Source organism: Streptomyces sp. NPDC051020, from assembly GCF_040683105.1.
In the GTDB taxonomy this organism is placed as follows: domain Bacteria; phylum Actinomycetota; class Actinomycetes; order Streptomycetales; family Streptomycetaceae; genus Streptomyces.
Genome location: NZ_JBFBCG010000036.1, coordinates 1 through 55691, shown reverse-complemented (window position 1 = coordinate 55691; position 55691 = coordinate 1). Strand labels below are relative to the sequence as shown.

The 55691-nt window shown below is 69.7% G+C and carries 57 protein-coding genes and 3 pseudogenes (1 of these 60 running past the window's edge); 25 read left to right on the top strand and 35 right to left on the bottom strand.

The features are described 5' to 3' along the window. The 6 genes from AB0N06_RS20845 to AB0N06_RS20820 all read right to left on the bottom strand — a co-directional run. Positions 1–724, bottom strand: partial view of a phosphocholine-specific phospholipase C gene (locus tag AB0N06_RS20845; protein ID WP_366136161.1) — the 5' portion only. 1157 nt of this gene lie to the left of the window's left edge; the window shows 724 of its 1881 coding nt (coding positions 1–724); the start codon lies at positions 722–724; the stop codon falls past the left edge of the window. Between the two features lie 4 nt (positions 725–728). Next, positions 729–1418, bottom strand: coding sequence for an HAD family phosphatase (locus AB0N06_RS20840; protein ID WP_366136160.1), 690 nt, complete (start codon positions 1416–1418; stop codon positions 729–731). Between the two features lie 121 nt (positions 1419–1539). Further along, entirely contained in the window at positions 1540–2676 is a 1137-nt protein-coding gene (locus AB0N06_RS20835; RefSeq protein ID WP_366136159.1) for an ABC transporter ATP-binding protein, read from the bottom strand. Further along, entirely contained in the window at positions 2673–3500 is an 828-nt protein-coding gene (locus tag AB0N06_RS20830; protein ID WP_366136158.1) for an ABC transporter permease subunit, read from the bottom strand. The genes AB0N06_RS20835 and AB0N06_RS20830 overlap by 4 nt, the downstream gene beginning before the upstream one ends. After that, a complete protein-coding gene (locus AB0N06_RS20825) occupies positions 3488–4423 on the bottom strand; it encodes an ABC transporter permease subunit (RefSeq protein ID WP_366136157.1) in 936 nt (311 codons plus the stop codon). The genes AB0N06_RS20830 and AB0N06_RS20825 overlap by 13 nt, the downstream gene beginning before the upstream one ends. Beyond that, complete coding sequence (locus AB0N06_RS20820; RefSeq protein ID WP_366136179.1) at positions 4420–5571, bottom strand: extracellular solute-binding protein; 1152 nt, start codon at positions 5569–5571, stop codon at positions 4420–4422. Before AB0N06_RS20820 ends, AB0N06_RS20825 begins: the two co-directional genes overlap by 4 nt. Positions 5572–5793: 222 nt before the next feature. Here AB0N06_RS20820 and AB0N06_RS20815 point away from each other — a divergent pair, with 222 nt between their 5' ends. Continuing rightward, positions 5794–6552, top strand: a complete 759-nt coding sequence (locus tag AB0N06_RS20815; protein WP_366136156.1) for a GntR family transcriptional regulator — start codon at positions 5794–5796, stop codon at positions 6550–6552. A 124-nt stretch (positions 6553–6676) separates the two neighbouring features. On the opposite strand, the pseudogene AB0N06_RS20810 reads toward AB0N06_RS20815, so the two are convergent. Then, positions 6677–7111, bottom strand: a pseudogene (locus tag AB0N06_RS20810) (penicillin-binding transpeptidase domain-containing protein); the annotation flags it as partial. Positions 7112–7472: 361 nt separating this feature from the next. Between AB0N06_RS20810 and AB0N06_RS20805 the strand changes: the two are divergent. The 4 genes from AB0N06_RS20805 to AB0N06_RS20790 all read left to right on the top strand — a co-directional run bounded on the left by AB0N06_RS20805 (position 7473) and on the right by AB0N06_RS20790 (position 10717). Beyond that, positions 7473–9005, top strand: a complete 1533-nt coding sequence (locus tag AB0N06_RS20805; protein WP_366136155.1) for a CehA/McbA family metallohydrolase — start codon at positions 7473–7475, stop codon at positions 9003–9005. A gap of 209 nt (positions 9006–9214) precedes the next feature. Continuing rightward, positions 9215–9730 (top strand): DUF3995 domain-containing protein, encoded by a 516-nt coding sequence (locus AB0N06_RS20800; RefSeq protein WP_366136154.1) that lies wholly within the window; start codon positions 9215–9217, stop codon positions 9728–9730. Beyond that, complete coding sequence (locus AB0N06_RS20795; protein ID WP_359113778.1) at positions 9720–10226, top strand: RNA polymerase sigma factor; 507 nt, start codon at positions 9720–9722, stop codon at positions 10224–10226. The genes AB0N06_RS20800 and AB0N06_RS20795 overlap by 11 nt, the downstream gene beginning before the upstream one ends. Further along, entirely contained in the window at positions 10223–10717 is a 495-nt protein-coding gene (locus AB0N06_RS20790; RefSeq protein ID WP_366136153.1) for a hypothetical protein, read from the top strand. Before AB0N06_RS20795 ends, AB0N06_RS20790 begins: the two co-directional genes overlap by 4 nt. Positions 10718–10721: 4 nt before the next feature. Here the strand turns inward: AB0N06_RS20790 and AB0N06_RS20785 are convergent, their stop codons facing one another. From AB0N06_RS20785 to AB0N06_RS20755, 7 genes are all read right to left on the bottom strand, one after another. Next, positions 10722–12287, bottom strand: a complete 1566-nt coding sequence (locus AB0N06_RS20785; protein WP_366136152.1) for an APC family permease — start codon at positions 12285–12287, stop codon at positions 10722–10724. A gap of 247 nt (positions 12288–12534) precedes the next feature. Next, a complete protein-coding gene (locus AB0N06_RS20780) occupies positions 12535–13995 on the bottom strand; it encodes an aldehyde dehydrogenase family protein (RefSeq protein ID WP_366136151.1) in 1461 nt (486 codons plus the stop codon). Further along, entirely contained in the window at positions 13992–15731 is a 1740-nt protein-coding gene (locus tag AB0N06_RS20775; RefSeq protein ID WP_366136150.1) for a D-aminoacylase, read from the bottom strand. The genes AB0N06_RS20780 and AB0N06_RS20775 overlap by 4 nt, the downstream gene beginning before the upstream one ends. A 218-nt stretch (positions 15732–15949) precedes the next feature. Continuing rightward, positions 15950–17071 (bottom strand): LLM class flavin-dependent oxidoreductase, encoded by a 1122-nt coding sequence (locus AB0N06_RS20770; protein ID WP_366136148.1) that lies wholly within the window; start codon positions 17069–17071, stop codon positions 15950–15952. Between the two features lie 111 nt (positions 17072–17182). Further along, positions 17183–17968 carry a glucose 1-dehydrogenase gene (locus AB0N06_RS20765; RefSeq protein WP_366136147.1) on the bottom strand — a complete coding sequence of 262 codons (786 nt, stop codon included), beginning with the start codon at positions 17966–17968 and terminating at the stop codon, positions 17183–17185. A gap of 11 nt (positions 17969–17979) precedes the next feature. After that, entirely contained in the window at positions 17980–18927 is a 948-nt protein-coding gene (locus AB0N06_RS20760) for an LLM class F420-dependent oxidoreductase (RefSeq protein WP_366136146.1), read from the bottom strand. Positions 18928–19223: 296 nt separating this feature from the next. Then, positions 19224–20036, bottom strand: coding sequence for a M23 family metallopeptidase (locus AB0N06_RS20755; protein ID WP_366136145.1), 813 nt, complete (start codon positions 20034–20036; stop codon positions 19224–19226). 379 nt (positions 20037–20415) lie between these two features. Between AB0N06_RS20755 and AB0N06_RS20750 the strand changes: the two genes are divergently transcribed. Beyond that, complete coding sequence (locus tag AB0N06_RS20750) at positions 20416–21609, top strand: alpha/beta hydrolase (RefSeq protein ID WP_366136144.1); 1194 nt, start codon at positions 20416–20418, stop codon at positions 21607–21609. Positions 21610–21676: 67 nt separating this feature from the next. Beyond that, entirely contained in the window at positions 21677–21856 is a 180-nt protein-coding gene (locus tag AB0N06_RS20745) for a hypothetical protein (RefSeq protein WP_366136143.1), read from the top strand. 84 nt (positions 21857–21940) lie between these two features. Here AB0N06_RS20745 and AB0N06_RS20740 read toward each other — a convergent pair whose 3' ends face one another. From AB0N06_RS20740 to AB0N06_RS20725, 4 genes are all read right to left on the bottom strand, one after another. Further along, positions 21941–23290 carry a dicarboxylate/amino acid:cation symporter gene (locus tag AB0N06_RS20740; RefSeq protein ID WP_366136142.1) on the bottom strand — a complete coding sequence of 450 codons (1350 nt, stop codon included), beginning with the start codon at positions 23288–23290 and terminating at the stop codon, positions 21941–21943. 411 nt (positions 23291–23701) lie between these two features. Then, positions 23702–23995, bottom strand: coding sequence for a DUF4229 domain-containing protein (locus AB0N06_RS20735; RefSeq protein WP_366136141.1), 294 nt, complete (start codon positions 23993–23995; stop codon positions 23702–23704). 190 nt (positions 23996–24185) lie between these two features. After that, positions 24186–25349 (bottom strand): aminofutalosine synthase MqnE, encoded by a 1164-nt coding sequence (mqnE, locus tag AB0N06_RS20730; protein WP_358858356.1) that lies wholly within the window; start codon positions 25347–25349, stop codon positions 24186–24188. A gap of 103 nt (positions 25350–25452) precedes the next feature. After that, positions 25453–25908: an Lrp/AsnC family transcriptional regulator gene (locus AB0N06_RS20725; protein ID WP_366136140.1), complete on the bottom strand. Its 456-nt coding sequence runs from the start codon at positions 25906–25908 to the stop codon at positions 25453–25455. Between the two features lie 132 nt (positions 25909–26040). On the opposite strand from AB0N06_RS20725, the gene AB0N06_RS20720 reads away from it, so the two are divergent. Beyond that, positions 26041–26175: a hypothetical protein gene (locus tag AB0N06_RS20720; RefSeq protein ID WP_266984549.1), complete on the top strand. Its 135-nt coding sequence runs from the start codon at positions 26041–26043 to the stop codon at positions 26173–26175. Positions 26176–26198: 23 nt separating this feature from the next. Here the strand turns inward: AB0N06_RS20720 and AB0N06_RS20715 are convergent, their stop codons facing one another. Further along, a complete protein-coding gene (locus tag AB0N06_RS20715; protein ID WP_366136178.1) occupies positions 26199–26870 on the bottom strand; it encodes a UbiX family flavin prenyltransferase in 672 nt (223 codons plus the stop codon). A 177-nt stretch (positions 26871–27047) separates the two neighbouring features. On the opposite strand from AB0N06_RS20715, the gene AB0N06_RS20710 reads away from it, so the two are divergent. Further along, a complete protein-coding gene (locus AB0N06_RS20710; protein ID WP_366136177.1) occupies positions 27048–27602 on the top strand; it encodes a rhomboid family intramembrane serine protease in 555 nt (184 codons plus the stop codon). On the opposite strand, the gene mqnP is transcribed toward AB0N06_RS20710, so the two are convergent. Then, a complete protein-coding gene (mqnP, locus tag AB0N06_RS20705; protein ID WP_366136139.1) occupies positions 27592–28509 on the bottom strand; it encodes a menaquinone biosynthesis prenyltransferase MqnP in 918 nt (305 codons plus the stop codon). The genes AB0N06_RS20710 and mqnP overlap by 11 nt on opposite strands. After that, a complete protein-coding gene (locus AB0N06_RS20700; protein ID WP_327245798.1) occupies positions 28506–29963 on the bottom strand; it encodes a menaquinone biosynthesis decarboxylase in 1458 nt (485 codons plus the stop codon). Before AB0N06_RS20700 ends, mqnP begins: the two co-directional genes overlap by 4 nt. An 89-nt stretch (positions 29964–30052) precedes the next feature. On the opposite strand from AB0N06_RS20700, the gene AB0N06_RS20695 reads away from it, so the two are divergent. From AB0N06_RS20695 to AB0N06_RS20680, 4 genes are all read left to right on the top strand, one after another. Next, positions 30053–30457: a PLD nuclease N-terminal domain-containing protein gene (locus AB0N06_RS20695; RefSeq protein WP_366136138.1), complete on the top strand. Its 405-nt coding sequence runs from the start codon at positions 30053–30055 to the stop codon at positions 30455–30457. A gap of 175 nt (positions 30458–30632) precedes the next feature. After that, positions 30633–31076: a nucleoside deaminase gene (locus AB0N06_RS20690; protein WP_366136137.1), complete on the top strand. Its 444-nt coding sequence runs from the start codon at positions 30633–30635 to the stop codon at positions 31074–31076. A 92-nt stretch (positions 31077–31168) separates the two neighbouring features. Continuing rightward, complete coding sequence (locus tag AB0N06_RS20685; RefSeq protein ID WP_366136136.1) at positions 31169–33295, top strand: hypothetical protein; 2127 nt, start codon at positions 31169–31171, stop codon at positions 33293–33295. Continuing rightward, positions 33288–34853 carry a hypothetical protein gene (locus AB0N06_RS20680; RefSeq protein WP_366136135.1) on the top strand — a complete coding sequence of 522 codons (1566 nt, stop codon included), beginning with the start codon at positions 33288–33290 and terminating at the stop codon, positions 34851–34853. The genes AB0N06_RS20685 and AB0N06_RS20680 overlap by 8 nt, the downstream gene beginning before the upstream one ends. Here AB0N06_RS20680 and AB0N06_RS20675 read toward each other — a convergent pair. The 8 genes from AB0N06_RS20675 to hemL all read right to left on the bottom strand — a co-directional run bounded on the left by AB0N06_RS20675 (position 34820) and on the right by hemL (position 43241). Continuing rightward, positions 34820–35359: an SRPBCC domain-containing protein gene (locus AB0N06_RS20675; RefSeq protein ID WP_366136134.1), complete on the bottom strand. Its 540-nt coding sequence runs from the start codon at positions 35357–35359 to the stop codon at positions 34820–34822. The two genes, AB0N06_RS20680 and AB0N06_RS20675, sit on opposite strands and share 34 nt — an antisense overlap. A gap of 51 nt (positions 35360–35410) precedes the next feature. Further along, positions 35411–36499 carry a c-type cytochrome biogenesis protein CcsB gene (ccsB, locus tag AB0N06_RS20670; protein WP_366136133.1) on the bottom strand — a complete coding sequence of 363 codons (1089 nt, stop codon included), beginning with the start codon at positions 36497–36499 and terminating at the stop codon, positions 35411–35413. Next, the gene (locus AB0N06_RS20665; protein WP_366136132.1) at positions 36496–38310 is read right to left on the bottom strand and encodes a cytochrome c biogenesis protein ResB; all 1815 of its coding nucleotides are present in this window, start codon (positions 38308–38310) and stop codon (positions 36496–36498) included. The genes ccsB and AB0N06_RS20665 overlap by 4 nt, the downstream gene beginning before the upstream one ends. Positions 38311–38315: 5 nt before the next feature. After that, positions 38316–39038 (bottom strand): cytochrome c biogenesis protein CcdA, encoded by a 723-nt coding sequence (locus AB0N06_RS20660; RefSeq protein WP_366136176.1) that lies wholly within the window; start codon positions 39036–39038, stop codon positions 38316–38318. A 46-nt stretch (positions 39039–39084) separates the two neighbouring features. After that, positions 39085–39696, bottom strand: a complete 612-nt coding sequence (locus AB0N06_RS20655; RefSeq protein WP_366136131.1) for a TlpA disulfide reductase family protein — start codon at positions 39694–39696, stop codon at positions 39085–39087. A 67-nt stretch (positions 39697–39763) separates the two neighbouring features. Beyond that, positions 39764–41014 (bottom strand): hypothetical protein, encoded by a 1251-nt coding sequence (locus AB0N06_RS20650; protein WP_366136130.1) that lies wholly within the window; start codon positions 41012–41014, stop codon positions 39764–39766. 209 nt (positions 41015–41223) lie between these two features. Continuing rightward, the gene (locus AB0N06_RS20645) at positions 41224–41937 is read right to left on the bottom strand and encodes a histidine phosphatase family protein (protein ID WP_366136129.1); all 714 of its coding nucleotides are present in this window, start codon (positions 41935–41937) and stop codon (positions 41224–41226) included. Beyond that, positions 41934–43241 (bottom strand): glutamate-1-semialdehyde 2,1-aminomutase, encoded by a 1308-nt coding sequence (hemL, locus tag AB0N06_RS20640; protein ID WP_366136128.1) that lies wholly within the window; start codon positions 43239–43241, stop codon positions 41934–41936. Before hemL ends, AB0N06_RS20645 begins: the two co-directional genes overlap by 4 nt. A 139-nt stretch (positions 43242–43380) precedes the next feature. On the opposite strand from hemL, the gene AB0N06_RS20635 reads away from it, so the two are divergent. Both AB0N06_RS20635 and AB0N06_RS20630 read left to right on the top strand, forming a co-directional pair. Next, on the top strand, positions 43381–43962 hold the full coding sequence (locus AB0N06_RS20635; protein WP_366136127.1) for a hypothetical protein: 582 nt from the start codon (positions 43381–43383) through the stop codon (positions 43960–43962). 236 nt (positions 43963–44198) lie between these two features. Further along, on the top strand, positions 44199–44561 hold the full coding sequence (locus AB0N06_RS20630) for a hypothetical protein (protein ID WP_366136126.1): 363 nt from the start codon (positions 44199–44201) through the stop codon (positions 44559–44561). On the opposite strand, the gene AB0N06_RS20625 is transcribed toward AB0N06_RS20630, so the two are convergent. Beyond that, positions 44494–45066: a TIGR03086 family metal-binding protein gene (locus AB0N06_RS20625; RefSeq protein ID WP_366136125.1), complete on the bottom strand. Its 573-nt coding sequence runs from the start codon at positions 45064–45066 to the stop codon at positions 44494–44496. The genes AB0N06_RS20630 and AB0N06_RS20625 overlap by 68 nt on opposite strands. An 88-nt stretch (positions 45067–45154) precedes the next feature. On the opposite strand from AB0N06_RS20625, the gene AB0N06_RS20620 reads away from it, so the two are divergent. Together AB0N06_RS20620 and AB0N06_RS20615 are read left to right on the top strand one after the other, a co-directional pair. Then, complete coding sequence (locus tag AB0N06_RS20620) at positions 45155–45961, top strand: helix-turn-helix domain-containing protein (RefSeq protein WP_366136124.1); 807 nt, start codon at positions 45155–45157, stop codon at positions 45959–45961. 29 nt (positions 45962–45990) lie between these two features. Then, a complete protein-coding gene (locus tag AB0N06_RS20615; RefSeq protein ID WP_366136123.1) occupies positions 45991–46581 on the top strand; it encodes a GNAT family N-acetyltransferase in 591 nt (196 codons plus the stop codon). Here the strand turns inward: AB0N06_RS20615 and AB0N06_RS20610 are convergent. Then, positions 46550–46993, bottom strand: a complete 444-nt coding sequence (locus AB0N06_RS20610) for a GNAT family N-acetyltransferase (protein WP_366136122.1) — start codon at positions 46991–46993, stop codon at positions 46550–46552. The genes AB0N06_RS20615 and AB0N06_RS20610 overlap by 32 nt on opposite strands. Positions 46994–47268: 275 nt before the next feature. On the opposite strand from AB0N06_RS20610, the gene AB0N06_RS20605 reads away from it, so the two are divergent. Together AB0N06_RS20605 and AB0N06_RS20600 are read left to right on the top strand one after the other, a co-directional pair. Next, positions 47269–48108 (top strand): NAD(P)H-binding protein, encoded by an 840-nt coding sequence (locus AB0N06_RS20605; protein ID WP_366136121.1) that lies wholly within the window; start codon positions 47269–47271, stop codon positions 48106–48108. A 79-nt stretch (positions 48109–48187) separates the two neighbouring features. After that, entirely contained in the window at positions 48188–48937 is a 750-nt protein-coding gene (locus AB0N06_RS20600; RefSeq protein ID WP_366136120.1) for a Mut7-C RNAse domain-containing protein, read from the top strand. A gap of 58 nt (positions 48938–48995) precedes the next feature. Here the strand turns inward: AB0N06_RS20600 and AB0N06_RS20595 are convergent, their stop codons facing one another. Together AB0N06_RS20595 and AB0N06_RS20590 are read right to left on the bottom strand one after the other, a co-directional pair. Further along, the gene (locus tag AB0N06_RS20595; RefSeq protein WP_366136119.1) at positions 48996–49499 is read right to left on the bottom strand and encodes a MarR family transcriptional regulator; all 504 of its coding nucleotides are present in this window, start codon (positions 49497–49499) and stop codon (positions 48996–48998) included. A gap of 65 nt (positions 49500–49564) precedes the next feature. Beyond that, positions 49565–49837 (bottom strand): annotated as a pseudogene (locus tag AB0N06_RS20590) (TetR/AcrR family transcriptional regulator); the annotation flags it as partial. Here AB0N06_RS20590 and AB0N06_RS20585 point away from each other — a divergent pair. Beyond that, positions 49808–49879, top strand: a pseudogene (locus AB0N06_RS20585) (hypothetical protein); the annotation flags it as partial. The pseudogenes AB0N06_RS20590 and AB0N06_RS20585 sit on opposite strands and share 30 nt — an antisense overlap. Positions 49880–50015: 136 nt before the next feature. Here AB0N06_RS20585 and AB0N06_RS20580 read toward each other — a convergent pair. Then, the gene (locus AB0N06_RS20580) at positions 50016–50540 is read right to left on the bottom strand and encodes a hypothetical protein (protein ID WP_366136118.1); all 525 of its coding nucleotides are present in this window, start codon (positions 50538–50540) and stop codon (positions 50016–50018) included. Positions 50541–50657: 117 nt separating this feature from the next. Here AB0N06_RS20580 and AB0N06_RS20575 point away from each other — a divergent pair, with 117 nt between their 5' ends. Next, complete coding sequence (locus AB0N06_RS20575; protein ID WP_366136117.1) at positions 50658–50993, top strand: YnfA family protein; 336 nt, start codon at positions 50658–50660, stop codon at positions 50991–50993. A 282-nt stretch (positions 50994–51275) separates the two neighbouring features. Beyond that, the gene (locus AB0N06_RS20570; protein WP_366136116.1) at positions 51276–52034 is read left to right on the top strand and encodes an SDR family NAD(P)-dependent oxidoreductase; all 759 of its coding nucleotides are present in this window, start codon (positions 51276–51278) and stop codon (positions 52032–52034) included. A 74-nt stretch (positions 52035–52108) separates the two neighbouring features. On the opposite strand, the gene AB0N06_RS20565 is transcribed toward AB0N06_RS20570, so the two are convergent. After that, on the bottom strand, positions 52109–53302 hold the full coding sequence (locus tag AB0N06_RS20565; RefSeq protein WP_366136115.1) for an RtcB family protein: 1194 nt from the start codon (positions 53300–53302) through the stop codon (positions 52109–52111). Between the two features lie 169 nt (positions 53303–53471). Here AB0N06_RS20565 and AB0N06_RS20560 point away from each other — a divergent pair, with 169 nt between their 5' ends. The 3 genes from AB0N06_RS20560 to AB0N06_RS20550 all read left to right on the top strand — a co-directional run. Then, entirely contained in the window at positions 53472–54248 is a 777-nt protein-coding gene (locus AB0N06_RS20560) for a DUF3558 domain-containing protein (RefSeq protein WP_366136114.1), read from the top strand. 152 nt (positions 54249–54400) lie between these two features. Further along, a complete protein-coding gene (locus AB0N06_RS20555) occupies positions 54401–55270 on the top strand; it encodes a DUF3558 family protein (RefSeq protein ID WP_366136113.1) in 870 nt (289 codons plus the stop codon). Positions 55271–55470: 200 nt separating this feature from the next. Continuing rightward, the coding region (locus tag AB0N06_RS20550) for a DUF2637 domain-containing protein (protein WP_366136112.1) at positions 55471–55691 on the top strand (221 nt) is incomplete at its 3' end.

The window sequence follows — 55691 nt, the reverse complement described above, 5'->3', positions numbered from 1 at the left end:
TGCCGTCCTTGCAGTGCGCGTCGAACGCCGACAGGTCCCACTTCGTCATCGCGTTGAGGTGACGCGGGTCGTCCTTGTCGAAGGTGTGGAACTGGCCGAAGTACTCAAGGGCGTTGTCCTCGTAGTTGCCGTAGCGCTCGTCCAGACCAGGCGTGTGGTAGACGCGCCAGGTGACGTCGGCGGCCGACAAGCGCTCTGCGTAGGTGGTCCAGTCGCAGACCGGGCTTTCGGGCAGCGGAGTGTTGTCGATCCACGGGCCCGTCGTACCGTCGCGGCCCGGGCCGACCGTGCCGGTCCACAAGTAGAGGCGGTTGGGGCTGGTGGGCCCGGCCAGTGAGCAGAAGTACGCGTCGCACAGCGTGAAGGCGTCAGCCAGCGCGTACTGGTAGGGGATGTCGTCACGGGTGAGGTAGCCCATGCTCTGCTCGCCCTTGGCGGACGTCCAGCGGTTCATCGCGCCGTTGTTGATGGCCTCGTGACCGCTCTCCCAGTCGTGCGGCAGTCCGTCGGCGTTCTGCGCGTTGAACTTCGTGGAGTCCATACGGTAAGGCAGCAGATAGCCGTCGGGCCGGGCCAGGGCGGGCTGGCGAAAGACGCTGTCGCCGTTCGGGAACGTCAGGGCCTGTCGGTCCTCGAAGCCGCGCACGCCGTTCAGTGTGCCGAAGTAGTGATCGAAGCTGCGGTTCTCCTGCATCAGGATCACGACGTGCCGGATGTCGTCCATGGCGTTAGTTCCTTTCCGCTGACGTGAGGAGGGAGGCGAGCAGGGACAGGTCGGCGCGCTCCAGGGAGTCGAGCACGGTCCGGTTGGCCGCGGGCTGGATCGGTACGGTGGAGGGCACGGCCAGCACCGTGCACCCGGCGGCCTCGGCCGCGGCGACCCCCGTGGGCGTGTCCTCGACGACCACGCACGCGTGCGGTTCGACGCCCAGGGCGGCGGCCGCGGCGAGGTAGGGGTCGGGCGCGGGCTTCGTGCGGGCGGTGTCCTCGACTGCGAGGGTCAGAGCGAACCGGTCCTCACCCAGCGCCTTGTGTACCAGGTCGACGACATGGCGCGGCGAAGCGGAGACGATCGCCGCGGGCACGCCTGCCGCGGCCAGTTCGTTCAGCAGGCGCGGTACGCCCGGGCGGGGGACGATCTCGCGGGCGACACGGGCGGCGAAGGCAGCATCCAGCTCGGTGGCGAGCGTGGCGAGGTCGGGGGTCGCCGGGCCGCCGGTGCGGTGCAGGTGGGCGGCGGTGTGTGCGGCCGGGCGGCCCAGCACATGAGGCATGTCCGCGTCGGTCAGTGGCCGCCCGATCCTGTCGGCGACCTGTTCCGCTGTGGAACACCACAGCCGTTCGGTGTCGACGAGCGTGCCGTCCATGTCGAACAGGACGGCAGCGGGAAGACCGGGCGCTGCGATGCGACGGTTCAAGGTGAGTTTCTCCGGTGTGTGGCGAACGGGCAAAGGCGCGGGCTCTGCGCGTCGGCTGCCAGGCGTCAGGTGGGTCGGTCCGAATGGACGGCGTCGTCCGGCTGGGCGCCGACGGGAACCGTCAGCTCCCGTCGCGGCCGCTGTTTCCTTGGCGGTGGCGGTCCACGAGCACGGGGCGGTCCGGCAGTGTCAGCGTCACCGCCGCACCGACCGGGAGCGTGGTCATGGCGTGGGTCGGCACATCGGCCATCACCTCGCCGCCGTCGGCCAGCCGCACGGTCAGCCGCGTCGTCGCGCCCAGGAACGCCGCCCCCACGATGCGGGACGTGCCCTTGGCGTCCGCCGTGACCTCGATGGCCTCCGGCCGTACCAGGACGTCCACTTCACCTGTTCCACCGGCGGCCTCGTCGGCGCCCGGCAGCCTCCCGTGGACGGGCAGCGTGCGGCCGAGCGCGTCCACGGTCTTGTCGTCCGCCCCGGCCCGGGCCGGGATCCGGCTCATCACGCCCACGAACTCGGCGACGAACGCGGTCGCAGGGCGTTCGTACAGTTCCGCCGGAGGTGCGCACTGCTCCAGTCTTCCGGCACGCATCACTGCGACCCGGTCGGCCATGGACAGGGCCTCCTCCTGATCGTGTGTCACGAAGAGGGTGGTGATGCCCAGTTTCTGCTGGAGATGGCGGATCTCCTCGCGGAGCGTCAGGCGTACCTGTGCGTCGAGCGCCGACAGCGGCTCGTCGAGCAGCAGCACGCGTGGCCGCAGTGCCAGAGCCCGGGCCAGGGCGATTCGCTGCTGCTGGCCTCCGGACAGTTGATGCGGGAAGCGGTCGGCGTGCTGCGGCAGGCCGACCAGCTCGAGGAGTTCGGCTGAGCGGCCCCGTCGCGCGGCTTTGCCGACGCCACTCATCCGCAGTCCGAAGGCGACGTTGTCGATGGCGGTCAGGTGCGGAAAGAGGCTGTAGGACTGGAACACCATGCCCACGTCGCGGCGGTGGGCGGGGACGCCCGTGATGTCCTCGCCGTCCACGAGCAACGTGCCCGAGTCGGGCCGCTCGAATCCGGCGAGGCTCCGCAGTGCGGTGGTCTTGCCGCAACCGGACGGGCCGAGCAGTGCCACAAGTTCGCCCGGCTCGACTGTCAGGTCCAGACCGTCCAGCGCCGTCGTGGCGCCGAATGAGCGTTGCAGCCCGCGGAATTCGACGGTGGCACCGGTCCGCGTCCGGCTGATGGTTTCGAGGTCGCTTGTCAGGTCGGTCATGAGGTCTCCTTGGGGCGGCGAGCGCGTCCGGCTGTGGCGACGACCAGCAGCAGCATCCAGGTGACGAGCAGGCCCATCACCGACACGGCCACCGACATCTGGGCCTGCGAGCCGCTGATGGCGAGGATCCACACGGCGAAGGGTTGGTAGCCGAGGATCGCGGCGACGGTGTACTCGCCGAGCACCAGCGCCAGGGTCAGGAACGCCGTGTTGAGCAGCGCCCCGCGCAGGTTGGGCAGTACTACATGCAGGAGGGTGCGCGGCCATGGCGCCCGGCAGGCCCGGGCGGCCTCGACGAGCATGCGCAGGTCGATGGCTGCGAGCCCGGTGTCGAGCGTGCGGTACGCCAGCGGCAGCGCCATCAGCGTGTACGCGAGAACCAGGATGAGGGGGAAGTCCGGATTCTGGAGCGCGACCAGGGCTTGGAACAGCGGCGTACCGGCGGCATGGTCCGATCCCCAGCGCAGCACCGCGCTGAATCCGGCGACCAGGGCGACAGCGGGTACGACCAGCGGCAGCAGGCACACGATCTCGACGAGTGTGCGCAGGCGCGGCGCGGCCAGCCGTACCGTGACCAGAGCGGGCACGAGCAGACCCAGAACGAGCACGATGGTGGCGGTGGCCAGCTTCAGCGTCAGGGCGAGACTGTCGGTGAAGCCGCCGGCGGTGAAGATGCCGGTGTAGGCCTCGAAGCCGATGTGCTGGCCCGGGACGCCGACGCCGGTGCTGAAGGCGACGGAGCATGCGATCGGGACGAGGAAGTACGCACCGGCGAGCAACAACACGGCGGCGCGCCCATATCGGAGCGTGGTCAGGCGAGCCATCGTGCGCTCCTGCGTTGCAGCGGCAGCTGAATGGCCACGATGAGCCCCGCGACCAGCACCATGTCGACACCGAGCGCGAGTGCGACGTTGCCCTGGCCGACCAGGACGTTCCCGGACAGCGCGTCCGCGATCTGCATGGTGACCAGCGGTACCGAGCTGCCGACCATCGCTGCGGCGGTCGCGTAGGCGCTGAACGCGGTGCCGAACAGCAGCACATAGCCGCCGAGCAGCGATGGCATGAGGATCGGCAGCGCGACATGCGTCCAGTACCGGAAGGCGTTCGCGCCGTTGTTGCGGGCGGCTTCCCGCCACTGCCGCCGCAACCCCTCCAGAGCCGGGGTGAGCGTGAGCACCATGAGCGGAATCAGGAAGTAGAGGTAGACCAAGGTCAGACCCCAGAAGCTGTACAGGTTCCAGCCGTGGCTGAGCAGGTGGAATCGGCTCGTCAGAACGCCGGCGTTGCCGAGCGTGGCCACGAATGCGAACGCGAGCGGCACACCGCCGAAGTTCGCCAGTACGCCCGATGCGGCCAGGACCGCCTCGCGCAGGGCGCGGAAGCGCGAGGTCACGACCACATGGGCGATCGGCAGGCCGACAATGGTGGCGATCAGCGCGGAGACGGCGGAGAGCTTGACGCTGCCGATCAACGCGGTCAGGTAGGGGCCGTGCAGCGAGGCGCTCATGTTCGCGCCGGTGAGGCGGGCTCCTCCTGGCGCGGACTGCGGCGTCGTGAAGGCGCCGATCACCATCGTCCCGAGAACCAGGCCGAACACCACGGCGGCGAAGACGAGCAGCGGTGCGGCACCGAGCCAGCCCGCCACGCGCGGGACGCGCGGGACGCGCCGCCGGGGCGGCCCGAGGCCGGCCTTGCTGCCGTAGGAGCGGGTCCGGCTGTCGCCGCCGGCCGTCTGGATGGCGCTCATCCGGCGACTGCCTGGGCCCAGCCCTGGACGACGGCCTGCTTGGCCTTGCTGATCTGGCCCTCCGTCGGGAAAGCCATCGTGCCATTGCCGGGTGTCTGCGGGAGCTTGGCGGCGAGGGCCGCGTCGAGAGTCCCGGACTGCTGCATCGCCGGCATCAGCACCGGGCGGGCGTGGCCCTTGAGCCACAGGTTCTGGCCCTCGGGGCTGTACAGGAACTCCTGCCACAGGCGGGCCGCGGCCGGGTGCGGTGCCCACTTCACGATGGCCTGCGAGTAGTACTCGGCGTACGCGCCGTCGGACGGGACGCTGACCTTCCAGTCGACGCCCTTGGCGCGGAGATCGTCCGCGTACCCGGTGTTGAGGTAGTCCCAGGTGACGCTGATGGGCGTCTCGCCCTTCTGAATGGTCGCAGGGCTCGACTCGACAGGGTTGAAGTTGCCGGCCTTCTTCAGGTCGGCGAAGAAGTCCAGGCCGGGCTTGATGTCGTCGAAGGAACCCTTGCGGGCGAGGGCCGAGGCGTACACGGCGCCGAAGGCCGAGCTGGACTTCGTGGGGTTGCCGGTCAGCGCGACCTGACCCTTGTACTGCGGATCCAGCAGGTCGGCGAAGGTCTTGGGGCACTTCTTGACGCGGTTCGCGTCACAGCCGATCGAGACATAGCCGCCGAAGTCGTTGTACCAGCGGGCCTGGGCGTCCTTCTGTGTCTTCGGGATCTGGTCGAACGCGCTGACCCGGTACGGCGCCAGCACGTTCTGCTCGGCCGCGCTGACGGCGAAGGCGCTGCCCACGTCGATGACGTCCGGAGACCGGTCCTGGCCCTTGCGGGAGGTTGCCGCGGTGATCTCGTCCTGGCTGGAGGCGTCGGGGTTCTCGACCTCGACCTTGATCCCGTACTTCTTCTCGAAGGTGTCGATGATCTCGCCGTAGTTCGCCCAGTCGCGAGGAAGGGCGATGGCGTTCAACTTGCCCTCCTTCTTCGCGGCAGCGATGAGGGCGTCCATGCCGCCGAAGTCCTTTGCCGAAGTGGCGGTCGCGGCCTTGCTGTCGCCGCCGTTGGCTTCGTTTGTGCTGGTCACGCCGCATGCGCTGAGTCCGAGCGCGGCTATGACGAGGGAGCAGGCAAGGCCCGCCGAGCGAAAGCGGTGCAGTCTCACAGGGGTCTCCCGAAAGGGCGAAAGTTGGCTGTACAACTTGGCCCATTACGTCGGGAGGCCGTGTATGGAGGGTGAACGCCGAGGAACGGGCCGATGAGCCTCCCGGGAAGACATCCGCAGACCACGCAGCAAGAGCTCCGGGCCGGTGGGCCAGGCTCGGTGAGCGGATAGGGTCACGTCAGAGCGCCGACGGGCGGCTGAGAGAAGGAGAACGACATGGCGGTCGCGGGGGGCGGCACCACCGGAGCCCGGTATCGACGGTTGGCGGCCGACTTGCGTGAGGCCATAGCCGCCGGCTCCTTCGGGTCGGACGGCCGGCTGCCCAGCGAGGAACAACTCGCCCAGCAGTACGGCGTGTCACGCGGCACCGTCCGTCAGGCGCTGGCGGTGCTGCGCGCCAACGGCCTGGTCACGTCCAGACGGGGCACGCGGCGCGTCGTGCTCGGCACCGCACGCACCCAGAGCTTCTTCGAACTGCTGAGCTTCACCCGCTGGGCACGCGCGCTCGGAGAGGAGCCGGGCGGCCGCACGATCGACATCCAAAGTTGTCCGGCCAACCCGTCGGAGTGCGAGCAACTCGGCCTCGAGCCCGGGGCGCAGGTCTACCGGGTGCTGCGGCTACGGACGCTGTCGCGTGTTCCGATCATGATCGAGCGGACCCTCTACCCCGAGCACATCGGTGCCGTGATCGCCCGCCTTGAGCACGATGCGATGTCACACACCGAGTCGCTGACGGAGGAGGGAGTGGTGTTCGCGGACACGGAACACACCATTGACCTCGTCCACGCCGAGGCCGACGATGCGCGCCTGCTCGGCTGCGCTCCCGACGCGCCACTGATGCGAGAGCGGCGGCGGGCCACGGACCAGGCGGGCAGACCGTTGCTGTGGTCGGACGACCGCTTTGTGCCGGGCACGATTGCCTTCACGGTGCACAATTCAGTGGCGACGACGGCTCTGCTGCGCCGACGCGGCTGACCGATCGCCCCAAAGGCGGTGCGTCGGCCGTGACCGAACAAGCCGGCGGCGGGCCCACTCCGCGAGGTGCCCCGGAAATCCTTGGGGCGGAGCACGACGGCCCCGTCGGAGGGTGGAGGCGGGACTACATGCCCAGCACCGCCTGCATCACGCGCTTCGCGATCGGCGCGCCCAGCCGTCCGCCGGAGATGTCCGAGCGGGAGATGTCCATGTCCGTCGGGTCGATGAAGACCGCGACCGCCACCGACTGCCCATCGGCCTTCTTGCCGTAGGAGACGAACCAGCCGTACGGCACCTCGTCGTTCACATGCACGCCGCGCTGCGCCGTGCCGGTCTTGCCGCCGACCGTGACCCCGTCGATGAGGGCCCGCTGCGCGCTGCCTTCCCTCGCGGTGAACTCCATCATTTCCTGGACCTTCTTCGCCGTCTCCTCGGACACGGCCTGGCTCTTCAGCTTCGGCTCGTGCCTCTCCAGGGTCGCCACGTCGGGGCCGCGCAGCTCTTCGACGAGGTAGGGCTGCATCAGCTTGCCGTCATTGGCGAGAGCGGCGGACACCAATGGCTACGTGCCGCAACGGCCTGTTCATCGTCCCCCGCTCCCCGGACCGCTTCGATCTTCAACAGTGGAAGATGCACATGCCAGGCGAACGGTTGCACCGGGAGCGGGCCCGCGGAAGGGGGCGCGGGCCCGCCCGGCCGGGGTTGTCGATCATTCCCGATCACCGATCCCCGAGAGAGATGGCGCGCCCGTCCTCCCGGAGGTGCGCAGTGGACATCACCCGAGCGGTCCCCCGCCGGCGGTACCGTCCCGGCCCTGCCCTGCCTCCGTCACAGATACTGTGCGTAATCGTCGAGGCTGCGCAGGACCTCCGCTTCCCCCCGCCGGAGGAAGCTGCACGACACCCTGGGGAGCCACTCGTATGACCGGACCGGCCCCCCGGAACGGCCCGCCCGGCAGGCGCGGCCTTCTCGTCGGGACCGCCGCCACCGCCCTAACGTTGTCCACCGTGAGCTTCGCGAACGCCGCACCCGGCAAGGAGGGCGGCACGGACCGGGCCGACCTGACGAGGACCGTGCGCGGCACCCTGCCGGCCGGGTCGCCCGACGTCGTCTATCTGCCGGTCGACGTGCCCCGCGGCGTACGGGAGATCGCCGTCTCGTACACGTACGTGAAGACGCCCGTCCCGGCCGGCACCCAGGGCAACGCCCTCGACATCGGGATCTTCGACGAGCGCGGCACGGACCTGGGCGGGCGCGGGTTCCGGGGCTGGTCCGGCGGGGCGCGTGCCGGCTTCTTCATCCGGGCGGACGAGGCGACACCCGGCTATGTCGCGGGTCCGGTACGGGCCGGGACCTGGCACATCGCGCTGGGCCCGTACACCGTCGCGCCCGAGGGTCTCCCGTACGAGGTGACGATCACCCTCCGTTTCGGCGAGGCCGGCACGACTCCGACGCCCGTGTACCCGCCCGAGCGTGCCAAAGGACGCGGCCGCGCCTGGTACCGCGGAGACTGCCATCTGCACTCCGTCCACTCGGACGGCAAGCGCACCCCCGCCGAGATCGCCACCGCCGCGCGCGCCGCCGGGCTCGACTTCATCAACAGCAGCGAGCACAACACCCACACCGCGCACAGCGCCTGGCAGGGGCTGTGGGGCGACGATCTGCTCATCCTGACGGGCGAGGAGATCACCACGCGCAACGGTCATGTGATCGCGCTCTCCACCGACCCCGGCACCTTTGTCGACTGGCGCTACCGGGCCCGCGACAACCGCTTCGGACACTACGCGAAGGCCGTCCGCCGGGCGGGCGGCCTGGTCGTCCCCGCCCATCCGCACGCCACCTGCATCGGCTGCCACTGGAAGTTCGGCTTCGGCGAGGCGGACGCGGTGGAAGTGTGGAACGGGCCGTACACCCCGGAGGACGAGATCGCGCTCGCCGAGTGGGACAACTCCCTCGTCGCGGCCGTCCGCGCGTCGAAGCCGTGGATCCCGGCGATGGGAAACAGCGACGCACACCGCGAGCCGGACACGGTGGGGCTGCCGCAGTCCGTCGTCCTCGCCGAGGAGCTCTCGCGCGACGCGATCCTCGCGGGCATCCGGGCCGGGCACTCGTACATCGCCGAGTCGTCCACGGTCACCCTCTCCTTCGGCGTATCGGGCGGGCGCGGCGGGCACGCGGGGATCGGGGAGCGGCTGCGGACCGACGCGGACAGTCCGGTCACCGTACGGCTGGAGGTCGCCGGGGTGCCCGGCTGCACCGCCCACTTCGTCACGGACCAGGGCACGCTGTTCACCTCCACCCTGCCGGAGTCGGGCTCGGGCACGGTGGAGTGGTGTACGACCCCGGTGTACACCGCCTATGTCCGCGCCGAGGTCCGCCACCCGGCCACGGTGCCGGGGCTGCCGGGGGCACTGGCGGCGCTCACCAATCCGGTGTTTCTCGACATCTCCTGACGGGGTGCCGGGGCCCGGCTCAGACAGGCGGGTGAACGCGCTGGGTGAGACCGACTGGCAATGGGGGGCGGGTGAAGGTGCGTGCCCCAACCCCGTGACGCTGCCCTTTAATTGCCGCTCGGTCTTATTGACGCAAGGGAACGAATCCCCGGTCCGGCTCCTCTGTGGGGTGACGCATCCCGTCACCCATCCTTCCCAGAGGAGCCGTCATGCGCCCGACCCGCCCCGTCACCACCCCCACCGCGCTCGCCGCCGCCATCGCCACCGTCCTGACCACGGACGCCCTGCTGCACCTCTTCTGGTCCACCGGCTCCACCTGGCCCGCACACGACGTCACGACGCTCTCGTACGCGGTACTGGGCGCCGACGTGCCGTTCACCCCGCCGGTCCTGCTCCCCCTGGCCACCGTGCTGCTGACCGGATCCGCACTGATCGTGGCCCGCGCCCGGCTCGGCCGCCACCACCGCCTCGGCCGACTTCTGCAGGCGGCGACACTGGCCGTCGGCTGCGGTACGGCGGTCCGCGGACTGGCGGGCGTCGCCTGGGCGTTCGGCGTACGGGCGGGTCTCGACGACGGGGCGGGAGACACGTTCTACTGGCTCAACGTGGCCCTGTACACACCCCTGTGCCTGGCCATGTCCCTGGCCGCGTTCCGCCTGGCGGCGACGAATGACCTCACGGAGAACGAGACCGCGACGGAGGAAGCCCCCGCCCGTGTCCGATGACCACGACCGCGCGGTGCTGTTGGTACGCGCCGCCCAGCGCGGCGACACGATCGCCATGAACGAACTCCTCGACCTCCTCACCCCGTACGCGGGCCGCATCTGCACGCCCATCGCGCTCGCCGACGGACCGGACGCCGTGCAGGAGACCCTGGTCGCCGTCTTCCGCGGTCTGCGGACGCTGAAGGAACCGGCCGCGCTGTACGGCTGGGTGCGTGCGATCGCCTGCCGCGAAGCGGTCCGTGTCGCCCGCCGCACCGCCCGCGCCGTCCCCGCCGACCTCACCTCGCTGCCCGGCCGCGGCGACCCGCAGCTGGCCGCCGACATCGACGACACCCTCGCCCGGCTCTCCCCCGAACACCGCGCGGTCCTGGTCCTGCGCGACATCGAGGGCTTCGACGAACAGTCCGCCGCGGCACTGCTCGGCCTGCGCGTGGGCACCGTGAAGTCACGGCTGCACCGGGCCCGGGACTCCTTCAGAAAGGCTTGGTCGTCATGACCGACAACCGCCCCGCCCCGGGCTCCGCCCCCTGGCCCACCACAACCGGCCTCGATCCGGTCCGCCGCCTGCACGCCCTCGCGGCGGGCGTCCGCGGTGCCCGTGTCACCACCCGCGAGATCGCCGCCCCGTACGACACCATCGCCCCGCTCCTCGCGGACCTGGACGGCGAACTGGCCCGCCTGGTCCCGGACATGCGCGGCCTGCGCCTGACCCGTGCGGACGGCGATCGCATCGAGGCCGTGGCCGTGGGCCGCCTCGGCCTGCGGGCCCGCTTCGACGGCATCCGCCGCCCCGGCTGGGTATGGCTGCAGAGCCGCTTCCTTCTGATCGGTATGGCGGCCGCTCCGTCCGCCACCGCTCCGGAACACACCCTGGTGGCGTTCACCGGCGGCGTACGCGTCCCGGGCCGCGCCGCTCTGCTCCCCGTGGCCGTGGGGCGGGCGGGGCGACGGGTGCTGGGGCGGCTGGAGGAGCGGGTGGCGAGGTGACCGCTCAGTCCTCGACGACGAGCGACGGGGTCTCCCTCGTCAGCACCTCGCCACGGAAGAACGAGGGGCTCCTGCGCTGCATCGCCACCATCAGCACCACGCCGAGCAGCAGCAGCCCCACACCGATCACGAACACCGAACCAACCCCGAAGACCGACGAGCCGGAGCCGTACGCCGGGTTCCACATGTCGTAGAGGGTCTTGCCGAAGACGGCGGTGAGCAGGATGCCGCCGAGGACCGGGAAGAGGCCCTTGAAGACCAGGTCGCGGGCGGAGCGGGTGAGTTCGGCGCGGAAGTACCAGGCGCAGGCGAACGCCGTCAGCGCGTAGTAGAAGCAGATCATGAGGCCGAGCGCGTAGATCGTGTCGACCAGGACGTGCTCGCTGACCAGGGTCATGACCGTGTAGAAGACACCGGTCGCGACGCCCGCCGTGACGGTTGCCTTCCCGGGCGTCTTGAAGCGCGGGTGGACCCGGGCGTACGAGGCGGGCAGGGCCTCGTACGTGGACATGGCCAGCACCGTGCGTGCCACGGGGATGAACGTGGTCTGGAGGCTCGCCGCGGCCGAGGCGAGGACGGCGACGAACAGCAGGATGCCGAGGCCAGGACCCATGATCGGGCCGGCCAGTGCGGCGAAGACGTTGTCGGAGGTGTCCGGGTTGGCCAGGCCGAGACCGGTGGTGCCGGAGCCGACGGCCATCTGGGCGGCGACGCCGGTCGCCAGGTAGGAGCCGACCAGGACGACCATCGCGATGAGTGCGGCGCGGCCGGGGGTCTTCTCGCTGCCGGTCGTCTCCTCGTTGGCGGTCAGGCAGGTGTCCCAGCCCCAGAACATGAAGATCGACAGCGACAGGCCGGCGGTGAAGGCGGCGAAGGACTGCACCGCGAACGGGTTCAGCCACGACCACGAGAAGTGGACCGACGACGCGAAGTCGCCGCTCGTCCCCTTCTGCACCGCCATCGCCACGAACAGGGCGAGGACCACGAGTTGGAGCCCCACCAGTGCGTACTGGATGCCCTTCGTGGCTGTCATCCCCCGGTAGCTGATCGCTGTGGCGACCGCGATCAGGATGAGGCAGGTGAGGATGTGGACGGGCTTGTTGTCGTCCAGGGCGGCGATCGAGTCACTGCCGGTGATCTCGCCCGCGAGCAGCCAGAAGTACGAGGTCGCCACGCCTGCCAGGTTCGACAGGACGATGATCGTGGCAATGACCAGGCCCCAGCCGCACATCCAGCCGACGCGCGGGCCGAATGCCTTCACCGTCCAGGTGAAGGAGGTGCCGCAGTCCGGCATGACCTTGTTGAGTTCGCGGTAGGCGAAGGCGACCAGCAGCATCGGCAGGAAGCCGGCCAGGAAGACCGCGGGCATCTGGACGCCGACCTCGCCCGCGGTGGAGCCGAGGGTGGACGTGAGGCAGTAGACGGGGGCGACGGTCGAGATGCCGATGACCGCGCTGCCCATCAGACCGACGGAGTTGCCGCCCAGGCCCTTGCTGCGAACACCGCCGTCGGCCGAGGAGGCGCCCCGGCCCGTGTCTCCGGCCTGCGGCCGCACGTCCAACTGAGTCATAAAGAGGACGGTATGCGCTGCGATATCCACATCCGGAGTGTGAGACTCCGGCGTCTCACCCTTGGATTGGTTGGCCAATTGCCACCGAACGGAGGTGAATTGAATGTGAACATCGCAGATCACCACTCAATTGACGGCCCCCGCCCGGTTGAGGCATCGTACGAGAACCGCAGCACTGTCCGCTTTATGGCGATTCGAAATTTTCCCGCGATTGTCCGATATCCGAACGGCCGCCCCGCCCTGACGCTCAGCCCGGCCAGACGATCGCCTGGAGTTCGCTGTACGCATGCAGCGCGTACGAACCCACGTCACGCCCCACCCCGCTCCTCTTGAACCCGCCGAACGGGGCCTCCATGTTCCGGCCGATCGTGTTCACCCCGACCCCGCCCGCGCGCAGCCGCCGCGCCACCCGGAAGGCCCGCGCCACATCCCCGGACCAGACGTAGTCGATCAGTCCGTAGTCGCTGTCGTTGGCGAGTGCGACGCCTTCCTCCTCGTCGTCGAAGGGGACCACCACGACGACCGGGCCGAAGATCTCCTCCCGGACGACCCGCATGTCGTTGGTGCAGTCGGCGAGGAGCGTCGGTGCGACATAGAAGCCGCGGTCGCGTCCTGCCGGCCGCTCGCCGCCCGTGACGACCCGGGCGCCCTCCTTCCGGCCCAGTTCGACGTACCACTCGATGCGGTCGCGGTGGGCCGCGGAGATGACCGGTCCGACGACCGTCCCCTTCGCCGCCGGGTCGCCGACCGGCAGATGGCCCGCGTACGCGGTGAGCCTCTCGATCAGCGCGTCGTGGACGCCCCGCTGGACGAGGACGCGCGTCGGAGCCGTGCAGATCTGGCCGCTGTAGAAGGAGAACGTCGTACCGATGCCCGCCACCGCCGCGTCCAGGTCGGCGTCGTCGAGGACCACCGCGGCGCCCTTGCCGCCCAGCTCCATCAACTGCCGCTTCATCCCGCGCCCGCACACCTCGGCAATGCGCTGCCCGACGACCGTGGAGCCGGTGAAGCTGACCATGTCGACGTCCGGGGAGTCGACGGCCGCCTCCCCCGCCGCGGGGCCCGAACCGGTGACGACGTTGACGACGCCCGCCGGCACGCCCGCCTCCGCGAGCGCCTCGGCCATCCGGTAGACGGAGAGCGGGTCCTGCGGTGCGGGCTTCACGACGACCGTGTTGCCCATGGCGAGCGCGGGGGCGACTTTGCCGGCCGGGTTGGCCCACGGGTTGTTGTACGAGGTGATGCAGGTGACGACGCCGACCGGCTGGCGTACGGCGAGTGCGCCGAAGACACCTGCCCTGCCCATCGGTCCGGCCTCGTTGATCTGCGGGGGGATCGCCTCCTCGACCGGCTCCAGGGCGCCCCTCGCGTACCGCCGGAAGCGGGCCGCGCCGACCGCGACCTGCATGGACCGGGCCGTTCCCGTCGTCGCGCCGCTCTCCGCCCGGGCGAGTGCGGCGTGGGCGGCGACGTCACGCTGGATCAGATCGGCGGCGCGGTCGAGGATCGCCGCGCGCTCCTCGGGGCGGGTGCGGGACCAGGCCGGGAAGGCTTCGCGGGCCGCGACGGCCGCCGCGTACACCTGTGCGCGGCTCGCTTCGGGCGCGAGACCGACGATGTCCTCCGTGGCCGGGTTGATCACCTCGTAGTGACCGTCGTCGGGTTCGGTCCACTCGCCGCCGATGAAGAGGCGCTGGGGTGTGGTCACTGGGTGCTCACCGTCCGGGTGTCGCGGCCGGAGCGGAGCACGGTGCCGGGGACCGCACCGGTCACCTTGTCGTCGCGCAGCGTCTCCACGCCGTTGACGCGGACCGACACGATGCCGATGGCCTTGGAGTCGAGGCGCGGGCTGTCGCCGGGCAGATCGTGTACGAGGGTGGCGGGCCCGGCGTCGATGCGCTCGGGGTCGAAGAGGACGAGGTCGGCGTGGAAACCCTCCTGGATCCGGCCGCGGTCGCGCAGCCCGAAGAGCCGGGCGGGGTCGTCGGTGAGCATTTTGACGGCGGCGGGCAGGGAGACGAGTTTCCGGCCGCGCAGGCAGTCCCCGAGGAAACGGGTGGTGTACGGGGCTCCGCACATCCGGTCCAGATGGGCGCCCGCGTCGGAGCCGCCGAGCATGACGTCCTCGTGTTCCCAGGTCCGCTGCCGCAGCGCCCAGGAGCCCGGATCGTTGTCGGTGGGCATGGGCCACAGCACCGTACGGAGCTCGTCGGCGGCGCAGATCTCGACGAGGCAGTGGAAGGGGTCCTGGCCGCGCTCGGCGGCGATGTCGCGGACGACGCGCCCGCTGAGCCCCTCGTTCGCCGCGCTGTACGTGTCGCCGATGACGTACCGGCCGAAGTCGGCGAGGCGGCGGAAGACTCCTGCCTCCTTGCTGTCCGCGCGGCGGAGCATCTCGGCGCGGGTGCCGGCGTCACGGAGCCGTTCGATCCGTTCGGGGACGGGGAGGGAGAGGATCTCGCCCCAGCCCGGGATGAGGTTGAGGGCGCAGAAGGTGCCGAGCGACATGTTCATGGGGGTGAGGATCGGCATGGTGAGGGCGACGATCCGGCCGCCCGCGCGGCGGGCCCGTTCGCTGGGAACGAGCTGGCGCGGCACCCGTTCGGGGACGGCGGCGTCGATGGTGAGGACGTTCCAGTTCAGAGGGCGTCCGGCGGTCGCGGTCATGTCGACGAGGAGGTCGATCTCGTCGTCGGAGAACTGGTCGAGGCAGCCCGCGACAATCGCTTCGAGCTGAGTGCCTTCGTGTTCGCCGACGGCGCGGGAGAGCGCGAGGAGTTCCTCGGGGAGGGCGTGCCGGGAGGCGACGGGCCTGCCGTCGCCGTCGGAATGGGTGGCGGACTGGGTGGTGGAAAGCCCCCACGCCCCGGCGTCCATGGCGTCGTGGAAGAGGCGCAGCATCGCGTCGAGCTGGGCGCCAGTGGGCTGCCCGCCGACCGCGTCGGCGCCCATGACGTGCCGCCGCAGGGCGCAGTGACCCACCATGAACCCGGCGTTGACCGCGATGCGTCCTTCGAGGGCGTCGAGGTACTCACGGAAGCTGGACCAGGACCAGTCGACGCCGTCCTCCAGCGCCTTGAGTGCCATGCCCTCGACCTTGGACATCATGCGGCGCGTGTAGTCGGCGTCCTCGGGCCGGTCGGGGTGGAGCGGGGCGAGGGTGAAGCCGCAGTTGCCGCCGGCGACGGTGGTGACGCCGTGGTTCATGGACGGGGTGGCGTACGGGTCCCAGAAGAGCTGGGCGTCGTAGTGGGTGTGGGGGTCGACGAAGCCGGGCGCGAGCACGAGTCCGGTGGCGTCCTCCGAGGTCACAGCCTCCTCGGTGAGGGTGCCGGGCTCGGCGATGACGGCGATGCGGCCGTCGCGGATGCCGAGGTCGGCGGTGTACGGGGGAGCGCCGGTGCCGTCCACGACGGTCGCTCCGCGGATGAGGTGGTCGAGCATGACGGGTTCCCTTCTGCGGTGGGTGTGCAGCCGGGGTGCGTACGACCGCGGTACGCACCCCGGCTCGCCGAGCGACGGTCCGGGAAGACGCCGCTCGTGTGGGGACGGGGGTGATCCTGTGGGGCTGCCCCCCACCCGCCCCTTGCCGCAGCCGGGGGAGGAGGCCCGGCTCCGGCAAGGGACGGGTGGGCGAACGGGCCCGCGCCGGGCGCCCCCGGCTACGCCGCCTCGCGGAACCGCGTCGTGCGGTGCACCGGATCCGTATCGATCTTCGGAATGACGTGCTCACCGATCAGTCGGATCGAGTTCATCGTGTCCTCGGGACTGATTCCGATCGGCAGTCCGAAGCTCAGCTGATCCGCCCCCGCCTGCTCCCACCGCCTGCACTGCCGCAGCACCTCGTCCGGATCCCCGCAGATCATCAGCTCCTCGGCGATCAGCAGCTCAATGATCTCCTCGCTGTACTCGGGCAGCAGCTCCGGCCACTCCGGAATGCCCTCGGGCCGCGGGAACGTGTCGTGGTAGCGGAACAGCAGCGACTGAAGGTAGTTCAGCCCGCCGCCGACCGCGATCTCGACCGCCTTGGCGTGCGTCTCGGCACAGATGGCCGTGGACGTCACCATGACGTTGTCGTTGACGAAGCCACCGACCGGCTCCGCGTCCTTGACGGCCGTCTTGTACGACTCGACGACCCACTCCATGTCGGAGACCTTCTGCACGCTGAAGCCCAGCACGCCGAGGCCCTTCCGGCCAGCCATGGCATACGAGGACGGCGACCCCGCCGCGTACCACATCGCCGGGTGGGACGTGCCGTACGGCTTCGGCAGGATCTTGCGGGGCGGCAGCGACCAGTGCTTGCCCTGGAAGCCGACGTACTCGTCCTGGAGCCACATCTTGGGGAACTCGGCGATGGTCTCTTCCCAGAGTTCCTTGGTGTGGTTCATGTCGGTGATGCCCGGCATGAACCCGAGGATCTCGTGGCTGCCGGCCCCGCGCCCCGAGCCGAACTCGAAGCGGCCTTCCGACAGATGGTCGAGCATGGCGACCTTCTCGGCCACCTTCACGGGGTGGTTGACGGGGGCGAGGGGGTTGAAGATGCCGGATCCGAGGTGGATCCGTTCCGTGGCGTGCGCGAGGTACCCCAGGTACACGTCGTTGGCCGAGAGATGCGAGTACTCCTCCAGGAAGTGGTGCTCGGAGGCCCAGGCGTACTTGAAACCGGACCTGTCCGCCTGGATGACGTACTCGGTCTCCTCGATCAGCGCCTTGTGCTCTGCCTCGGGGTCGACCTCGGCGCGCGCGGCGGGCACGTACCCCTGTACAAACAGCCCGAATTCCAAGGGGGTTCACCGTCCTCAATCATTTCTGACACATCGTCAGATTGTGATGCGACCGACTGTTCCACCGGCCACCCAGCCCGTCAATACCTGACGCATCGTCAGCACGTGCGCTCAGAACAGACTGACCCCGGCCATCCAGCCGCCGTCGATGACGAACGGCTGCCCGGTGATGTACGAGGAGTCCTCCGAGGTCAGGAAGAGCGCCAGGGCCGCAACCTCCTCCGGCTGCCCGATCCGCCCCAGCGGCACGAGCTTCCTGTAGAGCTCCGCCACCGCCGCCCGGGACTCCTCCGGGTCCGCGGCCGGATCGAGTGCGGCCGGGTTCGTCATCGCCGTGTCCACGGCCCCCGGGCACACCGCGTTGACCCGTATCCCCTTGCCCGCGAGCTCCACCGCCGCGACCCTGGTCAGCCCGAGCACGGCATGCTTGGTCGCGGCGTACGCGCCGACGAAGGCCATGCCGGTGAGCCCGGTGTATGAGGCGGTGTTGACGATCGTCCCGCCGCCCGCGGCCTCGATCTCCGGCGCGACGTTCTTGATCCCCAGGAAGGCGCCCACCTGATTGACCTGCACCACCTGCTGGAACTCCTCCAGAGGGGTGGTCACCAGCTCGTTGAACCGGAGAATCCCCGCGTTGTTGACCAGCCCGTCGATCTTCCCGAAGGCGCCCTTCGCGGCGGCGACCGCGCCCTGCCACTCTTCCTCCCGGCTCACATCGAGATGCACGAACCGGGCGACCCCCTCCCCCAGCTCCTTCGCCAGCGCCTCCCCGAGGTCGTCGAGCACATCGGCGATCACCACCCGGGCGCCCTCCGCGACGAAGAGCCGCGCCTCCTGCTCGCCCTGCCCGCGCGCGGCGCCGCTGATGAGGACGACACGCCCTTCCAGCTTGCCCATGTCCGTACTCCTCACTGCTGATCGAGACAGGGAGCGACATCGGCGGCGAACGCCGCCATCTGATCGGTCAGTTCGCCGCGGCTCCGGGTGCGGAATCGCACCTGGATCTGGTGCACCCCCATCGCCCCGTACGCGCGCAAGGACTCGGCGAGCGCCTCGGGCTTCCCGCTGAGCGTGCGCCGCCCCACGGCCCAGCCCGGCTCCCCCACGTACAGCGGCTCGGTGATGGCACCGACGACCAGGGGCGCCTCGATACCGGCCTCCTCCCGCAACGCCCGCACCCTGGCGATCTGCTGCGGCAGCCGGTCCCTCGGATCCCCCTGCGGCAGCCACCCGTCACCCCGCAGCGCGGCCCGCCGCACCGCGGCGGGCGAGGAGCCGCCCACCCAGACCGGAACCCGCTCCTGCGCGGGCCGCGGCCGCTGCCCGAGTCCGGTGAACGAGAATCGTTCCCCGGCGAACTCCGGGTATTCCTCCGGCCCGAGCGCCGCCTTCAGCGCGTCGATGGTCTCGTCGAGCACGGCGCCGCGCCCGTCGAAGTCCGCCCCGAGCGCCTCGAACTCCTCCCGCACATGCCCGGCCCCGACCCCGAGGATCAGCCGGCCACCGGACAGATGGTCGAGCGTGGCGTACTGCTTGGCGGTGGCGAGCGGATGACGCAGCCCGACGACGGCGACATGACTCATCAGCAGGACGCGCTCGGTGATCCCGGCAAGAAAGGCCAGGGTGGCCACCGGGTCGTACCAGACGGTGCCCATGACATCGGCGAGCCGCCGCGGAATCGCGACGTGGTCGCAGCTCGCCAGATAGGCAAAGCCGGTGCGGTCGGCGGTGCGGGCGATCTCGGCGAGATCGCCGGGCCCGGCCGAGGCCTCCCACGCTTCCGTGTAGATGGTGCTCTGCGACTGGACCGGGAGCTGCATCCCGTACGACAGCCGCCCGGTGGGCAGTATCGGCACCGGGTCGCCTCCCTTCCTCCGCTTCCACCCCGACCGGTTTCCCGATCTGACACGTCGTCATTTTCAGGGCGGCTGCCATCGTCGTACCTGACGATGCATCAGACAAGAGAGGGGGAGAAGAACGGCGGATCCGTCACCTCGACCGGCCGCCGGACCGCCATGGACCACCGGGCGACGTCCGCGCATACCGGCGGAACAGAGCCGTCCACGGGAACGGTTCGGTCGGGCAGCGCGAGAGGCCCCGGCGGTCCCGCCCGCCCCCTGCCGGGAAACGGACGGGACCACCCACCGGACCGTCAGCAGTTCGGAATGACCGTGCCGTTGTTGTCGCGCGCCTCGTCGTTGCCCCAGCGCGAGAGGTAGTACGCGGAGACGTACGCGCCGCGACCGTTCTTGCCCGCGTAGACCGTGTCCAGGTCGGTCTTCAGCCACCAGTGGTTGTAGGAGCTGCCCGAGCCGACCTGGGCGCCCCACACCTTGCAGTAGACGTAGTTCGTGCCCGCGTTCAGTACGCCCTGTGCGTCAGCGGTGTTGGCTGCGGCGTAACCCGTCGCATTGGCGAACGTGTCCACCCAGTATTTCCCGCCACCACAACCGTTGTCGCTGGTCAGGTACTTGCTGTTGTACGAGCCGGGGTACGGGGCCAGCGACTGGCCGTTGATCGCGATGCTCTGGCCGACACCGTTGTACAGCTGCTCGTAGTGGATGTGGGCGCCGGAGCTGTTGCCGGTCGTGCCCGTCACGCCGATCTGCTGGCCCTGGTTGACCGAGGCGCCGTCGGCGACGGAGTAGGAGGCGAGGTGGAAGTAGTAGGTCTGCCAGCCGCCGCCATGGTCGATCACGATGTAGTTGCCCGCGCCGCTGGGCTGGGAGTAGCGGTGTGCGGTCCCGCCGGACGAGGCGAGGACCGGGGTCCCGACGGTGGCCCCGCCGTCCGTGCGCACGAAGTCGAGCGCCGATCTGACCTCCGCCGAATGGTGGCTGTAGGTCCAGGTCTGGCCGCAGGGGAACGGTGCCTTGAAGTTCGGCGCCGCTGCGGCGGGAGTCGCGGTGAGCAGTCCTGCGAGCAGAGCCACGAGGGCCAGCAGGGCGATACGTAGGGATCGCATACGTCCTCCGAGTCGAAAATCCGGGCGTGGAGTGCGGTGCGGGGCATCAATCCGGGTTGAACGGACTCAAGAGTGCCGGAGTTTCAGCGTCCCCCATAGACCCACCGGGCCCAGAGAACGCATGCGTAGGGCCCAAAGTCGCGAACAGGCGTGAGTGGTGGCCTGCTTCCATGGCCGACGTCCGGTACAGCGTCTCGATCTCCGAGGCGAATTCCTCCCCTGGCCCGTCGTACGGAGAGGACTTCCGCGGCCGCCGAGTGGCCGGATATACCCCCGCCGAAAGTCGGGTCTTCCGGAGCCCGGGATCACCCTGTGGTGGGACGGCGGTTCCCCCCTGCGCGCGATGCTCCCGCACCGGCGGATCCGTAGCGTCTTCACCATGATCAGTCCTCGCAGCCGGGCCACGGCCACGGCGATCGCCCTGGCCGTCCTGCTCGCCGCACCCTCGACCGCCTTAGCCGCCGCGGGTCCCGGAACCCGTCCCGATGCGACACCTGCGGCACACGCCGCCACCGAGCCGTCGCTGGAGGTTCCCAGGCCGACCGGACCCTACGCGACAGGCCGGGACACCCTGCATCTGACCGACTGGAGTCGCCCGGACCCCTGGGTCCCCGCCGCGGGCGCCCGGCAGTTGATGGTGTCGGTCCACTACCCGGCCCTTCCCGGCAGCGGCACGACGACCGCGCCGTACATGACCACGGACGAAGCCCGGCTGATGCTGGCGTCACGGGGGCTGGAGGACGTGATCCCCGCGACCACGGTCAGCGCCACCCTCACCCACGCCCGCCTGGCCGCCCGCCCGGCACACGGCCGGTTCCCGCTGGTGGTGCTCTCCCCCGGCTTCGGCACTCCGCGAACAACGCTCACCGGTCTGGCCGAAGACCTGGCAAGCCGGGGATACGTCGTCGCGACGGTCGACCACGCCTACGAGTCCACCGGCACGACCTTCCCCGGCGGGCGTCTGCTCACCTGCGCCGCCTGCGAACAGACGTCGACGACGGCGGGCATGGCAGCCGTGGCCACGGGGCGGGCCAAGGACCTCTCCTTCGTACTGGACCGGCTGACCGGACGTCACCCAGCCTGGCGTCACGCCCACATGATCGACCCGCACCGGATCGGCATGGCCGGTCATTCCATCGGCGGCAACGCGACCGCCTCGACCATGGCCGCCGACCACCGCGTGCGCGCCGGGGTCGACATGGACGGCACCTTCTTCGACCCGGTCCCCGCCGGCGGACTCGACGGCAGACCGTTCCTGATGCTCGGCACCGCCTCCGACCACCACCCCGGCGGTGAGGACGAGAGCTGGGACGAGGGCTGGGCACGGCTGGACGGCTGGAAGCGCTGGCTGACCGTCACCGACTCCGGCCACTTCACCTTCACCGATGTCCCCGCGCTGGGAGGCCAGTTGGGCATAGTCGACCCCGAGGCACCGCTCTCCGGCGAACGCTCGATGCGGATCACCCGGGACTATGTCGCGGCCTTCTTCGATCTCCATCTGCGGGGCACGCCCCAACCACTCCTGGACGGCCCGACACCGGACAACCCCGAGGTCGGGTTCCAGCAGCCCTGACCCGCCCCGGACGGGACGGGTCACGTCGCGTCGCATACGCACGTGGCGCTCAGAGCCCGAGTGCCACGTGCGTGCGGTAGTGGGGGCACTGGGTGAAGTCGTCGTGCTCGCAGTCCAGCGCGCACTCGACCGCGCCCTCACCGCCGCGGAGGCCTCGGCCTGGACCGCGGACCAGCGCGCACGCGCCCGAACCGGACGGCTGCTCCTCGCCCTCCCCCTCTTCGTCGCCGCGGGCACCGCTCCCTGAGATGCCGGCCCGCGCCCGCACAACGGCGAGCGCCCCCGGTCCGTCGACGGACGGACCGGGGGCGCTCGGCTGAAGCTGTGGTCGTTACGCGGCGACCGGCACGCTCACCTGCTGCTCCGCCTCGCGTACCTCGACGTCGTCGATCGGGGAGGACGAGGCCGAGTGGTACGCGTCGAGGTCGAGGATCTTCTCGCGCGCCGAGACGATCACCGGGATCAGCGCCTGTCCGGCCACGTTGGTGGCCGTACGCATCATGTCCAGGATCGGGTCGATGGCCATCAGCAGACCGACACCCTCCAGCGGCAGACCCAGCGTCGACAGCGTAAGGGTCAGCATGACCGTCGCACCGGTGAGACCGGCGGTGGCCGCCGAGCCGATCACGGAGACGAACGCGATCAGGATGTAGTCACCGACACCCAGCTGCACGTCGAAGATCTGGGCGATGAAGATCGCCGACAGCGCCGGGTAGATCGCGGCGCAGCCGTCCATCTTCGTGGTCGCCCCGAACGGGACGCTGAAGCTGGCGTACTCCTTCGGGACGCCGAGACGCTCGGTGACCTTCTGGGTGACCGGCATCGTGCCGACCGAGGAGCGGGAGACGAAGGCCAGCTGGATCGCGGGCCAGGCACCCTTGAAGAACTGGACCGGATTGACCTTGGCGACGGTGGCGAGCAGCAGCGGGTACACACCGAACAGCACCAGGGCGCAACCGATGTAGACGTCGGCGGTGAACGTCGCGTACTTGCCGATCAGGTCCCAGCCGTAGTCGGCGATCGCATAGCCGATGAGGCCGATGGTGCCGATGGGGGCCAGCCGGATGACCCACCACAGGGCCTTCTGGAGGAGCTCCAGGATCGACTCGCTGAGGGTGAGGATCGGCTGGGCCTTCTCGCCGAGTTGGAGCGCGGCGATACCGGCGACGGCGGCCATGAAGACGATCTGCAGGACGTTCAGCTCGGTGAACGGGGTGATCACGTTCTCCGGGATGATGCCGGTCAGGAAGTCGAGCCAGGAGCCCGCGCCCTCCGGCAGCTTGCCGTCCTTCGGGGTCAGGCCGGTGCCCGCACCCGGGTTGGTGATCAGACCGATCGCAAGGCCGATGGCGACCGCGATCAGCGAGGTGATCATGAACCAGAGCAGTGTGCGGCTGGCCAGCCGGGCGGCGTTGTTGACCTTGCGCAGGTTGGTGATCGACACCAGGATCGCGAAGAAGACGAGGGGCGCGACGGCCAGCTTCAGCAGCTGGACGAAGGTGTGGCCGACCTTGTCGAGCGTGGTGTAGAGCCAGTTGATGTCCTGGCTGCGGGCGAGCCACCCGAGCAGCACGCCGAGGACGAGACCGGCGACGATCTGGGCCCAGAACGGGACCTTGGGTATACGGAAACCGGAGCCGGACGGCTTGCCGGCGGTGGCGGACGCGGGATTCGCGGACACGGACACACTCCTGATGTGACGCATCGGGGCGCACGGGAACGAGACGGGGGGACGGGGGTGCGGCGCCCGCGTCAGGGGCGGCGCCGCTGCATGGTGCCGGTTCGACGTTGCGGCTAACAGACCGCGGACATACAGCGGCAGAGATCGACATGCAGGCGCGCCACGAGCGGAATGCTCGCCGAACGGCGGGGGCGCACAGCTGTCTTCATGCCGAACACGTTAACACTTGAACTTTGAGATCCTCAAAGATCTTCTTTGGGCAACCAGGCCTGCCCGGCCCCGGGAAACGACGAAACCCCAGTACATGAGCGGGAAGCTCGGTACTGGGGTCCGGAAGAAGATCTCCGCGGCTGTGAGGAACCTTACGTGTCCCCCGACACCCACGCGGCCCTCACGGGCTCCACGCGCTCGCTATGCGGCGTCGTCCTCCTGGCCCTGGTTCGCCGCGAGCCGCGCCTTGGCGCGGTCGATCCTGGGGGCGATCTGCGCGGACATCTCGTCACGCTGCTTGCGCAGCAGCACGAAACTGAGGGGCGCGGAGAGAACCAGGGCCAGCAAGACGACCCACATGACGTTGGACCCGCCGAGTCCGGAGGGCAGCAGACCGTAGGTGACAGCCACGGCGACGACGGCGAGGCAGCCGACGAAGATGCTGAGGCGCATCAGGGTGTACCGGATCGTTGCGCTCGGCTTGGCAGCGGACACGGCTGGCCTTCTCTCTACGTACGGCAATCCTGCCCGACCAGTGAAGCATGCCCCGATATCGATCGCTTCGGCGGGCAGGTTCAGCTCGAAGCCCCCCTGCGGTCAGCCCAGCGGGAGCAGCGAGAAAGCCCCGGCCGGGGACGGCGGCCGGGGCTTTCGTGCGGAGCGGTGCGCAGGGACGTGCCGGACGTCAGACGCGCATCGGCTGCGGCGCCTCGCGACGCTCCGCGTCCGGCCCCGGGTACTCGCGGATGATCTCGTACCGGGTGTTGCGCTCGACGGGGCGGAAGCCCGCGTCCCGGATCAGGTCCAGCAGGTCGTCACGGCCGAGCTTGTTCGGCGTGCCGTAGTTGTCCGCGTCGTGCGTGATCTTGTACTCGACGACCGAGCCGTCCATGTCGTCCGCGCCGTGCTGCAGCGCGAGCTGGGCGGTCTGCACGCCGTGCATCACCCAGAAGACCTTGACGTGCGGGACGTTGTCGAAGAGCAGACGCGAGACCGCGAAGGTCTTCAGCGCCTCGGCGCCGGTCGCCATCGTCGTCCGCGCCTGGAGCTTGTTGCGGACCTTGCCGTCCTTCATGTCCACGAAGTCGTGCTGGTAGCGGAGCGGGATGAAGACCTGGAATCCACCGGTCTCGTCCTGCAGCTCGCGCAGTCGCAGCACATGGTCGACGCGGTGACGCGGCTCCTCGATGTGCCCGTACAGCATCGTCGCCGGGGTCTTCAGACCCTTCTCGTGCGCGAGGCGGTGGATGCGCGACCAGTCTTCCCAGTGAGTGTTGTGGTCCACGATGTGCTGGCGGACCTCCCAGTCGAAGATCTCCGCGCCGCCACCGGTCAGCGACTCCAGACCGGCCTCGATCAGCTCGTCGAGGATCTCCGAGGCGGAGAGCCCGGAGATGGTCTCGAAGTGGTGGATCTCGGTGGCGGTGAACGCCTTGAGGGAGACCTGCGGCAGGGCTTCCTTCAGCGCACTGAGGGAGCGCGGGTAGTAGCGCCACGGGAGGGTGGGGTGCAGTCCGTTGACGATGTGCAGCTCGGTGAGGTTCTCGCCCTCCATCGCCTTCGCGAGGCGGACGGCCTCCTCGATGCGCATCGTGTACGCGTCCTTCTCGCCCGGCTTGCGCTGGAACGAGCAGTACGCGCACGAGGCGGTGCACACGTTCGTCATGTTGAGGTGCCGGTTGACGTTGAAGTGCACGACGTCACCGTTCTTGCGCGTGCGCACCTCGTGGGCGAGGCCACCGAGCCAGGCCAGGTCGTCCGACTCGTAGAGGGCGATGCCGTCCTCACGGGTCAGCCGCTCCCCCGCACGAACCTTCTCCTCCAGCTCGCGCTTGAGCCCAACGTCCATGCGGCTGCCTCCCAGATGTCTCTGACGTGCTGTTCGTTCCACCGGATTCCGCCGTGACGCCGGCAGAAACCCCCGGTCCCCCGGGGGCTCCACCACGGTACGCCTACGGCTCCTCGGGGAGTTCCCCGACCCGGTTCTCCCACTTGGTGGAGAGCACGATCGTCGTACGGGTCCGGGAGACGCCCTTCGTGCCGCTGAGCCGGCGAATGGTCTTCTCCAGGCCGTCGACGTCACCGACCCGCACCTTGAGCATGAACGAGTCGTCGCCCGCGATGAACCAGCAGTCCTCGATCTCGGCGAGGTCCTTGAGCCGGCGCGCGACGTCCTCGTGGTCGGCGGCGTCGGAGAGCGAGATGCCGATCAGGGCCGTGACCCCGAGCCCGAGCGAGGCGGCGTCGACGGTGGCGCGGTAACCGGTGATGACACCGGCGGTTTCCAGCCGGTTGATGCGGTCGGTGACGCTGGGCCCGGAGAGCCCGACGAGCCGCCCCAGCTCGGCGTACGAGGCCCTGCCGTTCTCCCTCAGGGCCTGGATGAGCTGCCTGTCCACCGCGTCCATATGACTGAAACCTTCCATTGTTCAGCAGTACCGCGAGTTTACGTGTAGAATCTAAGGCATACAGAGCCCACGCCCTGTAAATCTTCCAGATATTCCAAAAAGTGCTTTCGAATCCTCAGGAGTGAAAACACCGTGTACACGATCGAGATGGCCTACGCCCGGATGCGCGAGCTGCAGGACCTGGCCAACCGCTCGCGTGCCCACCAGCCCGCCGCCGCGCACCGGATCGACAAGACCCGCACCCCGCGCGCCCCGAAGAAGCGCTGAGTTCCGCCGGGGCGAACCCGGCCTCAGTCACGGGAGCCACCGAGCTTCCCCTCCCACCGGCGGTACAGCTGGTGCGGCACCCCTGCCGCGTCCAGCACCCGCCCCGCGACGAAGTCCACCAGATCCTGGATGTGCGTCGCGCCCGCATAGAACGCCGGAGAGGCGGGCAGCACCACGGCGCCCGCCTCGTCCAGGGCCACCAGATGCTTCAGCGTCTGACCATTCAGCGGAGTCTCGCGCACCGCGACGACCAGCTTCCGCCGCTCCTTGAGCGTCACGCTCGCGGCCCGCTGCAGCAGATCCTTCGAGAGCCCGAGCGCCACTCCGGCCACACAGGCCGTCGAGGCGGGAACGATCAGCATCCCCTTCGCCGGGTACGACCCCGAGGACGGCCCGGCCGCGAGATCACCGGCCGCCCAGTGCCGTACGCCGTCGAGCTCCGCATCGCCCACCTCGAAGGTGTCCGGCTTCCCGTCCGCGCCGCGCGCCAGCCAGCTCCGCAGGTCCTCCCGCCAGCGTGCGTCGCGGAAGGCGATCCCGGTCTCGTCCAGCAGCGTCAGCCGAGAGGCCCGGCTCACCACCAGGTCGACGCTCTCGCCCGCGGCCAGCAGACCACGCAGCACGGCGGCGGCGAATGGTGTACCTGAGGCGCCCGAAACCCCGACAATCCAAGGCTGCCGCTGCTGCTGACTCACTGAAGTCCCGGATTCCACACCCCCGAGCCTATCCGGCGCAGGAGTTGCGGAACCGAGCGAGGGGCTCCGCGCGTTCCGACAGGTGAAGGACAGGCCGTCGACGGCCAAGGACAGGGGGCGGCCGTGACCGGTACCCGTACAGGCACCTCCGCGCGGGCGACAACAGCCGGCGCGCTGATGCTGGGCTGGATCGCACTGCTGTGGGTGCTCGAAGGCATCGACACGGCGACCGGCCAGGCACTCGACACCTACGGCATCACCCCGCGCGAGCCGGCCGAACTCCTCGACATCGTGCCCGCAGCGTTCCTGCACAGCGGGTGGGAGCATGTCGCCTCCAACACCGTCCCGCTGCTGGTCCTCGGCTTCATCGCCGCCCTCGGCGGGATACGCCGGTTCGCCGCCGTCGTCCTCACCGTCATCGTCGTCAGCGGCTTCGGCGTCTGGCTGACGGCGCCGCCGCACACCGTCACGCTCGGCGCGTCCGGCGTCGTCTTCGGTCTCTTCGGTTATCTGCTGGTCCGCGGCTTCGTCGACCGGAGGCCGATCGACATCGTGGTGGGCGTCGTGATCGCCGCGGTCTACGGCTCACTGCTGTGGGGAGTCCTGCCGACCGACTCCGGGATCAGCTGGCAGGGGCATCTGTTCGGGCTGATCGGAGGGGTGGGCGCGGCGTTCGCGTTCCGCCGCCCGCGCCGTAGCACCCGCCCCGTACCCCCCGCCTTCACGGTGTGAGGCCGCGCACCAGCAGGTCCAGCAGGGCACATGCGAACAGCGCGATCCCGATGAATCCGTTGACGGAGAAGAACGCCCGGTTCAGCCGGGACAGATCGTGCGGCCGCACCACGCGGTGCTCGTACACGAACGCCACGGCGACGATCACCATCCCGATCCAGTAGAGCAGCTCCGCACCCGTCGCCAGGCCGAACCAGACCAGCAGCCCGGTCGTCACCGCATGGCAGACCCGCGCCCCCCACAGCGCGGCCGGGATCCCGAAGCGGGCCGGGACCGAGAACACACCGTGCGCGCGGTCCGCCTGGACGTCCTGGCAGGCGAAGATCAGGTCGAAGCCGCCGATCCAGATGCCGACCGCGAGTCCGAGTATCACCGCGTCCCACGACCAGCTGCCGGTGACCGCCAGCCAGGCCCCGATGGGCCCTATGGCCTGCGCGATGCCGAGGATGGCGTGCGGGAAGTGGGTGAACCGCTTGCCGTACGGATAGACGACCATCGGCACGACGGCGATCGGCGCGAGCGCCAGACACAGCGGGTTCAGCAGCGCGGCGGCGCCGAGGAAGACGACGACCGCGACGAGCGCGCCCGTCCACGCCGACCTCACGGAGACGGCACCGGTGACCAGCTCACGGCCGGCGGTACGCGGATTACGGGCGTCGATCTCGCGGTCGATGATCCGGTTCGCGGCCATGGCGAACGTGCGCAGCCCGACCATCGCGATGGTGACGAGCAGCAGGCGCACCCAGTGGATGTGCTCGTCGAGGCGGAACATCGCGGTCAGCGAGGCGATGTAGGCGAAGGGCAGCGCGAAGACCGAGTGCTCGATCATCACGAGCCGCAAGAACGCCTTGACCCTGCCGGTCGGTTGCGCGGGCCCGGGACCCAGCGTCGCTTCGGCCGCACTCACAGCCCGTACTCCTTCCACCGGCGGTCGACCTTCGCCGCCGTCTCCGGATCGGACTCGACCATGTCCGGCCAGCCCCCGTCCCGGGTGTAGCCCTCCTCGGGCCACTTCTTCGTCGCGTCGATGCCCGCCTTGCCGCCCCAGAACTGCTGGTAGGAGGCGTGGTCGAGATGATCGACCGGGCCTTCGGTGACAGTGAGGTCCCGGGCGTAGTCGGTGTTGCCGAGCGCCCGCCAGGCGACCTCGTGCAGATCGTGGACGTCGCAGTCGGAGTCCACGACGACGATCAGTTTGGTCAGCGACATCATGTGCGCGCCCCAGATGGCACTCATCACCTTCTGGGCGTGCTTCGGGTACTTCTTGTCGATCGAGACGATCGCGCAGTTGTGGAAGCCGCCCGCCTCCGGAAGGTGGTAGTCCACGATATCCGGCACGATGATCTTGAGCAGGGGCAGGAAGAACCGCTCGGTGGCCCGCCCCAGCGGCCCGTCCTCGGTCGGCGGCCGGCCCACCACGATCGACTGGAGCAGCGGACGCTTCCGCATGGTCACGCAGTCGATGGTCAGCGCGGGGAACGGTTCCTGCGGCGTGTAGAACCCGGTGTGGTCGCCGAACGGCCCCTCGGGAAGCATCTTCCCGGGCTCCAGCCACCCCTCGATGACGACCTCCGCCTGCGCCGGGACCTGCAGCGGCACGGTCTTGCAGTCGACCATCTCGATCCGCTTGCCCTGGATGAACCCGGCGAACAGATACTCGTCGATATCCCCGGGCAGTGGGGCGGTGGACGCGTACGTCACCGCGGGCGGCGCCCCGAACGCGATCGCGACGGGCAGCCGCTCCCCGCGCTTGGCGGCGACCTGGTAGTGGTTGCGGCTGTCCTTGTGGATCTGCCAGTGCATCCCGATGGTGCGCCGGTCGTGGCGCTGGAGCCGGTAGAGCCCCAGGTTCCGTACGCCGGTCTCCGGGTGCTTGGTGTGGGTGAGCCCCAGGTTGAAGAAGGAGCCGCCGTCCTCGGGCCAGGTGAAGAGTGCGGGCAGCCGGTCCAGGTCCACGTCGTCGCCGGTGAGGACGACCTCCTGCACGGGGGCGCTGTCCGACTTCACCTTCTTCGGCGGCACGTGCACCATCGAGCCGAGCTTGCCGAACGCCTCGCGCACTCCGACGAAGCCGTGCGGCAGCTCCGGCTTCAGCAGGCCGCCGATCTTGTCGCTGATATCGGCGTACGACTTCAGCCCGAGCGCCTTCAGCAGCCGCCGGTCGGTCCCGAAGACATTCATGGCCAGGGGCATCGACGAGCCCTTGACGTTCTCGAAGAGCAGCGCGGGGCCGCCCGCCTTGTTCACGCGGTCGACGATCTCGCCGACCTCCAGGTAGGGGTCGACCTCGGCCTTGATGCGCTTGAGCTCGCCCTCGCGCTCCAGCGCCCGGAGGAGGGAACGAAGATCGTCGTAAGCCATGCGATCCAGTATCGGCCACGGGCTACCCTGGGCCCGTCACCGGGGCGGGACAGTGCCCCGCCATCTCTTTGTGGGGGGACCCTTCCACCATGTTCCGGGCCTTGATCTATCTCCTGCCTCTGGCGCTGACGATCTACGCGTTCATCGACTGTCTGAACACCCCGGAGGACGAGGCCAAGCACCTGCCGAAGATCGCCTGGGTCTTCATCATCCTGCTCTTCTGGATCGTCGGCCCGATCGTGTGGCTGGCCGCCGGCAAGCTGCGCCAGGTGCCCGCCGGAGGCCGGACGCCCTCCGAATGGCACCGCAATCGCCGCCACGAGTGGGTGGCGCCGGACGACAATCCGGATTTCCTGAGGACGCTGAAGGAAGAGAACAAGAAGGACGAGTCGCTCCTCAAGAACTGGGAGGCGGATCTGCGCCGCCGCGAGGAGGAGCTCAAGCGCCGGGAGAGCGGGGCCGGTCCCGAGGAGTCCGCTCCGCCCGCCTCGTAGCGCAAAGACGCACGGATACAGCAGCTGCCCCGGCCGTTCGAGCAGGGGCAGCGGCACTGTCCGCTCCTGCGGGGCGCTTCGAGGGCCGCGTGCACCACGCGCATGGAGCGGCGGTCCGGGAACAGCGCCCCCCGGGGCGCTGTTCCCCGCGTACCGACCACCAGGAGAGACGCGCATGAACGACAGGACCATGCTCGCCACCGCCCTCGCGGAGGCCCGCGCCGGTCTCGCCGAGGGCGGCATCCCGATCGGCGCGGCCCTCTACGCCGCGGACGGCACGCTCCTCGGCCGGGGTCACAACCGCCGTGTCCAGGACGGAGATCCGTCCACGCACGCGGAGACCGCCGCCTTCCGCGCGGCCGGCCGGCAGCGTTCGTACCGCGGTACGACCATGGTCACCACGCTCTCGCCCTGCTGGTACTGCAGCGGCCTGATCCGCCAGTTCGGCATCTCCCGGCTGGTCATCGGCGAGGCCGCCACCTTCCACGGCGGCCACGACTGGCTGGCCGAGCACGGCGTCCAGGTCGTACTGCTCGACGACCCCGAATGCACCGCCCTGATGCGGGAGTTCATCCGCGACCACCCCGACCTCTGGCACGAGGACATCGGTACCGAATAGCGTTCGAAAATCCTCACCCCTCTCCAACACACCGCCGATATCCTGGTGTTGACGATGTGACAGTTCGGATGGGCGTCGGCACTGGGGGTGCTGTGGACAGAGAACTGTACGGACGTGAGGCGATCTTCGGCAACGACGGACTTGCGGCGCGTCTGACAGGTCTCACCCCCTACGGCTCCGCCAGGACCGCGTACGAGCACCGCGACGATCCGCCCGTCGTCGTGCTGACCGGCGGGCGCGGCATGGGCAAGACCGCGGTGCTCAAGCAGTTACGGCATGTGTACCGGGAGATCACCCCGGTCGCCCTGACCGATTGCGAGGCCGTCACCCCGCCCGAGGATCCCGGTCCCGCCTGGACACCCGTCATCGGTGCGCTGCCCGGTCTCGTCGCCCAGTTCGGGGCCCGGGTGCGGGCCGCGCCCTCGGTGCAGTTCCCGCGGCTGAGCCTCGGCCTGGTCGCGGTCGCCTCCATCTCGTGGACCCGGGAGGACGAGACCCGGGCGCAGCGCGATCTCCAGTCGCTCGGCCCGGTGCTGGCCACCGTCCACTCCAAGGGGGACGCGTGGACCGGCTGGGTCACCAAGGTGCTGACGAAGCTGGCCGCGACCACGCTCGACTCCCTGGTCCCGATGGCCGGGCTGCTGGCGGAGGCGACCGTGGAGACGGTGCTGGAGGAGACGTTCAGCCGCATCCAGCGGCGCTCGGCCGACTGGTACGGGACCTATCCGCAGGCGGGCGGCAACGGCCGGATCGGGCTGCGGCAGCTGGCCGTCGACTTCGAGCGCGGCGGCGATCTGCGTCGCCGCGCCGAGGACCATCTGGTGCTGGCGCTGGTCGAGGACCTGGTCCGGGCGTACCGGGGTAGGGCGCGGGGCGCCCGCCGGGGGCGCCCGGTGCTGCTGCTCGACAATGCGCACACGGTGCTGGGGCGGCAGCTGGTCGAGCCGGTGCTGCGGCGGCGCGCCGCCGGGGGCCGTGATCACATCGCCGTGTTCGCCTCCTCCCGGGTCCGGGACCACGAGGGGCTGAGCCATGCGGTGCGGCGCCGGCTGCCGGAGGTGGCGCACGCCAGCCACTGGGCGCGGTCCACGGAGGTGACGTCCGGGATCCTCGCGGTGGGCCTCACCCCGCTGAACGCCTCGCATGTGCAGGCCGCGTTCGACCGGTTCGACCCTGCGGGCCGCACCCCGGCCGGGCTGGCCCGCGGGGTGCACCGGCTGACGGGCGGTCGGCCGCTGGGGGTGGCGCTGTTCGCGCAGGCGGCGGGCGAGGCACGCGAACCGGCGACGCTGGTGCCGGGGGCCCTGTTCGACTGCACGGTGGAGCTGCGCGAGGACCGGCCGCCGGTGCGGGTGGCGGACGAGCTGCTGCGGCAGCTGCTGCCGGGGCAGCGTCCGGACGTACTGAGTGTGCTGGCGGCCGCGCACGGGGAGGAGTCGGCACGGCTGCTGGCCAGGACCCGGCTGCGCGGCGTCCCGATGGACGGCGATGTGGCGTTGCTCGTACGGGATCTGCTGCGGGCGGAGGACTGGCAGGTCGGTCCCGACCACTTCGTCGCCGATCCGCTGCTGCGTTCGCTGCTGCTGCACTGGCTGCGGTTCCAGGACGGCGACCATCCGCATTACGCGATGTGGCGGGCGGTGCACGAGTCGCTGCGCGGGGCGTATGTGCCCGGCGGCAGCTTCCCCAGCGTCCCGCACCGGCTGCACCAGGAATTGGTGCTGGGCGGGGTGGGGGCGTGTGTGACGCATCTGCGGGTGCAGTTCGAGCTGGGGGACGTGGTGCGCTGGCTGGATGCGCTGCGGTTCATCGCCTCGGCGCCGTATCCGCGCCCGCTGGGCGGCGGCGATGCCGATCCGCGGCGGGCGGTCGCTTTGGGCCGGGAGGCGGTGGGCTCGCTGCCGGACGAGGAGACGGGGCTCGCCGGGCTCGACGAGCGGGCGGCCCAGCTGCAGTTGCAGCTTCGCCGGCTGCTCCACGCGGTGTGGCTGCTCTCCGATCCGCTGGCGCTGCCGGACGACGAGGTGACCGAGAAGATGGCGTTCGAGCTGCGGCAGCTGTCCGGGAGACACCCGACGGGCAACAGCGTGCTGTGGGACGCGGCGACGCACTGGCCGCAGGACATCAGGGCGTGGCGGCCGCTGTCCATGCCGCCGGGGCCGCCGGCCCCTGTGCACGGATCAGGACGGACCCAGGGGGACGGTGGCTCGTATGCGTAATCCGTTGCGTTATCGCGTCTGGTACACGAACCGGCAGAAGGCCGTCACGACGGTGCTGACCGGGGCGTTGGTGATCACGTCGGGGTGGTACGGCATCCGCTGGATCACCGCCTCGGAGAACCGGCAGTGCGTGCCGGGTGTGGAGCGCCCGCAGGGCAGTGACGAGTGCATCGGTGTCTCCGGCTCCGGTTACGACTTCGGGAGGGCGAAGCTGACCGATGTCGCGGCGGCGATCGGGCGGGAGAACGCCGGGCTGAAGCCGGGCAAGTACGTGACAGTCGCGCTGCTGCTGCCGCTGACGGCGACGGACGACTCGACGGGTACGAAGATGCGGCGGGAGCTGCAGGGCGCCTTCGCCGCGCAGTACCGGGCCAATCGTCTGTCGAACGAGCAGGTGCCGAAGATCCGTCTGGTGCTCGCCAATACCGGGAAGAACAACCTGTTCTGGCGCCCGGCGGTGGACCGTCTGAAGACGATGACGGGCGCCCCGGACCGGCTGCGGGCCGTCTCGGGGGTCGCCACCAGCAGTGCGGCGGTGAAGTCGGCGCTCAAGGAGCTGACCGCGGCGCACATCGCGGTCGTCGGCACCACGATCACCGCGGACGACATCGCGAACGGCCCGAAGGGCGACCCGTTCCCGGGGCTTGCCCGGGTCTCCCCCACCAACCGGGACGAGGCACGCGCGCTGGCCCAGTTCGGCAAGGTGGAGGCCGACAAGGCGCTGCTGGTGCAGGACACCCGTACCGGCGACAACTACACCGACACGCTGAGGGCGGCATTCGCCACGCGGGTGAGGGGCACCCGGTACGAGCCGCAGTTGTTCACCTCGCCGAAGGACCCGACCGACGAAGGGACCACGGCCAACACGTTCCAGCAGATCACGCATCTGATCTGCGACACGAACGCGGAGACGGTGTTCTTCGCCGGACGCCATACCCAGCTGCGGCAGTTCATCAACGCGCTCGGGGACCGCGGCTGCCAGAACCGGGCGTTCACCGTGCTCACCGGTGACGAGGGTTCGTATCTCGGCGGCGACAAGAAGCTCGACCGCGGTGCGCTGCGCCGCAAGGTGACGGTGCGGTACGCGTCGCTCGCGCACCCGGACGCCTGGGCGGCGGGGAAGGGCGGGTCGACGGTGCGGACGGGCGGCTCAACGGCGGACTACCAGAGCTTCCTGCATCTGCTGGAGGTGGTGGGGAAGAAACCGGTGGGTCCGATCGGCCCGACCGGTGACGCCGATCTGACCGACGGCCAGTTGATCATCGCGCACGACGCGATGGCGACGGCCGTGCACGCCATCCGGCAGGCCACTCCGGACCGCAAACGGCTGCCGCAGCCGGCGGACGTGGGTGAGCAGTGGCCTCGGGTCAAGGCGTCGCTGCGGGTGTCGGGGGCCAGCGGCTGGATCTGTCTGGACAACCACGGCAACCCGTACAACAAGGCGGTGCCGGTGGTGGAACTGGCGCCCGGGGCCGACTCCCAGCGGTTCGTGGCGATCGCCTGGCCGGAGGGGAAGCCCCCGGCTCAGAACTGCTTGCCGCCGTCCTCCGCACCGTAGCTCTCGCGAAGTTCCCGCCATCGGGTCAGCGTCCACCGTGACCAGTCGACGGGGTGCCCGTCCAGGGTGTCCACCAGGTACTCGAAGTGGTTGTGCCAGCCCGCGAGGCAGTCCAGCCGCAGCGCGTCGTCGCCGTGGAACTCGTTGCTGAAGCGCAGGAGCACGTGGTCGCCGCGCGGCGGCTCCAGGTGGAAGCGGATCCGGCCGTGCACCCCTTCGAGGGTGTACTCGGCGACGCGCTCGACGTCCCAGGCGGTGACGGTGCCGGAGGCGACCGTGGCGTTCCCGTCCGGGTCGGTGTTGAGCCAGCGCAGTGTGATCGCCCCGCCGATGCGTGGCTCGAACGGGTCGGCGGCGGCGAGCCAGCCCCGCAGCCCCTCGGAACTGGCAACGGCTGCCCACACCCGTGGGACGGGGTGGGGCAGCCGGAGCACGAACCGCAGGAGGTGACGGTCACCGTGGGTCTCGGCGGTACCACGTTCGATCACGGGGAGTGCGTCGGTCATGGTTCCAGCGTGGCCCGGTGGGGCGCGTTCCGCACCCGTACGCGGGAACGGTCAGACGCCGGCGTAGGAGTGCTTGCCGGTGACGAAGATGTTCACGCCGTAGTAGTTGAAGAGCCAGCAGCCGAACGCGATCAGCGCCAGGTAGGCGGCCTTGCGGCCCTTCCAGCCCGCGGTGGCGCGGGCGTGCAGGTAGCAGGCGTACGCGACCCAGGTGATGAAGGACCAGACTTCCTTGGGGTCCCAGCCCCAGTAGCGGCCCCAGGCGTCGCCCGCCCAGATCGCGCCCGCGATGATCGTGAACGTCCAGAGCGGGAAGACGGCGGCGTTGATGCGGTACGAGAACTTGTCGAGGGTCGCCGCGGCGGGCAGCCGGGACAGCACGGACTGGGCGAAGGAGCCGGGCTCGGTGCCGTTCGCGAGCTTGTTCTCGTAGCTGTCGCGGAACAGGTAGAGCAGCGTGGCGACCGCGCCGATGTAGAAGACGGCGCCGCAGATGATGGCGGTGGAGACGTGGATCCACAGCCAGTACGAGTGCAGTGCGGGCACCAGTTGGTCGCTGGAGGTGTACAGCACGGTGGTCGCGATGCCGAGGTCCAGCAGGACGGTGGTGACCAGCAGCAGGCCCATCCAGCGGACGTTCTTCTTCAACGCCATCAGGATCAGGTACGCGGCGACGGCCACCGTGGAGAAGGTGATCGAGAACTCGTACATGTTGCCCCAGGGGGCACGCTGCACGGACATCGCGCGGGCGATGACACCACCGGCCTGGACGAGGAAGGCGACGACGGTCAGGGAGACCGCGATCCGCCCGTACAGGTCACCCTTGAACGTGCCCCCGGCGGCACCGGGGCCGTCCGGGACGTCCCGCGAGCCGGCTGCGGACCTCGTGATGATCTTCGGCCGGTCCAGTACGGCAGTGGCGCCGCCCTTCTGCGCGACCTGGACCTGGATCTTCGCCGAGGAGGCGGCGGCCCCGTCCCCGGTCAGCGCGGCGGCGGTGCGGCCGACCTTGCTGCGGCTGCCGAACACCCACTCCGCGATGTGCGCGAAGAAGGCCAGGGTGTAGACGGCCATCGACGAATAGATCAGCACATTGCTGGTGTGTGCCAGATTCTCGTTGGTTGCGGCGGCGAGATTCACTTCTCAGCCCCTTCGGAAAGTGCTTCGGCGGATGCGTCGTCCGGCGCTGTGGGCGCCGCGGCCACGCCTGGTTCTTCGGCCACATCTGGTTCATCGGACGCGTCCGGCGCTTCGGGCGCGTCCGGCGCGGTGGGTGCCAGGTCGTTGAGCGTGACCGCGAGGTCGGCCAGCTCCTCGGGCAGCTTCGCGGACTCGCTGCGGCCCAGCCCCGCCATCTCCACGACGGTGACGCCGTCCGCTCCCCGTACGGCCCGGACCCAGACCCGGCGCCGCTGGATGAACAGCGATCCGGCCAGACCGGCGATGGCCCCGATGGCTCCGGCGAGCGCCCAGCCGCTGGCGGGCTGCTGCGAGATCTGGAAGCTGGCCCACTGCTCGACGCCTTCGAAGGTGATCGACCCGGCGCCGTCGGGCAGCTTCATGGTCTCGCCGGGCAGCAGCCGCTGCTTCAGCTGCTCGCCCTTGCTGTCCTTGAACGCCTTCATCTTCGAGGTGTTCAGCTGGTACACGTTCTGCGGCAGTCCGGAGTCGACACCGAGGCTGCCGTGGTACCCGTTGAGCGCGAGCACCGGGAAGTCCGCGGCCGGGAACTGGGAGAACATCGTCCCCTTGCCCTCGCCGGCGAACGTCGGCACGAAGAACGCCTGGAAGCCCAGCTGGTCCCTCTTGCCGGCCCCGTCCTTGTAGCCGTCCATCACCTTGATCGCACCGGTCGAGGTGACGTTCGAGTCGATCGGCAGCAGCGGGACGGCGGCCTTGTAGACCTCCTTGCCCCTGCCGTCCTTGACGGAGACGACCGGGGCGTAGCCGTGCCCGATCAGATAGACCTTGGAGCCGTCGACCACCAGCGGCTCGTTGACCTTGACGACCGCCTTCTTCGGCTTGCCGTACGCACCCTCGGCGTACGTGACATGGGCCTCGTACGTGCGGGGCGTGCCGATCTGCGGGCCGCTGCGCTCGTACGTGCCGACGAACTTGTCGAGGGTGAAGCTGAACGGGGCGAGCGAGTCGGGGTCGTACAGCGAACCGGACTTGAAGTCGTCGTACTGCGTCAGCGTGTTGGAGAAGCCGTCGCCCTGGACGATCAGCTTGCCGCCCTCGGACTTGAAGAGCTGCCCGGTGGCGAAGGCCACCAGCATGACGATCAGCGCGATATGGAACATCAGGTTCCCGGCCTCGCGCAGATAGCCCTTCTCCGCGGCGACCGCATCGCCGTCCACGTGCGCCCTGAAGCGCCGCTTGCGCATCATCGCGAGCGCTACCTCGCGGACCTGCTCGGGTTCGGTGTCGGTGCGCCACGTCGTGTAGGCGGGCAGCCGGGTCAGCCGCTTGGGGGCGCCCGGCGGCCGGCTGCGCAGCTGGCCGATGAACTGGCCGGTGCGCGGCACGATGCAGCCGATGAGGGAGATGAACAGCAGGATGTAGATCGCGGAGAACCACACCGAGCTGTAGACGTCGAAGAACTGGAGCTTCTCGTAGATCGGCGTGACGGTGGTGTGGGCTTCCTTGAAGGTCTGCACCTTCAGCTCGTCCACGCTGTTCTGCGGGATCAGCGAGCCGGGGATGGCGCCGAGCGAGAGCAGGAAGAGCAGGATCAGCGCGACCCGCATCGAGGTGAGCTGGCGCCAGAACCAGCGCGCCCAGCCGATGACGCCCATGGCGGGCAGCGAGGCCAAGGCCTCTTCGCGCGGGGCGGTGGAGAGCTGCGAGCCGGCCGCGCCGAGCTCGGCCGCGTTCTCCCGCTCCTGCCGGCTCTCACGCTCGCGCTCGTTCGCGCGCTCTTCGGCCGCGTTGGTCTTGGTGTTGCTCATGGAACTCAGATCCCCACCGTGAAGCCGTCGGACCAGCCCTGCAATTCCTGCATCAGGCTGCCCCACACACCGGTCAGCAGGAGCAGCCCGGTCGCGATCATCATGACGCCGCCGATCCGCATGACCCATGCGTAGTGGCGCTTGACCCAGCCGAACGCGCCGAGCGCCTTACGGAAGGCGACCGCGGCGAGCACGAAGGGCACACCGAGCCCGAGGCAGTAGGCGATGGTCAGTATCGCCCCGCGTCCGGCGGTGCCCTGGTCCATCGCGAGGAATGTCACCGAGCTGAGCGTCGGGCCGAGGCACGGGGTCCAGCCGATCCCGAAGAGGGCGCCCAGCAGCGGTGCGCCCGCCAGCCCGGTCACCGGCCTCTTGTGGATACGGAATTCGCGCTGCGTCATCCACGGCATCAGGCCCATGAAGAAGATCCCCATCAGGATCATCAGCACGCCGAGGATCTTGGAGAGCGTGGTGCTGTGCGCCTGGAGCGTCTGGCCGAAGAAGCCGAAGAGCGCGCCGCCGGAGACGAACACGGCGGTGAAGCCGAGCACGAAGAGCGAGGCTCCCGCGACCATGCGCCCTCGCCTGGCCTGCGCCAGATCAGTGCCGCTGACGCCGGTGACGTACGAGAGATAGCCGGGCACGAGGGGCAGGACACATGGCGAGAAGAACGAGACGAGCCCGCCGAGTACGGCGATGGGCAGGGCGACGATCAGCGCCCCGTTCATCACGGTCTCGTTCTGCCCCGGAAGTGCGGCAAGGGTGAGCACGGAATCACTTCTCCGCGATCAGCGGGTCGATCATCTTGTGGAGCTTGACGTCGTCGAGGGCGACGAGCGTGCGGGCCGCGATCTTCCCGTCCCGGTCGATGACCACGGTCGAAGGAATGGCCTGCGGGTTCAGCGTGCCCTTGGGGAAGCGCAGGATGAGCTTCCCGATCGGGTCGAAGAAGCTCGGGTAGGTGATGTTGTTGTCCTTCTCGAAGTTCACCGCCGGGCCCTTCTCGGCGTCCCGGGTGTTGATCCCGATGAACTGGACGCCCTGGCTCGCGGTCTCCTTCGACACCTTCGCGAAGTGCTTGGCCTCCAGCCGGCAGGGGCCGCACCACGAGCCCCATACGTTCAGCACGACGACCTTGCCCTTGTAGTCGGCGACGTCGAGGGGCTTGCCGTCCAGTGTCGTGCCGTCGAGCTTCGGCGCGTCCTGGCGGTCCGCCTTGGCCACGGTGGAAATTCCGCCACTACCGGTGACGAAGTGCGAATTGCCGCCACCGCCGGCCTTGTTGCCGTCACCGCCACAGGCGGTCAGGGTCAGCGCCAGTGCGGCGACCGCTGCGGGGGCGGCGAGCAGGGTGAAGCGGCGTCGGGGTGCGCGGCCAGAGCTCATGTGAAAAGTTTCGCATGGCTGTTCCGGGGATCTTGCTCACCCCCCTCGGTGCCCGTAAAGCCCGTTGTCAGGCCCGTTTAAAGAAGGCGTTCCAGCCACCGTCGGGCGACTGGCCGACCTCCAGCGTGCGGAGCTTCGCGAGCACGGCCGGATCCTGGACGTCGAGCCAGTCGACGAACTGCCGGAAGGAGACGAGCCGCACATCCGGCTTCCCGGCGATCCTTTTGAGGGTCTCTGCCACCGCATCCATATAGATTCCGCCGTTCCACTCCTCGAAGTGGTTGCCGATGAAGAAGGGTGCGCGATTCGACCCGTACGCACGGTGGAAAGCGGCGAGGTACGACCGAGTGGCCTGGGTGCGCCATTCCGGATAGCGCGACGGCATTCCCCGGGTGGTGTTCTGTGACTGGTTCGCGAGGATGTTGTAGTCCATCGACAGCACTTCGAAGGTGTGCCCGGGGAACGGCATGCCCTGCAGCGGAAGATCCCATATGCCCTGGCGCTTCGTGGGCCAGATCTGGGTGCCGCCGGGCGAGCTCGCGTCGTAGCGCCAGCCCAGCCGGCGCGCGGTGGGCAGCAGATTGTTCTGGCCGAGCAGACAGGGGGTGCGGCCGCCCACGAGTTCCTTGCGGTAGTCGAAGGGCAGCGGGTCGAGATCGGTCCAGCCGGTGTTGGTGCGCCATTCGGTGACGAAGGAGACCGCCTGATCGATTTCGTCCTGCCACTGGGCGGACGTCCAGTGGGCGACCGATCCGGAACCGGCGCAGAAATGCCCGTTGAAGTGCGTGCCGACCTCATGACCGTCGAGCCAGGCCCTGCGTATGTGGCCCAGCGTCTCCTTGATGTGGGTATCGGTGAGATAGCCGATGTCGGAGGCGCCGATGCGGTTGTTCGGCGGCCGGTACAGGGACTTCTTCGACTCGGGCAGCAGGTAGATCCCGGAGAGGAAGAAGGTCATCGCCGCGTCGTGCTCCTTGGCGAGTTCGAGAAAACGCGGGAAGAGCCCGGTGCCGACTTCACCCGCCCCGTCCCAGGAAAAGATCACGAACTGCGGTGGTGTCTGGCCGGGTTCCAGCGGGACCGGCGCGGAAGGCTGGTTCGGCTGCTCCCCGGTGTCCGCGGTGGAACCGTCCCCGATCTCGCGGACGTCCTCTTCCCCGGCACCGTCCCCCTCGGCCTTGCCGCCCGTCCTCTCCCCGGGGCCGGGTCCCGGCCGGCCCCGTTCGGAAGAGTGCCGGGAACCGCAGCCCGCCATCCCGATGGCAGCCGCGCCCCCCAGTCCGGCTCCGAGCAGGCTCCTTCGGCTGATGTCGCGCATGGCGTCCCCATCTGCGGTCGTTCCGACCCAACTGCATACAAACTGGCGAAGGCTTAGATGCGCGGAACAACGCGGGGGTTCCGCTGACTAACACACCATTCTGTGCGTGCCCAGACCCCACTCCTGATGTGGCCTTGTTCCTGACCCGAACGCACCACGGGCCCCGGCCGACACATCGGCAGGGGCCCGTGCGGGTCGAGAAGTCCCGGCTACGCGCCGAACGCCTTGGACTTCCCCTTCACCGGCTTCGCGCCGGCCAGCAGGTGCGCAGGGACCAGATCGCGGGCCGGCTCGGTGTAGCCGACCGAGACGATCTTGTCGCCCTGGTACGTGAAGCTGGTCAGCGAGGCCAGCGTGCACTGCCGCTTGCGCGGGTCGTGCCAGAGCCGTCGTCGCTCGACGAAGCTCCGGACGATCCAGATCGGCAGCTGGTGGCTGACGCAGACCGCCTCGTGCCCACGGGCCGCGTCGCGCGCGGCGTCGAGGGCGCCCATCATCCGTACGACCTGATCGATGTACGGCTCGCCCCAGGACGGGCGGAAGGGGTTGGTGAGGTGCTTCCAGTTGTCCGGCTTGCGCAGCGCACCGTCGCCGACTCCGAAGGTCTTGCCCTCGAAGACATTGGCCGCCTCGATCAGCCGCTCGTCGGTGGCCAGGTCGACGCCGTGCGACTTGGCGATCGGCGTCGCCGTCTCCTGGGCGCGCTCCAGCGGAGAGGCGACGACATGAGTGATGTCGCGCTTCTCCAGGTGCTCGGCCACCCGGTCGGCCATCCGCCGGCCGAGCTCGGAGAGGTGGTAGCCGGGACGGCGTCCGTAGAGCACGCCCTCGGGGTTGTGCACCTCCCCGTGCCGCATCAGATGAACGACAGTGATGTCCTGACGTGCGCTGTCTGCACGGCTGGTACTGCTGGTCTCGCTCATGAGGTGGCCTCCGAGGCAGCGCGGGCTGCGGCGGGCAGGGCGGCGGCGATCCGCTCGACGGCCTGCGTGTCGTGGGCGGTGGAGACGAACCAGGACTCGAACGCGGACGGCGGCAGATAGACGCCCTGCGACAGCATCGAGTGGAAGAAGGCGGTGAAGCGGAAAGCTTCCTGCTTCTTGGCGTCCTCGTAGTTGCGCACCGGCTGGTCCGTGAAGAACACGGAGAACATGTTGCTCGCCGCGGACACCGTGTGCGCGACGCCCTCCTTGGTGAACGCCTCGCTCACCAGGGACCGGATCTCCGCGGAGACCGCGTCGACCTTCGCGTACGCCGCGTCGTCGAGCAGCCGCAGCTGGGCGAGACCGGCAGCGGTGGCGATCGGGTTCCCGGAGAGGGTGCCCGCCTGGTAGACGGGGCCGACCGGGGCGAGGTGCGCCATCACGTCGGCGCGCCCGCCGAAGGCCGCGGCCGGGAAGCCCCCGCCCATGACCTTGCCGAAGGTCATCAGGTCGGGCCGCACGCCGTCGACGCCGAACCAGCCGGCCTTCGACGTACGGAATCCGGTCATGACCTCGTCGGAGATGTACAGCGCACCGCCCTCGGCGCAGAGCTCCTTGAGCCCGGCGTTGAAACCGTCCAGCGGCGGCACCACGCCCATGTTGCCGGGCGAGGCCTCGGTGATCACACAGGCGATCTCACCGGGGTGCGCGGCGAACGCGGCCCGCACGGCCTCCAGGTCGTTGTACGGCAGCACGATCGTGTCGCCGGCCTGCGCGCCGGTGACGCCCGGGGTGTCCGGCAGGCCGAAGGTCGCGACCCCGGACCCGGCGGCGGCAAGCAGCGCGTCGACGTGCCCGTGATAGCAGCCGGCGAACTTCACGACCTTCGCCCGGCCGGTGAACCCGCGGGCCAGCCGGATCGCGGACATGGTCGCCTCGGTGCCGGAGGACACCAGCCGCACCTGCTCCACCGGCTCGATCCGGGCCGCGATCTCCTCGGCGAGCGCGACCTCGCCCTCACCGGGCGTACCGAACGAGGTGCCGCGGGCGACAGCCTCCTGGACTGCGGCGATGACCTCGGGGTGGGAGTGGCCGAGGATCATCGGCCCCCACGAGCACACGAGGTCGACGTACTCACGGCCGTCGGCATCGGTGAGGTACGGACCGGTGCCGGACACCATGAAGCGGGGCGTACCGCCCACGGCCCGGAAGGCGCGTACCGGAGAGTTCACGCCGCCGGGCGTCACGAGGGACGCGCGGTCGAAAAGCGTCTGCGAAACTGGGGCGTCATAGGGAAAGCTCACACAAGCCATGGTGTCAGAGCCTCCGGCGATCTTGCGGACAGGTGTTTCACACCAAGCGCGCGGGGGAGGTCACTGGCACGATGATCGGGTTGCGCGGCGGGGGGCTTTGCCTCCTCAGTAGTAGTCGGATGGATGAGATATGCATCGCGGTGGCGAAGTGGGCGAAGGGACCGGCGACCTGGGGCCCGAGCCTGCCCGCCGGGGTCGGCACCGGCGTGAGGCCGAGCGCCGGCAGGGCATACAGGCCGGCGGTGCGCAGTCCGGAAGCGGGAGTGGTGGCCGGGTGGGGGTGACGTACAAGTACTTCGGGGCCCCCGACGGGGCCACAGCCGCACGGGTGCCCATTTCCATGCGCCCCGAGGAGCTCGGCGGCGACGAGCTGGGCATGGGCGGCATGTTCACCAAGATCAAACCGGAGACGGTGGCGGCCATGGTCCTCACCGGAATCCAGGGCATACCCCTGCACAGGGTTCCCCCGCTGGAACTGGTCGTCCTGCACCCCGACTACGCCGTCGTCAAACTCCCCATGACGGTCGTCGACCCGCTGCGCGGAGTCGGCGAGGAATCGGTCGGCGCCGCGGCCTTCATCTGGTCCACGGTCCCGGACCGCGGCGGCCCGCGCGACGCGTTCAACGTCTACCAACTGCTGCACGAGTGGCAGGATTTCAGCCATCGTCTGCATGACGCGGGGCATCAGGCGTACTGCCTGGTCTGGCCCTGAGCCGGGGCCGGTCTGCGGCGCGCCCACGGCGCTCGGCGACGGCACCTGGTACACGGTGTCCAGGGACGGGGGTGCCCTGCGCGTGTGGACTCCGGACAACCGGAGGGTGTCCGGTTGACGCCCGCATCCGGCCATTCATTGACCGAAGATTGATCTTCAGCCGGCCTGCCCGGCATGCCGATGCCCCCTACAGCCCACGCGGTCGCGTACGGGGCTCGATATCGAGGAGGCCTGCCATGGGTGACACGCTGCTGGCCCTGTCCATCCCCCTGCTGGTCTTCGCCGGCGGGATCTACGCAGGCTGCGAGAGCTGGTGGCGGCGCCGGCACCCGGCGCCGCCGTCGCCGTACACCCATCAGGCGGCCCGCCTCGCCGAGCGCGAGATGACCGAGGCGGCGAGGGAGATCGTCGACGAGGCGTACGCGACGCTCGGTGCGCTCTACGGCGCCGCGGGAGCGCCGGAACTGGCCGCGCAGCGGCCGACGTCGGCGGAAACCATCGGCTCCACAAGCGCCCCGGGCGTCCCCGGGGTCACGCTCGGGGCGACTGCCAGCCCGGGTCGCGGCCGGTCGTACCCAGCATCCGCTCAAAAGGGCTAGCGCTGTCCGGTACGGGGAAGGGTTCGCCGTACACCTTCGCCTTCCGCGCGTTCGGAGCCATGTCGGCGACACCGGGCCCCAGTTCGCTCACCACGGCCTCGTCCGGAACGAATTCCTGCCCGGTGGCGCGCGCCAGGTCCCATGCGTGCACGGTCAGATCGCCCAGCACCATCTGCGCGACGGTTCTGGCGGGGAACCCCATGGAACCCGCGGTCCCCTCGTCCGCACCCGGCGCGCCCCACGCCGCAACGAGCTTGGCCGTCTCCTCGCCGAAGCGGCTGCGCCAGTCGCCGGTGACCGCGGTCGGCTTCGCGCCGAAGTCCGGCTCCTCCCTGGCCGCCAGGGCCTGGAAGTTGACGACCACCTGGAAGAGATGGTCGACCAGGGCCCGCACGTCGTACTCCGTGCATGGCGTGGGGTCGTCCAGTTGGCCGTCGTCGATCCCGCGCACCACAGGAATCGCCCGCTCCGCGGCCACGTCCAGCAATTCACTGATCTTCTTCATGCTTCAACCGTGCATCCGGCAATCGCCCTCGTCTTGAAGAAACGCGACACGGATGATTCGAACTGTTGTGCATCATAGGATCGCTGTCATGTCAGGTCCTCGACGCGACAACCGGGGCATCGTCGACGCCCACGAACTCTTCTCGCACGTGCATTTCCGCCGCCGCGAGCCCGCTCCCGGGCTGCGGACGCAGGTGGCGTTCTACTGGCTGATCGACTGGGACCTGCCGGAGCCGTACACCTCGCACGTGGTGCCGCACCCTTCGGTCAACCTCGTCTTCCAGCACCACGAGAGCACCGACGAGCCCGCCTTCGCGGAGGTCGCGGGCATCGGGCTCCAGCTCTTCAGCCAGAAGCTGGAGGGCCGGGGACGGGTCTGCGGGGTGAAGTTCCGGCCGGGCGGCTTCCGGCCGTTCGCACCGGACCACCCGGTGTCGCGGTGGTCGGGCCGAAGGCTCATGGCGGACGAGGCCCTCGCCGTACCCGCGCCCGTGACGGCCGTGCTGGACCCGGCCGAGGAGGACGCTCGGGTCGCGGCGCTGGACGCGTACCTGCTGGCGCTCGCCCCGGAACCCGACCTGCAGGCCGAGCGCGCGACGGCGCTGGTCGAGCGCGTCCGCACGGACCGTACGATCCGCCGCGTCGACGAACTCGCCCGCATCGAAGGGCTGTCGGCACGGTCGCTGCAGCGGCTCTTCGCCACCTATGTGGGCGTCGGCCCCAAGTGGGTCATCCTGCGCTACCGCATCCACGAGGCGCTGGAACGCGCCGAGACCGACCCCGAGGTGGACTGGGCCACGCTCGCGGCGGAACTCGGTTACAGCGACCAGGCGCACCTGGTCAGGGACTTCACGACGACGCTCGGAGTGCCGCCGACGGCACTCGCCCGGCGCTGACTGTCGGTGCCGCGTCCTACTGTTGCCGCATGGAGCACACTCCCCCACCATCGGCGTCTCCCGTGCGCATCGAGCCCTGGTCGGACGACGACCTGGGGCTCCTGCGCCGGGTCAACGCGCCGGAACTGATGGATCATCTGGGCGGTCCCGAGTCGGAGGAGCAGCTCATGGTGCGCCACGGACGCTATGTGGAGCTGAGCGCGGACCGGACGGGCCGGGGCAGGATGTTCCGGATCACCCTGGCCGACGGAAGCGGGGGCGAGGCCGTGGGGACGATCGGTTTCTGGGAGCGCACCTGGCAGGGCCAGGAGGTGTACGAGACGGGGTGGGCCGTCCTCGCCGGCCACCAGGGGCAGGGCATCGCCACGGCCGCGACCAGGGCCGTCGTCGAGCAGGCGCGGGCCGAACGCAAGCACCGCTATCTGCACGCCTACCCGTCCGTCGACAACGGCCCGTCGAACGCGGTGTGCCGCAGGGCGGGTTTCATCCTGATCGGCGAGTGCGACTTCGAGTACCCGCCCGGCCATGCGCTGCTGACGAACGACTGGCGACTGGACCTCACCCCGGAGCTCGGTTCCGGCCCCGGGATCAGTCCGAATTCCGGGCCAGAGGCTTGTTGAAGCTGAACGCGACGATGTCCAGCCGCTCCCGCAGATAGAAGCGGTGGGCATCGGTGCGATGCGTGCCCGAGTCCAGACTCAGGTCCAGGCAGCCGGCCTCCCGGGCACGCTGCTCCAGATACCCCAGGAGCCGGTGGCCGACACCGGTGGACCGGGCGTGCTCGGCGGTGACCAGATCGTCGACGTACAGCTTGCGGATCTGGCTGGTGTTGTCGATGATCCGCCATCCGGCCGCGCCCACGCATGCGCCGTCGCCGTCGTGGACGGCGGTGAAGCGGAGCCCCTGCGGGTACCCCTTGTCGTACACCTCGCGGAAGAGGTCCTCCGTCAGATGCGGACGCAGTTCGCGCAGCACGGGAAGAAGGTCCGTGATCAGTCGGGGGTCGCCGGGTTCGAGGTCGGTGATCTTCATGCGGGAACTGTAGTGCCCCGGGGGCTTGCGAAGGACTGATCGATCCGGGGGCGCCGCCCGGGGTCGCCTTCCATGTCCGGGACGAGGGCAACCCGGGCGCGGGTGGCCGCATCACCACGCACTACCGCGTCGTGCCGTAACCGGCAGCCCTCAGCCCGGGGTGACCCTCGGGCCCGTCCAAAACGTTTGACGGCCGGGCCCTCCTCATGGATATTTACCTGCGCGACGCAGCTTATGCGTTACGCACATAACGACATCAAGGAGCTCACCTCGCCATGCTCACTCTCGTCACCGGAAGCCGCGGCCGCGTCGGTTCCGCACTCGTTTCGCTCCTGCACCGCGACGGCCACGCCGTACGCGCCGCCTCCCGTGACCCCGCCCGGCTCGACCCGCCCGCCGGAGTGCCGGCCACGGCATGCGATCTCACCGATCCCGCCACCTTCGCCCCCGCACTGGACGGCGTCGGCTCCGTCTTCCTGTACGCCGAACCGGCCGGGATCGACTCGTTCCTCACCCGAGCGGAGGCAGCCGGAGTCCGGCACATCGTGCTGCTCTCCTCCAGCTCGGTACTCGGCCCGGACGCACGGGAGAACCCGATCGCCCGCCCCCACCACACGGTCGAGCAGGCGCTCGCCGCCTCACCGCTCACCACGACCTTCCTGCGCCCGGGCGCCTTCGCGGCCAACGCGTACCAGTGGTCCGCGGCGGTGCGGAGTCACGGCGTCGTGGACCTGCCCTACCCGCGCAGCCACACCAGCCCGATCCATGAGGCGGACATCGCCGAGGCCGCCCTCGCAGTCCTCACCGAGCACCGGCTGCAGGGCTCGGCGTACCACCTGACCGGCCCCGAATCACTCACAGCCGCCGAACAGATCGGCCTGCTGGCGGCGGCTTCGGGGCGCCACGTCACGGTCGACACCGTGAGCCGATCAGCCTGGAAGAAGTCCGTGGTCCCGTACGTCCCCGAGGCGGTCGCCGAGGGACTCCTCGATTACTGGGCATCCACGGACGGTTCACCGGCCGAGGTGACCGGCGAGACCGAGAAGCTGACCGGCCACCCGGCCCGTACGTTCGCCGCCTGGGCCGAGGAGCACGCCGACGCGTTCCGCGCCTGAGCCGGACCACCCGCCTCCGGCTGCCCCTCGCCCATGAATTCCCTGGCTCGCGCAGACCGCCCGGTGGCATGCTGACGAAGTGAACGGACCGGAGATCCACCTCGAAGTCGACCCTGAACTGCGGCTCTTCGTTGCCCATGAACGCCGCAACGGACGCACGTCAGTGACCACCGACGGCGCATCGACGCTCGGCCATGTCGTGGAATCGCTCGGCGTCCCGCTCACCGAGGCCGGCCAACTGCTCGTGGACGGCCACCCCGTCCCCGTCTCGCACATCCCGGGCGCGGGCGAACTGGTGGAGGTGCGCGCGGTGGCGCGCCCCCAGCGCGTCGAGGGCGCGCCGCTGCGCTTCCTGCTCGATGTCCACCTCGGCACGCTCGCCCGGCGGCTGCGACTGCTGGGCGTCGACGCCGCGTACGAGAGCGAGGACCTCGGCGACCCGGCGCTGGCCGCCCTGTCGGCGAAGGAGCAGCGGGTACTTCTCTCCCGGGACCGGGGACTGCTGCGGCGACGGGAGATCTGGGCGGGGGCGTACATCTACAGCGACCGTCCGGACGATCAGCTGCGGGACGTGCTGGAGCGGTTCGCACCGGAGCTGGCCCCGTGGACCCGGTGCACGGCCTGCAACGGGCCGCTGACCGACGCGGACAAGGAATCCGTCCGGGAGCAGCTGGAGCACGGCACACAGCAGTCGTATGACGTCTTCGCGCAGTGCACGGAGTGCGGCCGGGTCTACTGGCGCGGCGCCCACCACTCCCACCTGGAGACCATCGTCGCCGACGCGGTGCTCGAGTTCGGCGCCCGGGATCAGGCCGGTCCGGTCCTGTAGGGCTGTCCGGCGGGGTGCGGGCCGGACACCGTCCGCACGGCACACCTGACGAATCGCCCTACGACCCGCCGTGTGCCGCATCGAACTCCCCGCTCCGCAGCCGCGCGATCTGGCCCGCACCGAGCTCGACCGTCCGCCGCATATGAGCGATGAGGAGTGCCACCTCGTCGTCGTCGTACGCCTCGAACATCGCCGCCCAGTCCCCACTCAGCCTCTCCCAGACCGCGCCGAACTCCGCCATCCGCTCCGGCACGGTCGCGACGAGCACCCGCCGTCGGTCCGCCGTGTCGCGCTCGCGTGTCACGTAGCCGGCCCGTTCCAGCCGGTCGACGAGCCGGGTCGCCGACCCGGTGGTGAGCCCGGTCAGCTCCGCGATACGTCCGATGGTGACGGGTTCCGCTTCGAGGCCGAGCAGGTTGAGGCACTGCAGATCGGTGGGGTGGATCCGCAGATGGTCGGCGACGGCCTGATTGAACAGGGCGTACGCGGCCAGGTAGCGGCGCGACTCGGTGGACAGCTCGGCCAGCAGAGCACTGCGCCGGACCGGGGACTTCTGCGGCATGCAGAGAGTGTACGAAGCAGACACTGCCCCTGCGTCATCCCCACGGGCCCCGACCACCGCACCCACTACGGCTGCTCGGCGGTCAGATAGCGCTGGACGGTGGGAGCGAGCCAGGCGATCACCTGATCACGAGGCATCGAGACAGCGGGCGCGATGCGCAGGACGTAGCGGGCGAGCGCCATCCCCAGGATCTGGGACGCGACGAGCGCCGCGCGGCGCGGGGCCTCGGCGGGGACCGGACAGACACCGGCAGCCACCGGACCGAGCTGTTCCGCAAAGACGGCCCGCATGCGCTCGGCCCCCGCGTCATGGGTGACACCGACCCTGAGCAGACCCGTTCCCACTGGACGAGCGACCGTGCGACCACGCTGCTCGTCCGCCCCGACGGCTATGTCGCCTGGCGAGCGACCGGCCCGACCCGGCGGCGCTGCAGACCGCTCTCGCCCGATGACCACCGGTCGGTCGCACCGCGCACGTCACGCGTCCACCGCGCCGGCCCCTCGCGCCACCAGGGGCTCAGAAGACGTACTCGTCATCGGTGGCGGGCGCCAGCACCTCATGCCGGTTGTTGCCGGGGTTCCGGTCGGTCGCACCCCCGTTCCAGACGGTGTCGATCCGTACGACCACCTCGTTCGGCCGTCCCGCGAGCTGCAGCTCGAGCGCGAGCTGACGGCCCGCCCACCCGTCCGCCCTGAGCGGACCTGTCCGGCACAGTACGGATCGGGCGCTCGCCTGCAGACACTCGACCGGCATCTCCTGCCGGCCACTGAGGGGCACCGAGAAGCGGAACCGTACGGTCACACTCGCCAGATTCGACGGGCCGTGGTTCTCGCTGTGCAGCCAGATCCCGAGCCCCCTGCCCCACAGCGAGACATGCCCGTGGTGCGAGACGTCCGCCTCCCGCGCCACCCGCCGGTCCACCGGCGCGGGCACGGGCCCCGTCGCGACCGCCTGCCCTGCCCCCCATGCCGCTGTCGACACTGTTGCCGCCATCGCCACCGCGGCGGAGACCGCCAGCCGAGCCTTACGCGTGACTACCATGCCCCGAAGATACCGATCGCCACGAATTATCCGTATTTACACACCTGTTCCGCACTCCACTCCACCCGCTTGCCCCACCCGTTCGAACCCACCCACCCCGCATGACACGCTGCTCCCATGGTCGTCGCCCGCTCTGTCGCACTCTTCGCCGTTGCCGCGCTGTTCGAGATCGGCGGCGCCTGGCTCGTCTGGCAGGGCGCGCGGGAACACCGGGGCTGGATCTGGATCGGCGCCGGAGTCATCGCCCTGGGTGTGTACGGCTTCGTCGCCACGCTGCAGCCGGACGGCGAGTTCGGCCGCATCCTCGCCGCGTACGGCGGTGTCTTCGTCGCGGGTTCGATCGCCTGGGGCATGGTCGCCGACGGCTACCGCCCCGACCGCTGGGACGTCACCGGCGCGCTGATCTGCCTGGCCGGCATGGCCGTGATCATGTACGCGCCCCGGAACCACTGAGAAGCAGCACTCCACCTGCCACGCCGACACCGACCACCGACCACCGACCACCGACCACCGACCACGCCGACAGCCCACCGAGTCGGCAGCCCCACCGATCGGGCGCCGACCGCCGACGACGCCGACAACGGGCGGACTCCGGCGGCACCGCTCCTCTCGCCCCCGACGCCTCGGGAAACGCGGCCGACGGACGCCGCGTACAGCGCGGCCGCCGAACGGGACCTCGCGCCGCCTGCCTATCCTGACCCCGTACCGATCAGCTGTCCGAGGAGTCGAGTCCGCATGGCCGCCACCCCCATCGCCGTCATCACCGGAGCGAGCAGCGGCATCGGTGCCGCGACCGCCCGGCAGCTCGCCGCCGCCGGCTACCGCGTCGTCCTGACCGCCCGCCGCAAGGACCGCATCGAGGCGCTCGCCGCCGAGATCAACGAGGCGGGCCACGAGGCCACGGCGTACGCCCTGGACGTCACGGACCGCGAGGCGGTCGACGCTTTCGCCACCGCCTTCCGCTCTCTCGCCGTCCTCGTCAACAACGCGGGCGGCGCGCTCGGCGCGGACCCGATCGCCACCGGCGACCCGGCCGACTGGCGCCAGATGTACGAGACGAACGTCATCGGCACGCTCAACGTCACCCAGGCCCTGCTCCCCGCCCTCACCGCGGGCGGCGACGGCACGATCGTGATCCTTTCCTCGACGGCGGGCCTGTCCACGTACGAGGGCGGCGGTGGCTACGTGGCCGCCAAGCACGGCGAACACGTCCTCGCCGAAACCCTCCGCCTGGAGATCGTCGGCACCCCGGTCCGCGTCATCGAGGTCGCCCCCGGCATGGTCAAGACGGAGGAGTTCGCCGCCACCCGCTTCCGCGGCGACACCGAGAAGGCCGCCAAGGTCTACGCCGGCGTCGACGCCCCCCTCACCGCCGACGACGTGGCCGACACGATCACCTGGGCCGTGACCCGCCCCAGCCACGTCAACATCGACCTCCTGGTGGTCCGCCCCCGCGCCCAGGCGTCCAACACCAAGGTCCACCGCACGCTCTGAGACCGACCGACACATGAGCCCCGGACCACCACCACAGGGTCCGGGGCTCGTCTTCGTAGCGGCGTCACGGGCGCTCAGCCCTTCACGCACACCACCTGCTTCAGCTTCGCGACGACCTCCACCAGGTCCCGCTGCCGCTCGATGACCTGCTCGATCGGCTTGTACGCACCCGGGATCTCGTCCACGACGCCGGAGTCCTTACGGCACTCCACACCCCGTGTCTGCTCCTCCAGGTCCCGCGTCGAGAAGCGCCGCTTGGCCGCGTTGCGGCTCATCTTCCGGCCGGCCCCGTGCGAGGCCGAATTGAACGACTTCGCGTTCCCGAGCCCCTTCACGATGTACGAGCCGGTGCCCATCGACCCCGGAATGATGCCGAAATCGCCCGAACCGGCACGGATCGCCCCCTTACGGGTGACCAGCAGATCCAAGCCCTCGTACCGCTCCTCCGACACATAGTTGTGGTGGCAGGAGATGACCGGTTCAAAGGTGACCCGGGCCTTCTTGAACTCCTTGCGGACGACGTTCTGGAAGAGCCCCATCATGACCGCGCGGTTGTGCTTCGCGTACTCCTGGGCCCAGAACAGGTCGTTCCGGTACGCCGCCATCTGCGGGGTGTCCGCGATGAAGACCGCCAGGTCACGGTCGATCAGACCCTGGTTGTGCGGCAGCTTCTGTGCCACCCCGATGTGGTACTCGGCGAGCTCCTTGCCGATGTTCCGGGACCCGGAGTGCAGCATCAGCCACACCGAACCCGCCTCGTCGAGGCAGAACTCGATGAAGTGGTTTCCCGATCCAAGCGTTCCCATCTGCTTGGTGGCACGTTCATGACGGAATTTGACCGCATCCGCAATCCCGTCGAAGCGCCCCCAGAAGTCGTCCCAGCCCGCGGCCGGGAAACCGTGCAGCCGGCCGGGGTCCACGACGTCGCCATGCATACCCCGGCCCACCGGAATGGCCTGCTCGATCTTCGACCGAAGCCGCGACAGGTCGCCCGGAAGGTCATTGGCCGTCAGGGAGGTCTTCACCGCGGACATGCCGCACCCGATGTCCACTCCCACCGCCGCCGGACAGACCGCACCACTCATCGCGATCACCGAACCAACGGTCGCACCCTTGCCGTAGTGCACGTCGGGCATGACGGCCAGCCCCTTGATCCAGGGCAGCGTGGCAACATTCCGCAGCTGCTGCATCGCACCGTCCTCGACCGAAGCCGGGTCGGCCCACATGCGGATGGGAACCTTCGCCCCCGGCACCTCTACGTACGACATAGTTCCTCGATTCCCCCGAAAAGTCTGAAAGCGCAAATCCGGTGCCAAGGTCGGCAAAAGAGTCGGCCGACCGGCAATCACAGCGGCGCGTGCGATACACATTGTGTCCACCAGCCGCCACCGAGCGGCAACTTCTTTTCGCTCGAAGGGAGCCCGGATCGTGCGACGAATGGCGTACGTACCCGGCGTCGCACTCCTCGGAGTGCTGACCGCCGGCTGCACCGGTGGCACCGGTACCGAAGGCCCCGCCACCGACAGCAAACCCGGCAGCCCGAGCACCTCCGCCGCTCCGGCGGGCAAGTACCGTACGGTTCCCGATCCCTGTCGCTCCATCACGCGATCCACGCTGAAGGACCTGCTTCCAGGCATCGCCGAACTGCCGGAGAACCAGCAGGAGAAGGCATTCACGGGCACGGCTTCCGTCACCTATGACACCGACCGCCGGGTCGGCTGCCAGTGGAAGTCGGAGGCTGCGGCGTCGTCCCGTTCCATCGTGCTCGACTTCGAGCGGGTCGTCTCGTACGACACCTCGGTGAGCGACGAGGACCGCGCCCGCGAGGTGTACGGGAAGAAGGAGACCGCGGCCCACCTGCCGTCCGGCACCTTCGCCCCCAGCGACGCGGAGAAGGTGACGGCCTCACCGTCGGACTCCCCCTCCGGCTCGGCACAGGACAGCGGCGGCGCCGCGGGCGCGGGCTCCGAGGACCTCCGCCCACGCACCCTCGACGACCTCGGAGATGCCGCATTTCTGGACGATCTGCTCACTCGGGCAGGATCCAGCGCACAACACCGCACGGTGAGCGTGGTATTCCGCACATCGAACGTCATCGTGACCGTCCGGTACACCGAGCAGCCCGCCTTCGCGAGCCAGGTCCCGGACAGCAAAGAACTGCAGGAGAAGGCCCAGGCACTGGCCCGGAAGCTGGTCGACAAGTTCAGCGAATAGCCCGACGCCGGGCGCCCCCGACCCGCACCGCGCCGGTCGGCGGAGCGTCCGGCCGAGGCGGCATCCGGCCGCCGTCCGTCGTACGGTGGCCCTCCGGAACACCCGCCAAACACCATGCCACCCGCCCGTCGCGCCACCCGAGTGAAGGAACCATGCACCGATCAGCCCCGCGACTCACCCGCATACTCGCCTGCGCCGCCGTTCCGGTGATGCTCGTCGTCGCCGGCTGCTCGTCGGACTCCGACAGCAAGGAGAAGTCGGACTCGCCCTCCGCCTCCGCATCGAGCGCACAGAAGCCGAGCGCACAGAAGACGGAGGCGACGGTCGAGCCGGCGAAGTTCGCCGAGTTGCCCGACCCGTGCGACGCGATCACCGCGAAGACGATCACCTCGCTGGTGCCCAAGGCCAAGAGCAAGGCCGGTGCGCCGGCCCGGTCCAGCGACACCTCGGCGCGCGCCGGCTGTTCCTGGAACGGCCTCGACGACAACGGCGTCAAGGGCTCGCAGTACCGCTGGCTCGACGTCGGCTTCACCCGCTTCGAATCGGACCAGGCGCTCGGCAGCGGCGCCAAGCGCGCCCAGGAGGACCTCGCGAACCAGGTCGCCAAGACCAAGGCGGCCGAGGGCGCCAAGAAGGCCGTCGAAGCCCCCGTCAGCGGTATCGGCGACCAGGCCACCGTGGTCACGTACGACCTCACCAAGACAAAAGAGGACTTCAAGTACGCGACGGTCGTGGCCCGTACGGGGAACGTCGTCATCACCCTGACCTACAACGGCGCGGGTTACGCGGGCGCGACGACGCCGTCCGGCGACGACATCCTGAAGGGCGCCGAGAAGGCCGCCAAGGAGACCGTCACGGCGGTCGCCCATGCCAACGAAAAGAAGTCGAGCCCGTCCACGAGCGCGTCGAAGTCTCCGACGGCGACGAAGTCCGCGGCGTCCGCGAAGTCCGGGTCGTCCCCGAAGTCGACACGGTCGGCGAGCTCCCCCAAGTCGACGAAGCCCGCGTCGCACACGTCGTAACACCGCACCACCGCCCGCCGGGCCTTCCCGCGAGGCCCACGGCAGGTACCCCAACAACCCTGCGCAGAAGCAGTTTCACGAAGCCCGGCATCTCCCCCGAGAGCCGGGCTTCGCCCCTCCCCGCGCACCGCACCCCACGGGCATGTGCCAGGCTGTGCCCGCCAGGAGTCGAAGTCGGGAACACAGAGAGGGGATCGCGGGTGGCCGCGATTCAGCTGACACGCACGCACCGAATACTCATCGGGGTCGTGGTCGCCGGCGCGGCAGTCATCGCCGCGATCGGCTTCGCGGGCTCGTACGCCGCGGTGCGCGCGCTCGCAGAAGAGAAGGGCTTCGGGAACTTCGCCCTGGTCTTCCCGATCGGCATCGACGCGGGCATCTGCGTACTGCTGGCGCTGGACCTGCTGCTGACCTGGATGCG

Coding starts and splice junctions, on each gene's coding strand:
- AB0N06_RS20775 (WP_366136150.1), bottom strand. CDS start 15,731: ATGCTCGACCACCTCATCCGCGGAGCGACCGTCGTGGACGGCACCGGC.
- AB0N06_RS20725 (WP_366136140.1), bottom strand. CDS start 25,908: ATGGACGCGGTGGACAGGCAGCTCATCCAGGCCCTGAGGGAGAACGGC.
- AB0N06_RS20555 (WP_366136113.1), top strand. CDS start 54,401: ATGCACCGATCAGCCCCGCGACTCACCCGCATACTCGCCTGCGCCGCC.
- AB0N06_RS20675 (WP_366136134.1), bottom strand. CDS start 35,359: ATGACCGACGCACTCCCCGTGATCGAACGTGGTACCGCCGAGACCCAC.
- AB0N06_RS20635 (WP_366136127.1), top strand. CDS start 43,381: ATGCATCGCGGTGGCGAAGTGGGCGAAGGGACCGGCGACCTGGGGCCC.
- AB0N06_RS20570 (WP_366136116.1), top strand. CDS start 51,276: ATGGCCGCCACCCCCATCGCCGTCATCACCGGAGCGAGCAGCGGCATC.
- AB0N06_RS20690 (WP_366136137.1), top strand. CDS start 30,633: ATGAACGACAGGACCATGCTCGCCACCGCCCTCGCGGAGGCCCGCGCC.
- AB0N06_RS20620 (WP_366136124.1), top strand. CDS start 45,155: ATGTCAGGTCCTCGACGCGACAACCGGGGCATCGTCGACGCCCACGAA.
- AB0N06_RS20630 (WP_366136126.1), top strand. CDS start 44,199: ATGGGTGACACGCTGCTGGCCCTGTCCATCCCCCTGCTGGTCTTCGCC.
- AB0N06_RS20595 (WP_366136119.1), bottom strand. CDS start 49,499: ATGCCGCAGAAGTCCCCGGTCCGGCGCAGTGCTCTGCTGGCCGAGCTG.
- AB0N06_RS20575 (WP_366136117.1), top strand. CDS start 50,658: ATGGTCGTCGCCCGCTCTGTCGCACTCTTCGCCGTTGCCGCGCTGTTC.
- AB0N06_RS20665 (WP_366136132.1), bottom strand. CDS start 38,310: ATGAGCAACACCAAGACCAACGCGGCCGAAGAGCGCGCGAACGAGCGC.
- AB0N06_RS20825 (WP_366136157.1), bottom strand. CDS start 4,423: ATGAGCGCCATCCAGACGGCCGGCGGCGACAGCCGGACCCGCTCCTAC.
- AB0N06_RS20815 (WP_366136156.1), top strand. CDS start 5,794: ATGGCGGTCGCGGGGGGCGGCACCACCGGAGCCCGGTATCGACGGTTG.
- AB0N06_RS20800 (WP_366136154.1), top strand. CDS start 9,215: ATGCGCCCGACCCGCCCCGTCACCACCCCCACCGCGCTCGCCGCCGCC.
- AB0N06_RS20580 (WP_366136118.1), bottom strand. CDS start 50,540: ATGGTAGTCACGCGTAAGGCTCGGCTGGCGGTCTCCGCCGCGGTGGCG.
- AB0N06_RS20710 (WP_366136177.1), top strand. CDS start 27,048: ATGCTGGGCTGGATCGCACTGCTGTGGGTGCTCGAAGGCATCGACACG.
- AB0N06_RS20610 (WP_366136122.1), bottom strand. CDS start 46,993: ATGAAGATCACCGACCTCGAACCCGGCGACCCCCGACTGATCACGGAC.
- AB0N06_RS20835 (WP_366136159.1), bottom strand. CDS start 2,676: ATGACCGACCTGACAAGCGACCTCGAAACCATCAGCCGGACGCGGACC.
- AB0N06_RS20785 (WP_366136152.1), bottom strand. CDS start 12,287: ATGACTCAGTTGGACGTGCGGCCGCAGGCCGGAGACACGGGCCGGGGC.
- AB0N06_RS20700 (WP_327245798.1), bottom strand. CDS start 29,963: ATGGCTTACGACGATCTTCGTTCCCTCCTCCGGGCGCTGGAGCGCGAG.
- AB0N06_RS20560 (WP_366136114.1), top strand. CDS start 53,472: ATGGCGTACGTACCCGGCGTCGCACTCCTCGGAGTGCTGACCGCCGGC.
- AB0N06_RS20790 (WP_366136153.1), top strand. CDS start 10,223: ATGACCGACAACCGCCCCGCCCCGGGCTCCGCCCCCTGGCCCACCACA.
- AB0N06_RS20650 (WP_366136130.1), bottom strand. CDS start 41,014: ATGCGCGACATCAGCCGAAGGAGCCTGCTCGGAGCCGGACTGGGGGGC.
- AB0N06_RS20660 (WP_366136176.1), bottom strand. CDS start 39,038: ATGAACGGGGCGCTGATCGTCGCCCTGCCCATCGCCGTACTCGGCGGG.
- AB0N06_RS20680 (WP_366136135.1), top strand. CDS start 33,288: ATGCGTAATCCGTTGCGTTATCGCGTCTGGTACACGAACCGGCAGAAG.
- AB0N06_RS20655 (WP_366136131.1), bottom strand. CDS start 39,696: ATGAGCTCTGGCCGCGCACCCCGACGCCGCTTCACCCTGCTCGCCGCC.
- AB0N06_RS20695 (WP_366136138.1), top strand. CDS start 30,053: ATGTTCCGGGCCTTGATCTATCTCCTGCCTCTGGCGCTGACGATCTAC.
- AB0N06_RS20830 (WP_366136158.1), bottom strand. CDS start 3,500: ATGGCTCGCCTGACCACGCTCCGATATGGGCGCGCCGCCGTGTTGTTG.
- AB0N06_RS20750 (WP_366136144.1), top strand. CDS start 20,416: ATGATCAGTCCTCGCAGCCGGGCCACGGCCACGGCGATCGCCCTGGCC.
- AB0N06_RS20765 (WP_366136147.1), bottom strand. CDS start 17,968: ATGGGCAAGCTGGAAGGGCGTGTCGTCCTCATCAGCGGCGCCGCGCGC.
- AB0N06_RS20645 (WP_366136129.1), bottom strand. CDS start 41,937: ATGAGCGAGACCAGCAGTACCAGCCGTGCAGACAGCGCACGTCAGGAC.
- AB0N06_RS20755 (WP_366136145.1), bottom strand. CDS start 20,036: ATGCGATCCCTACGTATCGCCCTGCTGGCCCTCGTGGCTCTGCTCGCA.
- AB0N06_RS20605 (WP_366136121.1), top strand. CDS start 47,269: ATGCTCACTCTCGTCACCGGAAGCCGCGGCCGCGTCGGTTCCGCACTC.
- AB0N06_RS20615 (WP_366136123.1), top strand. CDS start 45,991: ATGGAGCACACTCCCCCACCATCGGCGTCTCCCGTGCGCATCGAGCCC.
- mqnE (WP_358858356.1), bottom strand. CDS start 25,349: ATGGACGTTGGGCTCAAGCGCGAGCTGGAGGAGAAGGTTCGTGCGGGG.
- AB0N06_RS20565 (WP_366136115.1), bottom strand. CDS start 53,302: ATGTCGTACGTAGAGGTGCCGGGGGCGAAGGTTCCCATCCGCATGTGG.
- AB0N06_RS20625 (WP_366136125.1), bottom strand. CDS start 45,066: ATGAAGAAGATCAGTGAATTGCTGGACGTGGCCGCGGAGCGGGCGATT.
- AB0N06_RS20805 (WP_366136155.1), top strand. CDS start 7,473: ATGACCGGACCGGCCCCCCGGAACGGCCCGCCCGGCAGGCGCGGCCTT.